Source organism: Effusibacillus sp. SKA8, assembly GCF_058273125.1.
This window is the reverse complement of record NZ_JBZCSF010000014.1, coordinates 1-56,145: the sequence shown is the minus strand read 5'-3', so window position 1 is coordinate 56,145 and position 56,145 is coordinate 1. Positions and strand designations below refer to the sequence as shown.

Here is a 56,145-nt window from a genome sequence, read left to right as displayed (position 1 = left end):
GACGATGTACCGCGGCCGTTACTGGACGATGCGGCAGTATGCCGGATTCGGTTCGGCGGAAGAAACCAACCGGCGTTTCCGCTACCTGCTGGAACAGGGGCAGACGGGTTTGTCGACAGCGTTTGATCTCCCGACCCAGATCGGTTATGACGCCGACGATCCGATGGCCCGCGGCGAAGTCGGAAAAGTGGGGGTCTCCATTTCTTCTCTCGCGGATATGGAAACTTTGTTTCAGGGAATCCCGCTCGATAAGGTCAGCACTTCCATGACGATCAACGCCCCCGCGTCGGTCCTGCTGGCGATGTACATAGCCGTCGGCGAAAAGCAGGGCGTTTCCTCCGACAAATTGACCGGCACGATTCAAAACGATATTTTGAAAGAGTATGTGGCGCGTGGAACTTACATTTACCCGCCGAAGCCTTCGATGCGGCTGATCACCAACATTTTCGAATACTGCGCGGAAAAAGTGCCCAACTGGAACACGATCTCGATTTCCGGTTACCATATCAGGGAAGCGGGTTCCACCGCAGTGCAGGAAGTCGCCTTTACCCTGTCCAACGCCATCGCCTATGTGCAAGCGGCGATTGACGCGGGATTGCCGGTTGACAAGTTTGCGCCCCGGCTGTCGTTTTTCTTTAATGCCCACAACAACTTCCTGGAAGAGATCGCGAAGTTCAGGGCGGCACGGCGGATTTGGGCGAAGATCATGCGGCACCGTTTCAAAGCCGAGGACCCCAAGTCCTGGCAGCTTCGTTTCCACACGCAAACCGGTGGTTCCACGCTCACCGCGCAGCAGCCTGACAACAACATCGTGCGGGTGACGATTCAAGCTCTGGCGGCCGTGCTGGGCGGAACCCAGAGTCTGCACACGAATTCCCGCGACGAAGCGTTGGCGCTGCCGACTGAGGAATCGGCGAGAATCGCCCTGCGCACGCAGCAAATTATCGCGTACGAAAGCGGTGTCGCGGATACGGTCGACCCGCTCGGCGGTTCTTATTATATTGAGGCGCTGACAGACGAAATCGAAGCCCGCGTCTGGGAATACATCGAGAAGATCGACGAGATGGGCGGCGCTGTTGCGGCGATTGAAGCGGGCTACATGCAGCGGGAAATCCAGCACGCGTCCTATCAAACGCAGATGGCGATCGAATCCGGCGAACAAATTGTGGTCGGGATGAACAAATTCAAATTGGACAACGAACCGCAGCCGGAACTGCTTCGCGTCAATCCGGAATTGGGCCGCATTCAGGCGGAGCGATTGGCGAAGCTCCGGTCCGAACGGAACAACGAGGAAGTTCAGAAACGCTTGCAAGCGTTGAAACAGGCGGCGGAAGGACAAGCCAATCTGATGCCGTACATCCTTGATGCTGTCCGCGTGTACGCGACCACCGGCGAAATCTGCAACGTGATGCGTACTGTTTTCGGCGAATATCGGCCCTCATTGTTCTAAAATATCGCTTTGAGGTATCAGCCGACTGAATGCTCGCTCACAATCCAGGGAAGGCAATGATCCCGTTTCGAAAAAGGGGAGAACGGAAATGGAACATAAAATTCGTGTATTGGTTGCGAAACCGGGCCTTGACGGTCATGACCGAGGAGCTTTGGTCGTTGCGCAAGGGTTGCGCGACGCCGGAATGGAAGTGATTTACACCGGTTTGCGGCAGACGCCGGAACAGATCGTGGCGGCCGCAATTCAGGAAGATGTCGATTGCATCGGCTTGTCTTCCCTTTCGGGAGCGCATATGGAACTGTTTCCGGAAGTCGTCCGTTTGTTGAAAGAACAGGGTGTCGACGACATTTTGGTCATCGGCGGCGGCGTGATTCCCGATGAGGACATCGAACCTTTGAAACAGGCCGGGATTGCCGCGATCTTCACACCGGGGACCCCGATTCGGGAAACGGCCGATTTTATCAGGAAACATGTGAAGAGAGGAGCGGCGTCATGACGGGCATATTAAAAATCGACCACCTTGGCATCGCCGTCGAGAGCATCGAGAAGACGCTTCCGCTGTACGAAGGGCCGATCGGCCTGCAAGTCATCCACGAGGAAGTGATTGAAGACCAAAAAGTGCGGGCTGTGTTTTTGGCTGTCGGCGAGAGCACCGTGGAACTCCTGGAACCGACCGCGCCCGACAGTCCAATTGCGGTTTTTCTGCGGAAAAAAGGCCCCGGCATCCATCATGTGGCGTATGCCGTCACTGACATTGAGGCAAAGCTTGCGGAGGCGAAAGCGGCGGGCGTCCGACTGATCGACGAAAAACCGCGCCCCGGCGGGCATGGAAAGCTGATCGCCTTTCTGCATCCGAAAGATACCTTTGGCGTATTGACCGAGTATTGCCAACGAGTTGATTAAAACGAATCGACTCATTTAAATATTTTTTGAAAAGTGTTAGACGGGTTCCCGCCAAAGTACCCGGAATCGGTTGCAGAACCGTTTGTTACTTGGGCGGGCATAGTATTGGGGGGTCTTGAGTGGAGAGCAAAATCAGAGAACTGCACGAACGCCGCCGGAAAGTGGAACTGGGCGGCGGCGACAAGCGAATTGCGCAGCAGCATGAAAAAGGAAAGCTTACGGCGCGGGAACGGCTTGACATTCTCTTGGATGAGGGGACGTTTCGCGAACTGAATCCGTTTATCGAGCACCGCGCGTCGCATTTTGGCATGGCCGAGGTGGAGGCGCCGGGCGAAGGCGTGGTGACCGGTTGGGGAAAGATCAACGGCCGGTTGGTGTATGTGTTTGCCCAGGACTTCACCGTTTTTGGCGGCGCCCTTGGCGAAATGCACGCCAAGAAGATCGCTACAATTATGGACTTGGCTGCGAAAAACGGAGCCCCGATCATCGGGCTGAACGATTCCGGCGGAGCGCGGATTCAGGAAGGCGTGATTTCCCTCGACGGATACGGGCATATTTTCTACCGGAACGCGATTTATTCCGGCGTTGTGCCGCAAATTTCCATCATCATGGGGCCTTGTGCCGGGGGAGCCGTCTATTCGCCGGCAATCACCGATTTTATTTTCATGGTGGAGAAGACTTCGCAAATGTTTATCACCGGACCCAAGGTGATCGAGGCGGTCACGGGGGAAAAAATTTCTGCGGAAGACTTGGGCGGCGCGAAAGTCCAGTCGAGCGTGTCCGGTGTGGCTCATTTTACCGGTCCGTCGGAAGAGGACGTGCTGAACGAGGTGCGGCGCCTGTTGTCGTTCCTGCCTGACAATAACATGGAAGACCCGCCGCAAGTGGCGGCTCCTGACGATGACGGGTGGATCGAGGAATTGCTCGATGTGGTTCCTGTGGACGGCACAAAGGTCTACGATGTCCGGGACGTTATTCACCTGGTTGTCGACCACGGGGACTTTATGGAAGTACAGCCGACGTTTGCGAAAAATGCGGTAGTCGGTTTTGCGCGAATCAACGGGCATGCGGTGGGAATTGTCGCCAATCAGCCGAAATTCATGGCCGGCGGTTTGGACATCGACTCTTCCGATAAAATCGCACGCTTTATCCGATTCTGCGATTCCTTCAATATTCCGTTGATCACCTTTGAGGACGTCACCGGCTTCATCCCGGGGGTCAAGCAGGAACACGGCGGTATCATCCGACACGGGGCGAAGATCCTGTACGCTTACTCCGAGGCGACGGTGCCGAAAATCACTGTGATTTTGCGCAAAGCGTTCGGGGGAGCGTATGTGGCGATGAACTCAAAAGCGATTGGAGCGGATCTGGTTTATGCCTGGCCGACCGGCGAAGTGGCCGTCATGGGGTCGGAAGGGGCGGCCAATATCATCTTTGCCAAAGAAATCGCGGAAAGCCCCGATCCGGCTGCAACGCGGGCGGCAAAGATCGCTGAGTATAAGGAGAAATTTGCCAATCCTTATGTGGCGGCGGCTGCCGGTATGGTGGATGATGTGATCGATCCGCGGGAGACGCGGTTAAAACTGAAAGAAGCTCTGGAGTTGCTCCGCAACAAACGGGATACCAGACCGCCCAAAAAACACGGCAACATCCCGCTGTAATAAGCGATAGACTGGCGAAATTTTTACTGGAGGGAAATACAGTGGCACTGCGTGAAGAAGATGTGTGGCAGTCCGGGGAAAAACAAGAACCGGAGGCCGATTCGATCGATGAGTCTTTTTATGAGGACTGGTTTTGGCGTCCCTTGAAACGCCATCAGACCCGGTTTGTGGAGTCCACCGGACAGAGTTCCGCCTGGCGTGAAGCGGGGCGCAGATTGCAGATTGCAAATCGCGTCGCATCGCATGTCGACAGCAAGCAAGCGCGTTTGGCTTACTTGTATGAACGGGAAGGCGACCGGGGAAGCTGCTGCCAAGACGCAACGAACCGGAAGAAGGGGCGTACGAAATGGTAACAGTCAACCGTGATCGGCTGATCCGGGAATTTGTCGAACTGGTGCAGATCGACAGCCATTCGTGTGAAGAGAGGCAAATGGCCGACGCGTTGATCGCCAAATTGAAGCCGTACGGGGAGATCTACGAAGATGACACAGGCGCGAAAGTCGGAGGAAACGCGGGAAACTTGCTTTGCCGGATCAAGGGAGATAACGGCAAGCCGACGGTTCTGTTCACCTGTCATATGGATACCGTTCAACCGGGAAAAGGAGTCAAGCCGCGGGTTTTGAAGGACCGGATCACTTCGGACGGAACGACAATTCTCGGCGCCGATGACAAGGCTGGCGTTGCCGGGATTTTGGAAATGGTGAGGGTTTTGCACGAACAACACCTCCCCCACGGCAATCTTGTTCTGCTGTTTACGATGGGGGAAGAAGTCGGGTTATTGGGGTCCCGTCATTTAAACCAGGATTTGCTGCAAGATGTGGATTACGGCTTCGCTTTCGACAGTAACGGGCCGATTGGCAGAATTGTGACGCAAGGGCCCTCCCAAGCGAAAGTCGAAGTGGTGGTTCACGGCAAAACGGCTCATGCCGGCGTCAATCCGGAAGCGGGGATTTCCGCCATCAAGATCGCAAGCACGGCGATCTCCCGCATGAAACTCGGGCGGATCGATGCCGAGACGACGGCCAACGTGGGAATGATCAACGGCGGAGTCGCCACGAACATCGTGCCGGAACGGGTGGAAATTGTTGCGGAAGCACGCAGTCTTGACAAGAGCAAGTTGGACGCTCAATTGGAACACATGCGATCGGCATTTGAGCAGGCCGCCCGGGAAGCGGGAGGACGGGCTGATGTCACCGTCACCTGGATGTATCCCGCATTCAAGTTTGACGATGAAGATGAGGTTGTCCGGATTGCGAAACGGGCTGCCAGAGCAATCGGACTCGAGCCTGCCACGATGTCATCCGGCGGCGGCAGCGACGCCAACGTTTTGAACGGGCTTGGCGTACCGACCGTCAATATCGCCATCGGGTATGAAAAGATTCATACCGTCGATGAGTTTATCCGCTTGGATGACTTGGAACAAGCGGCCCGATTTATGGTTGCGGTCACGCAAGAAGTATAGATAAGCCGGTTGGCAAGGCTGGTATTCTCAGCCTGTACCCGCCGGCTTTGTTTTCGTATATAATTGTAGCAGGAAACACGATGTGCCTCCTTTCTCGTCACAATCAGTATGGCCGAACCACATATTCCATGAAAAGTAGGGATGCAGCATGAACATCCTGGCATTGGATCCCGGTCATTTGACCGGTCTGATGTACATTCGCTGGGAAGGGAGGAACAAACCGGCTGCCGTTTTGGAACGCGGGTTTTTCCGGGAAAAGGAATTGCGGTTTTTGCTTGACAAGATTTTTCGCCAGAATCCGCCCGACCGAATTTTGATCGAACGGACCCACGCGCATCCCGTTGAAGGCAGAACCATTCGCTGGATTGAGGAGCGCGGCAATATTCCGTACACCATTCCGCCCCATCTGGTGCATGCAGTCTTGTTTGGTCGGCTGCTTGGCAACCGGGAGGAAGAAGGGCAACGGGCGAGGATGGAGGTTGCCAAGGATTACGGCATACCCGGAGTTTTGTCGATGCATGAACTCGACGCGTTGCTGCTGATCCATTTTTTCCTGTTTGAAGCGGAAAGACGGCGTGCCGACCTCGAGGATCCAATGTGGTTCTACGACGTGATCCGCAAGCAACAAAGCATGTAACAAAAAACAAGCTGGACCGAATGCATCTTCCGGTTCAGCTTTTGGCATTTTGTGCATACTACTCCTGAGTTTGGTTACAAGTCGGGAGGAGTGCACGCATGGTGAAAGTGAACGAAAAACGCCTTGTCGAGCGGTTCCTGGAAATGGTGAGGATCGACTCCCCCTCTTCCCATGAGCGGGAGATGGCCGATTATTTGAAGCGGGAACTGGCAACGTTGGGATTTGAAGTGGAAGAAGACGATGCGGGCCGTGATTTGCTGCAGCGGCTTGGCGACATGCGGGGGGCGGAAACAATCCGCTTTGCCGGAAATCTGATTGCCCGAAAAAAGGGTTCCGTCGAAAACGCCGTCCCCGTGATGTTTGCGGCTCACATGGATACGGTGGTTTCCAACAAGGGCGTCGTTGCCAGCGTGGAAAACGGGGTGATCCGGACGGATGGCAGGACGATTCTCGGTGCGGACGACAAAGCGGGAATTGCCGCCCTGTTGGAAGCGGCACGGTTGATCAACGAGTACCGTTTACCCCACGGCGATTTGGAGTTCGTTTTTACGATCGCCGAGGAAACGGGACTGAACGGCGCCCGGCTGCTCGATAAAAAGAAGCTCCGGGCAAAATACGGTTTTGTGATGGATTCGGGAGGACCGCCGCATGTGATTGTCGGAGCTTCCCCGAGCGAAATCGATTTTTCCGTGAAAGTTTACGGCAAATCCGCCCATGCCGGAGTCAATCCGGAAGACGGCATCAATGCGATCGCGGCGGCAGGATTGGGGCTGTCTAAAATCGAAATGGGGCGGATCGATGAGGAGACGACCGTCAATGTCGGTGTGATCAAAGGCGGACAGCGCACAAACATCGTTTGCGATTATGTGGAGCTGTGGGGAGAAGTGCGCAGCCGCAACCATGACAAACTGACTTGGCAGCTCGCCAAGATTCATACCGCTTTTGCCATGGCGTGCGAAAAATTCGGTGCCCACTTTGAAATGGAAGAACAGCCGATTTACTCCGGATTCAATCTGACTGAGGAGGACGATGTGGTGCGGATCGCCTTTGACGGAGCGCGAAAGGTGGGACTCACCCCCGAACTGGCTGCCAGGGGCGGGGGAAGCGACACCAATATTTTTAACGCGGAAGGGATTCCGGCGGTCAATCTGGGAGTCGGCGCCGCCAATGACCACACGTCCGAGGAAACGGTTGCGGTCAAAGATTTGGTGCAGGCAACCCGGCTGGTGCTGGGGATTGTCGAAGCAGTCGTGGAACGTGCCGGTACAGCTGCGGGTGTCGGCGGATGATGCGGATTGAGAAAGGCCGGGTTCTCCGCATTACCGGAGAACGACCCGGGATTCTGGAACTGGCTGTGCAGGTAGGGGACAAGGAGGAGCGGGCGATCCAGTATACGGGGCTGTCCGCTCCCGTCGTTCCGGGACAAACGGTTTTTCTCAACACGTCGGCCGTACGGCTGGGGCTTGGCACGGGCGGATGCCATTTCGTGCTGCCCGACGAAACCGTTGGGGGACAGGGGTTTACCTGTGAAGACCCGCAGGGCAAAGGGCATATCATGAAACTCCGTTACACGCCGGGACAAATTCGCGTGTTCAGTTGTGAAGAACCGGACCATCCGGCACATCCCCTGCTCCGAGAGCAGGATTCAATTGACGGAATGCCGGTAGTCGCTGCCGAACTGCATTCGATGCTGCCCGCCGTAGCGGCAACGGTTTCCTTCGCGTTTTTGCAAAGAGGCGGCGGTGAAAGCGGCGGATTGCATGCCGGCTCCGGCGTTGAAGCGGAAACGGGAGCAGGAGCAAGCCGGCGAGGCGCGGATTCTGCCTTGCCGCGTATCGCCTATGTCATGACGGATGGCGGCGCGCTGCCGCTAGCGTTTTCGAAAACGGTTGCCGAATTGAAAGCCAAAGGGCTGATAAGCGGGACTGTAACCGTCGGGCACGCGTTTGGCGGGGATGTCGAGGCGGTGAATTTGTACTCGGGACTGCTTGCGGCCAGACATGTCTTGCGTGCGGATCTCGCCATCGTCACAATGGGACCGGGAATCGTGGGGACAAACACACTGTTTGGGCATACGGGAATTGAGCAGGGGCAGATTGTCAATGCGGTTGCCAGTCTGAAGGGAATCCCGATCGCATGTGCCCGTATCTCGTTTGCCGACGCCCGGCCGGGACACCGGGGAATCAGTCATCATACGCTGACGGCGCTCGGAAAGGTGGCCCTAGCGGAAGCGTTCGTCCCGCTGCCGATTTTGGAGCCGGCTTATATGGACGTTATCATGAAACAATTGCGGGAATCGGGCATCGCCCGCAAGCACCGTCTCCGCTTCCGGGACGGGGCGTCGGTCAGCCAGGCGGCGGGTTATTACAAGCTAAACTTGTCCACCATGGGAAGAACGTTTTCCGAAGAACAGCCCTTTTTTCTGGCGACGGGAGCTGCGGGACAATTGGCTGCGGAGCTATTGCGGAAGCGGATTCCGCATTTCCAGATGCGCTTGCCACGTAGGTTGGCTGCAGGCGAATTTTCGCAAAACGGCGCGAATTTGCCAGGCTTTGCCGACGATGCGCAAACTTGACGGGGTGACGTAGGTTTTCACGGCGGAGCACTCCCTGTTCATTTTAAATATTGTGTGGTACTACTGTATTCAGGGATGGGACAAGGGAAAGAGGAGCGGTAGACATGAAAGACAAGCATCTGCACGAGCCGACGATTTCAAGCAGGACGATTTTTCAGGGGAAAATGATTTCGCTTCAGGTGGATACGATTGCGCTTCCCAACGGCAAAGAAGCGACGCGCGAAATTGTGCGGCACCCGGGAGCGGTGGCGATTCTGGCGATCACACAAGAGGACCGGGTGCTTCTTGTGCGTCAATTCCGCAAGGCGTGCGAACGCACGCTAGTCGAAATCCCGGCGGGAAAGCTGGAACCGGGGGAAGATCCGGCGGAATGCGCAAAGCGGGAACTGCTGGAAGAAACCGGCTACCGGGCGGACGAATGGAGGCATTTGCATTCGATGTATACCTCACCCGGATTTGCCGACGAAATCGTTCATTTGTACCTGGCGACAGGGTTGACAAAAGGCGAGCAGGAGCTGGACGAAGACGAGTTTCTCGACCTGCTGGAAGCGGACAGCGCGGAAGTGGAGAAACTCCTTGCGGATAACGAAGTGGCGGATGCAAAGACCATCACCGCGCTTTATTGGTGGATGAAAGAACGTGCGAGGGCAGGCCGCGCATGAACGAGTATTTTCTCGATTTGCATATCCATATCGGGCGAACACTCGGGAATCAGGCAGTCAAGATTGCGGCTTCCCGCGATCTGCGTTTTTTTGAGATCGTGAATGAAGCGGCGGAACGCAAAGGGATCGATATCGTAGGGATCATCGACGCCATATCTCCGCCGGTTCTGCGGGAGATCCGGGATTTGGTTGCAAGCGGGGAACTGGTGCCGTTGCCAGGCGGAGGTCTCGCCTATCAAGGGAAAACAACCGTATTGCTGGGAGCGGAAGTGGAGACCGGCGGGCCGCGCGGGGGAGCCGCCCATTTCGGCGTTTGGCTGCCCGATCTGGAAACCATGCAGGAATTTTCCAATTGGTTGGCAGCAAGGGTCGCCAATCCGGTGCTGTCTTCGCAACGGGCCCGCTGCACGGCTTGGGAATTACAGGACATCGCGCGGGAACTGGGAGGCATGTTCATTGTCAATCACGCTTTCACGCCGCACAAGAGCGTTTATGGGAACTGTGTGGAGAAAGCAAGCGAAATGCTGGATCTGTCGAAAGTGACCGCGCTGGAATTGGGGCTGTCCGCCGACACCGACCTAGCGGACCTTTTTTCGGAACATGAGCATCTTACCTACGTTTCAAATTCGGATGCCCATTCGCTGGCAAAAATCGGCCGGGAATACAACCGAATCGCCGCTTGGGGAACCGGTTTTTCTGATGTCAAAAAAGCCCTCCTCCGGCAAGAAGGTCACCGCGTGCTTGCCAATTACGGCCTGGCGCCGCAATTGGGAAAATATCACCGCACGTATTGCTTGGCTTGCAACGGAGTGGTGCAGGCGGAACCGCCCGTTTTTTCCTGCCCGATGTGCGGAGGAAGCCGCGTCGTCCGCGGCGTGATCGACCGCATCTATGCGATCGCGGATCGTTCCGAACCGGTTCATCCGCCACACCGTCCCGTCTATCAATACCAGATTCCTTTGGAGTTTATTCCCGGCGTGGGGAAAAAAATCATGGACCGGCTGCTGGCCGCTTTCGGAACGGAGATGAACGTATTGCATTCCGCAACGGAAGAACAGTTGGCGGAAGTGGTGGGGAAACGCATCGCGGGCGACATCGTGCGGGCCCGCAACGGGACCCTGAAAATCGCGGTCGGGGGTGGCGGCAGGTACGGAAAAGCGCTGGCGGAATAAAAATTTCGAAATGATTTTTCTGGCTGTCCGTAATTCTCTTATGTTATCATAGGTTTATAATTTTTTCGGCATTTTAGGGAAGAAAATTTTAGGGAAGAAAAAGGAGAGGACAACATGCTCAAGCAAGTGCATCGCGCCTACAATTTCAACGCGGGACCGTCGGCGCTGCCGCTGCCCGTTTTGCAGAAAGCGCAGGAGGAATTGGTCGATTTTCGCGGTTCCGGCATGTCCGTGATGGAATTGAGCCACCGCAGCGCGCTGTATGAGGAAGTTCACAACGAAGCGATCGCTTTGTTAAAGGAATTGTTCGGGATTCCCGCAGACTATCACGTTTTGTTTTTACAGGGCGGAGCCAGCCTGCAGTTCAGCATGGTGCCGATGAACTTTCTGCCGGCCGGAAAATCGGCGGGCTATGTGATGACCGGTTCCTGGTCGGAAAAAGCTTACGCCGAAGCCAAGCTGATCGGCGGCGTATTTGAAGCGGCCAGCACAAAAGAAGAGTCTTACCGGCGAATTCCGGGGGTTGACGAATTAAAATACGAGAAAGACATCGCGTATCTGCACATCACGTCCAACAACACGATCTTTGGCACGCAATGGACGGAGTTTCCCGACACCGGGGACGTGCCTTTGGTGGCTGACATGTCCAGCGACATTTTAAGCAAACAGATCGATGTTTCGAAGTTTGCCCTGATCTATGCGGGAGCCCAGAAGAACCTGGGACCTTCCGGCGTGACGGTCGTCATTCTCCGGCCGGACATGCTGGAGAGGGCGGCAAAAAATCTGCCAACGATGCTGCGCTACGACATTCATGTGAAAAACAACTCCCTCTACAATACGCCGCCCACTTTTGGCATTTACATGCTGGGCCTTGTTTTGAAATGGGTGAAAGAAACGGGCGGAGTCAAGGAACTGGAACGGCGCAACCGGGAGAAAGCGCAGTTGATTTATGACGCAATCGACGCCAGCAACGGTTTCTACCGCGGCCACGCGGAAAAAGACAGCCGTTCGCTGATGAATATCACATTCCGGTTGCAGACCGAAGAATTGGAGAAAAAATTCCTGTCGGAAGCGAAAAACGCCGGTTTTGTCGGTTTGAACGGCCATCGTTCGGTCGGCGGCTGCCGCGCTTCCGCCTACAATGCGGTTCCGCTTGAAGCATGTCAGGCTCTCCGCGAGTTTATGATCGAATTCCAAAAACAAAACGGCTGACAGGAAGGGGTGCGGTTGATCGCCCCCATTTTATTTTATAGCTTCTCGGCATTCGCCGAGGCGATAGGGCAATTTCCACTTTACTTCGGTGGGATTTTTCATGCTTGTCCGGCATATAGTCGTAGAGATAGCAGGACAAGGAGGTTGCCCTTTTATGGTTCGGAGTCTGAAAGTTGCCGCCGCTCGGTATCTGCAGGAACACGCCAAATTGTTCATCTATACCATCGTGCTTTTCATCGTCGGGGTCGTATTCGGGGCGATCGTGGTCAACGCTTTGGCGGACAGTCAAAAAACGGACCTGTTCAACTATTTGAAAGGTTTCTTCGGATTGGTCAACGACAACCATTTGCCCGATTCCTCCTATGTGACTTGGCATTCCGTGGCGACGAACTTAAAGATGCTCGGTTTGATCTGGATTTTGGGGCTGTCGATTATCGGATTGCCGCTGATCGTGGTGCTGATGTTCTTAAAAGGGTTTACCATCGGTTTTACCGTCGGGTTTTTGGTGGACAACTTCGCCGGCAAAGGGCTGATGTTTGCAATTTTGGCCGTTCTCCCGCAAAATTTGATCATCGTGCCGTCGTTAATCGTCGCGGGGGTGGCGGGAATCGCCTTTTCCCTGATGCTGGTGCGTTCCCGTTTCACGCAAAATATGCCGCTGTATCCGAAGTTTTTGTCTTATACAGTGTTGATTCTCGTCTTGGCTGTCTGTTTAATCGTTGCTTCTTTCGTGGAAGGGTATGTGAGCCCGTTTTTGATGAAAATGATTACGCCGCATCTATAAGACATTCCGGCTGGAGGATGCGGAAGGGGGTATGGGGGGTGGCATTTCCTCACGTTTCGCGGTATACTCGTCCATAATGCGGAAATGGGGATTTTTTTGATGGGAATGATGGTATGAGCGAAACGCCCAGATTTACTGTTCGAAACGAACCGTTCACGTGCGTTCGGTGCGGGGCGGATGTAAAACCGCTTGCGGCGGGCGGATGCCGGAATCATTGCCCGGAATGTTTTTATTCGCTGCACCTGGATGTCAACCCGGGGGACCGGGCGTCCGGCTGCAAAGGAATTTTGGAGCCGGTCGCCATCGAATTCCACAGCAAAAAAGGCTATATGATCGTTCACCGTTGCGGAAAGTGCGGTCATGTGACAAAAAACAAAGCGGCGCTGGATGACCCCGTTCAGCCGGACAATTTTGACCGGTTGCTGGAACTGATGCGAAACCCGCGCGGTGTTTGACACGCATTGGAGCTTTTTCATATAATAAATTTAGAATGTTAGCCTAAGGCAACTTATCGACGCGGTAACGGTTTTGGGAGGGGTTCTTCGGATGCAGGACAGACTCAAACAGATCAAGGAGCAATTGCATTCGAAGTCGTTTAAACTGACCCCGCAGCGAGAAGCCACGCTGAAAGTGCTTCTGGAAAACGAAGAGGCCCATCTCAGCGCGGAAGAAATTTTTATGTTGGTGAAGCAGAAGGCGCCGGACATCGGACTTGCCACCGTTTACCGGACGTTGGATTTGTTGAGCGAACTGAAGATTATCGAAAAATTGAACTTTGGAGACGGGATGGCCCGTTACGAGTTCCGGTCCGAAGATCACCCGCACCATCACCATCATTTGATCTGTCTGAAATGCAACCGTTTTTTTGAAATCGAGGATCTGCTGGATTCGCTTGAAGAAAAGGTGGAACGGGAACACAATTTTAAAATCGTGGATCACCGCGTCAGTTTTCTTGGGTATTGTGTGGATTGTCGCGATGATGGGAAAGCAAAGCCTTCGAGTTGATCGAGGGTTTTTGTTTTTCTTTGGCAAGTTGGACAGAATATGAATGCAATTCGTGGACGAGCTGACGAAAGGAGATGGCATCTTTGATCATCGGTATTCCGAAGGAAATCAAAAATAACGAAAACCGCGTTGCGATCACGCCGGCGGGAGTGGAAGCCCTGAAACACAGCGGACACGACGTGTACATCGAGACGTCGGCCGGATTCGGCAGCGGTTTTACCGATGAGGAGTACAGGCAAAAAGGGGCCGTGATCGTTGACTCGGCAGCCGAAGTTTGGAGCAAGGCGGACATGATCATGAAGGTGAAAGAGCCTTTGCCTCCGGAATACGATTATTTTCGGGAAGGCTTGATTTTGTTTACATATCTGCACCTGGCGCCCGAACCGGAGCTGACCAAAGCCTTGATCGACAAAGGGGTGATCGCGATTGCCTACGAGACGATTCAATTGGACGATCGCTCGCTGCCGCTGTTGACGCCGATGAGCGAAGTGGCGGGACGGATGGCGGTTCAAATCGGGGCGCAGTTCCTGGAGAAGCAAAATGGCGGAAAAGGGGTGCTGCTTGGCGGAGTGCCGGGAGTGCCGCCAGCGGAAGTCGTCATTATCGGCGGCGGCGTCGTCGGGACGAATGCGGCAAAAATGGCGCTCGGAACGGGCGCGCACGTTACGATTCTCGATGTGAATCCCGACCGTCTGCGTTACTTGGACGATATATTCGGCGGACGGGTAACAACCGTCATGTCAAACTCCTACAACATCGAACAGGCGGTCCGCAAAGCGGATTTGCTGATCGGCGCCGTCTTGATTCCGGGTGCCCGCGCACCGAAGCTTGTGAAAGAATATATGGTGCAGGCAATGGGGAAGGGATCGGTGATCGTCGATGTGGCGATCGACCAGGGGGGATCGATCGAAACGATCGACCGGGTCACGACCCACTCCGATCCCACATACGAAAAATTCGGGGTTGTGCATTATTCGGTGGCAAACATGCCGGGGGCGGTCCCCCGTACCTCGACCCTCGCCTTGACCAACGTGACGATCAGTTACGCGTTGCAGATCGCAAATCAGGGCTATAAAACGGCCATTTCCGAAAACCGGGCTCTCGCGCGGGGCGTCAACGTCATCAACGGCAAGGTCACTTACGAGGCAGTCGCGACGGCTCTTGGGCATGCTTATGTTCCCCTTGAGCGGGCGCTTGAATAAAGCCGGGGCGGGCTTTCCCTTCGCCTGCTCTTCGTCAGGCGGACAGGGGGAATATATTTTGTGCGGCCAGGTATTTCCGGCTCTGTTGTGTTCCCCGCCTCCCAAGCATATCATTTTTCCGTGTGCTGGTTCATATGTATCTGTAGGGGGTGTGTCATGGTTATTTCAGCCCGACGTTTGCTGAGATGGATTCAGATGGCGGTCCTTGTCTGTCTCTTCTCGTTCGTTTTGTATAAAATGCTGGAAGTTGTCCATGTCTGGATGCAGCCGGTTGACAAATACAGGGAACCGAAGGGCGACTCGTTGAAGGTCAACGCCGGCTTCGATCCGCAGCGGCCAAATCGCGATTGGATGTCTGACATCCTGGAACGGTTAAAGCTTTTTTACCTGACAGGGGAATAGCGGAAACGCGCACTTGTCGGCTTGAGAAGGAAAACGCCCCGCAACGTAGAATACATAATATCGCAAAATTGAAGGGGAGTTTGACGGATGGACAAGCTGATCGAGCGTTTTATTCACTACCTGGCAGTCGAACGGGGCCTTTCGCAAAATACGCTGGAATCGTATCAGAGGGACCTGCTCGCATATACGGAATTTACAAGGCAAAACGGCATCACGGACATCAACCAGACCCGCCGCGGGAATATAATCGCGTATTTGGCCGGCCTGCAAAAAATGGGAAGGGCGACTTCCACCATCTCCCGCAATCTGGCGAGTATCCGGGCTTTTTACGGTTTTCTTTTGCGCGACGGATTAGTCGACGGGGACCCGACCGCCAATTTGGAGTCGCCGAAGATCGAGAAACGCCTGCCGCAAGTTTTGTCGGTGCAGGACGTGGAAACCCTGCTCGATTCGCCGGATTTGACCACACATACCGGAATCCGGGATAAGGCGATGCTGGAATTGCTGTACGCCTCCGGCATTCGCGTGTCGGAATTGGTGTCGCTCAATCTGGAAGACATCAATCTGAACATGGGTTTTTTGAAATGTTACGGAAAAGGGGCCAAAGAAAGGATCATTCCGCTTGGCGCGATGGCGCTTAAGACGCTTGGCGAGTATCTTGACCGCTCCCGCCACAAGTTGGTTCGCGACGAAACGGAAACCTCGCTGTTTGTCAATCATCACGGACAACGGCTGACGCGGCAGGGCTTCTGGAAAATCATAAAAAAATACGCAAAAATGGCCAACATCACAAAAGAGATTACGCCGCACACATTGCGCCATTCGTTTGCCACGCATCTGCTGGAAAACGGTGCCGATCTGCGCTCCGTGCAGGAAATGTTGGGGCATGCGGACATCTCGACCACGCAGATCTACACGCATGTCACAAAGTCCCGTTTGAAGGAAGTGTACTCCAGAACGCATCCGCGAGCCTAAGCCCGCCGTCATTTTTCCTCCCGTTCGTTCATATAGTGCAATGGACAGGGAAGGGGAGGGGGACGGACGGATGGGAGTTCTGGCCTTTATCGCCGGGCTCGTTTTTGTGGCCACGCTTTTGGTTCTCTTGGCCACATGTAAGAACCTGGAGACTGAACAAAGCATCTCAAAAGCGCAAGAGGACGCCCGGAACGACACGCTTTCCGGGCCGATGCTGTAACAGACAACAGGCATCTCGCGGTGGATATCCGTTGCCGGGATGCCTTTTTGTTTTGTTGTGTGGTATGTTTAAGAAAAAGATAAAACCTTGCGGCGGAAAGGGAGATTCCGGGTGCGTACATACAAGCGTGTGGTTCTTATCGTGTTGGACAGCTGCGGTATCGGCGAAATGACAGATGCGGCCGAATATGGGGATGCGGGCGCGAATACGCTTGCCAACATCGCCAAAACGGTGGGCGGATTAGAAGTCCCCAACATGGCGAAGCTGGGACTTGGCCGAATTCATCCGATTCAAGGCGTGCCGACAGATCCGGTCAGGGGTGCGTACGGCAAAATGGCGGAGCAGTCCGCCGGAAAGGACACGACGAACGGCCATTGGGAGATGGTGGGGGTCAAACTGGAACGCCTTTTGCCGACTTATCCGGAAGGGTTTCCGCGGGAAATCATCGATGAGTTTGAAAAGCGGATCGGCCGGAAAACGCTTGGCAACAAGCCGGCTTCCGGCACCGAGATTTTGAAGGAACTGGGCGATGAGCACATGCGAACCGGCTACCCGATCGTGTATACGTCGGCCGACAGCGTGTTTCAGATCGCGGCCCACGAAGAAATCATTCCGCTGGAAGAACTCTACAGATACTGTAAAATCGCCCGCGAGATCCTCGTCGAGCCGCACGGGGTCGGGCGGGTGATCGCAAGACCCTTTGTCGGATCGAACGGTCAGTTTACCCGTACGGCGAACCGCCGTGACTATTCGCTTCTGTTTGGCCGCACCGTTTTAAACGAACTGCAGGATGCCGGTTATCCGGTGATCGGAATCGGCAAGATCGAAGATATTTACGGCGGTTCCGGCATCACCGGCGGCGAGCATACGACAGACAACATGGACGGCGTCGACAAGACGCTTGCTTACATGAAACAAGTCGAAACAGGGTTGATCTTTACCAATCTGGTTGATTTTGACGCCAAATACGGTCACCGCAACGACCCGCAAGGGTTCGCCAGGGCAATCGAACAGTTTGACGCTCGTCTCCCGGAGATTATGGACGCGATGCAGGACGACGATCTGTTGATCATTACGGCCGATCACGGCTGCGACCCGACAACCCCGGGCACCGACCACACCCGGGAATTTGTGCCGGTTCTCGTGTCTGCCGCCGGCATTCAAACGGCGGTAGATCTTGGGATGCGCGATACGTTTGCCGATCTGGGCGCGACGATTGCGGAAAATTTCGGGGTTCCGAATCCCGGTATCGGAACCAGCTTTTTGGCGATGATTCAGAAGCAGGAGGCTGCACCATGGCGGAATTGTTGAAGAAGATGGAAGAAGCGGCGGCAACCATCCGGCAGCGGGCCCGGATCTCGCCCAAAATCGGTCTGGTGCTCGGTTCCGGGCTCGGGGTGCTGGCTGAAGAAGTGCAAGATGCAGTAAAAGTCCCGTACGGCGAAATTCCCCATTTTCCCGTGTCGACGGTGGAAGGACACGCTGGGCAGTTTGTGTTCGGTCGGTTTGCGGGCAAAGAAGTCGCGATGATGCAGGGACGCTTTCATTATTACGAAGGGTATTCGTTGGAGCAGGTGACCTTCCCGGTTCGGGTGATGAAAAAGCTCGGGATCGATACCATCGTCGTTACCAACGCCGCGGGCGGGATCAATCCAGACTGGGAACCGGGCGACTTGATGCTGATCAAAGACCACATCAACTTGACCGGCCAAAATCCGTTGATCGGATGCAATGAAACCGAACTGGGCCCTCGTTTTCCGGATATGTCGGACGCCTACAACCGGGAACTGCAGGAAACGGCGAAACGCGTGGCGGAACGTGTTGGCATTCGTTTGCGGGAAGGCGTCTATGTGGGGCTTACAGGCCCGAGTTACGAGACGCCCGCCGAGATTCGGATGTTGCGGCAGATCGGCGGCGACGCAGTCGGCATGTCGACCGTTCCGGAAGTGATTGTGGCAAACCATATGGGAATGAAGGTGCTGGGGATTTCCTGCATCTCCAATCTGGCTGCGGGGATTCTCGACCGACCGCTCAGCCATGACGAAGTGATGGAGACCGCCGAGCGGGTAAAAACCGCTTTCAGCGGTTTGATACGTGCGATCATAAGAGAGTTGTAAAGATTCGGAGATAAGATTCGCTAGCGAGGTGCGTGGCTGATGCGTATGTACGATCTGATCCGTAAAAAACGGGACGGGGAAGAACTGACAAAACAAGAAATCGAATTTGTCATCCGCGGTTTTACCGAAGGCGCGATTCCGGATTACCAGATGTCCGCGCTGGCGATGGCGATTTATTTTCGCGGCATGACTGCCCGCGAGACGGCAGATCTTACGTCAGCGATGGCCGCTTCCGGCAAAAGGGTCGATCTGTCCTCCATCGCAGGGGTGAAGGTTGACAAACACTCGACCGGCGGCGTCGGGGACACGACGACACTCGTGTTGGCGCCGCTTGTGGCGGCTGCGGGAGTTCCGGTCGCGAAGATGTCGGGTCGCGGATTGGGGCATACCGGCGGCACGATCGACAAGTTGGAGTCGATCCCCGGGTTCTCCGTTGAACTGACGGAAGAACAATTTGTCCGTAACGTCAACGCCATCAAAATCGCGTTGATGGGGCAAACCGGAGAGATCGCTCCCGCCGACAAAAAATTGTACGCGCTGCGTGACGTGACGGCGACAGTCGATACGATTCCCTTAATCGCAAGTTCGATCATGAGCAAAAAATTGGCGGCGGGGGCCGATGCGATCGTGCTGGACGTGAAAACGGGGGAAGGCGCCTTCATGAAGACCCTTGAAGGTTCTTTTCAACTGGCGAAAGCGATGGTCGACATCGGAACGCGGTTGGGACGCAAGACGGTTGCGATCGTTTCGGATATGAACCAACCTCTCGGGTATGCGGTGGGCAACGCGCTGGAAGTGAAAGAGGCGATGGACACCCTGAAAGGCGAGGGACCTTCCGATTTGACCGAACTCTGTATTGCGCTGGGATCGCACATGCTGGTTTTGGCGGGGCGGGCGTCGAACGCCGAAGAAGCCGGAGAAATTTTGTCCCGTCTGATTGCTTCCGGCACCGGCCTTGACATGTTTCGGCGATTTGTCGAAGCCCAGGGCGGAGACCCGTCGGTGATCGACCAGCCGGACAGATTGCCGCAGGCAAAGCGGCAAGAACCGTTTTTGGCGGAGCATGACGGATATGTAACGCGAATCCATGCGGAGACGGTGGGGGCTTGCGCGATGATGCTTGGTGCGGGGCGGGAACGGAAGGATTCGCCAATTGACTTGGCGGTCGGGATCGTGTTGAACAAAAAAGTGGGCGACCCCGTCAAGCGAGGGGAACCGCTGGCCGTTCTCCACATTAACGGCGAAAGCAGGCTGGCGGAGGTCAAAGATCGGCTGAAAAACGCTTTTGAAATTCGTTCGACCCCCGTGCCGCAACCTCCCTTGCTGTACGGTGTCGTTACCGGTGACAAAACTGACCGTTTTTTGTAAGATTTCTACGACGCGACCTTCTTGGCGAAGGTCGTCTTTTTTTCTCTTCACAAGGAGCAAATAACCCCTTTTTCATCTGTGCATACTACTGGAAGCAGGTGCAATTCACGAAGGAGGGACACATTGTATGTGGGGCAGGACCCTGAAAAAAACAGTCCTCACGGGTTTGGCGGCGGGAATCGTTGCCGGATCGATCCTTTATCCCGTCAACACCGCTCTGGCAGCGGAGACGAAACCGGATGACCGCAAGGGACAAGTGCAAATCGCAAAGCAGGCGGTGTCGGCTGTCGTGATGGATGCGGCAACCGGCCAGGTATTGTTTGAGAAAAACCCCCACGAGAAACTGCCGCCGGCAAGCATCACCAAAATCATGACGATGCTTCTGGTGATGGAGGCTATCGACTCGGGCAAGGTCAAATTGACAGACAAAGTCCGGACCAGCGAACGGGCGGCTTCGATGGGCGGAACGCAGATTTTCCTCGAACCCGGGGAAGAGATGACGTTGGAAGATATGATGAAAGGGATTGCGCTCGGGTCCGCAAACGATGCCTCCGTTGCCGTCGCTGAGCATTTGGCCGGTTCGGAGGAGGAATTTGTCCGTCTCATGAACGAACGGGCCGAACAATTGGGACTGAAAAACACCCATTTTTCCAACTGCAATGGATTGCCGACGGAAAACCATTACACTTCCGCTTACGATGTTGCCGTCATGTCGCGGGAGCTTTTGAAACACGAGGCGATCTTGAAGTGGACTTCGCTGTATCAGGATTATTTGCGCAAAGATACCGAGAATCCCTTCTGGCTGGTGAACACCAACAAGCTGGTGCGGTTCTATCAAGGGGTAGACGGATTGAAAACCGGCTTCACCCAAGAGTCGAAATATTGTTTGTCGGCGACGGCGAAACGGGGCGATTTTCGCGTCATTGCGGTCGTTATGGGCGAACCTACTTCCCCTACGCGAAACGCCGAAATCGCCGGGATGCTCGACTGGGCGTTTGCAAATTTCTACAGCGAAGCGCTGTTCAAAAAAGGACAAGTGGTGCAACGGGCGCGGATCGACAAGGGAAGCCCGGCAGAAATCCCGATGATTGCCGGGGATACGGTGAGAATTCTGATGAAAAAAGGCGAACAGAAAGAAGCTTTTACGCAGAAGATCGAGCTTTTGCCCATACAGGCGCCTGTTGCGAAGGGAACCGTCGTCGGGCACATCGTGATTTTGAGGAACGGTCAGGAAGTGGCCCGGACGGAAATCCTCGCGGGACAAGATGCGGACAAGGCCGCTTTTGGCACGATGTTTAAACGGACGATGAACGTCTGGCTCCGGTCTGGATCGTAAACGGCAAAAAACCATCGAATCCGGTTCGATGGTTTTTTACATGATCGTCGCCATTCCGCGGAGATTGTGTTCGACTTCCTTTTGCATGCGCAAAAACGTCTCGGTTGCCGACATGTAGTTTCCTTGGAGTTTGTGGATCTCCGACAGAAGGTTGAAAGAGCGGGTCAAGTCGGCGATGCGGTGGTTTTTTTGGCAAAGTTTGATCAACCGTTCGCAATGGGCCACCGCTTCGGAGTATTTCTGCTGTTTGAGGGACACGTTGGCCAAAATCCGATAAGCCTCAATCGACGCCTTAGCATCGTTTTCCGCAAGAGCCAGCGCTTTTTCGCAATGGGACCTGGCGAGATCGTAACGTTCCAGGCAGAAAAAAATGCCGGCGAGCACGGCGTGAATATACGCGATATCGTCCATCCCATCAGCGTCTGATTGTGCGAGACACTCTTCGAGCATGCGGATGGCAGTATCCGGTCTGCCGCTTTCGTCCATAATTTGGGACAGCGCAACTTTCATGCGAACCGTTTGCATGGGCAGACCGAGGGTTTCGTAAATTGCGATGGCGTCTTCCGCGTGTTTTGCCGCCTCCTGGAAGAGGCCCAAATTTTTGCAGACTTTGCCGGAGAGTTCGGCCAACTCTGCCAATTTGTGCAGGTCGGCGGAATTGGCCAGCAGGTTTTGCGCTTTTTTGAGGGATTCCAGCGCGTCCGCATAGTTTCCCAATTCATGTTGCGCGTTGGCGAGCAGAAGCAACACGCCCGACAGCAGATCGGGATCGTTACGGACATCCTTGAGTCCGATCTCCACCGCTTTGTTCCAGTGAAAATGGGCAAGGACCGGATTCCCCTTTGCAAATTCTGCCATTCCCATCGCCCGCAATGCCTTGACCGCATACAGGGGTTCGCCTTGGCTCAGCGAATTGCGGACGATTTCTTCGTACAGATGGAGCGCTTCCCGTATTTTTTCCTGTTTTTGCAGGCATTCGGCCAAATTCAATTGAACCTCGGCGACTTCCAGATGGGGAATCGGCTTCTCCAGCAACTCTTTCAAGAGTTTGGCCGCCCCTTTGTAATTTTCGGCCTCCATCAGCATGCGTGCATACCGGAATGCGCCGTTTTTTTCCATCTTGGCTTGGATGTCCGCAAGAAAATACTCCAGCGTTACGCCGAGCCGTTCGGCAAGCCGTGCCAGCAATCTGTGCGAAGGGTTCGCTTTGTCGGCTTCGATTTGGCTGATCATGCTCGGTGTGGCGAGGCCGCGGCCGAGTTCCCCCTGCGTCATGTTTTTGCTGAGACGAAGTTCTTTGATCTTTTGGCCCAAGGTTTTTTGCATGCGGTACGTTCCCCCAGTTCCATTACCCCATTCATTGTACTATTCCTGTACGGTCAGGGGAATAGAAAAATTCTTTCCTTACAGTATTCCACCGAAATGGGAAACATAGTGGATCATTTATGACTTCATTTTGATTAATTTGCTGCAAACACGGTTAGAATGCATGAAGGGTGAAACGAAGATGTGGTGGCAAATTTCATCGAATTATTTCTAGTTTTGTCGAGTTGCAGGAAAAATTTCACTGCCACTCGAATACCCATGTAGATTTGGAGTTTACAGGGGGAGTAGAAAAATGAGCTTGCAAATCGAAACGGAGAAAATCGGAACCACCCTAGCAGTCCGTTTGGCCGGCGAACTCGATCACCACACGGCTGAGCTGGTTCGCGACCGCGTTGACAGGGAACTGGACAACGGCACGTCCAAAAATATGATTTTTTCGTTTGAACGTCTGGAGTTTATGGACAGTTCCGGGTTGGGCGTCATTTTGGGCCGCTATAAGCGGATTTCCCAGCTTGGCGGCAAAATGTCGCTCTGTGCGGTCAATGATTCGTTGCGTAAGCTGTTGGAGCTTTCGGGCATTCTCAAGATTTTGCCGGTCTATGATACCGAAACCCGCGCACTGGCCGAAATGGGGGAGAGATAAACATGGCTCGCAACCGCATGAAGCTCGAGTTTGTCAGCTTGTCGCAAAACGAGTCCTTCGCCAGAGTGGCCGTGGCGGCTTTTGTCTCCCAGTTGAATCCGGATATGGAAGAATTGACGGAGATCAAAACGGTGGTATCGGAAGCGGTAACGAACGCGATCATCCACGGCTACGAAGGAACGGAAGGAATCGTCACCATCGCCTGCACGCTGGAGGATCAAAAGGTCGAGATCGTGATTGAAGATCAAGGATATGGCATCCCCGATATCGAACAGGCCCGCCAACCGCTGTACACGTCAAAACCGGAACTGGAACGGTCAGGCATGGGATTTACCATCATGGAGAATTTCATGGATGAAGTCGAGATCACGTCCGAACCCGGCAAGGGAACGCGCGTCCGTCTCGCCAAACGCATCAAGAGCGCTCAAGTGTCGGGGCATTAAGGGGTTTTTCCATGGAAAAAAATCACACTTCTTCATACGGCAAGTTATCGGATGAACAGGTCAAGGAACTGATTACAAAGAGTCAGGCGGGCGATGAGGAAGCGCGGGAACGGCTGGTGGTGTCCAACCAGAGGCTGGTCTGGTCGGTTGTGCAGCGGTTCTTGAATCGGGGATACGAACCGGACGATCTGTTTCAAATCGGCTGCATCGGCTTAATGAAAGCGATTGACAAGTTTGACCTGAGTTATGACGTGCGGTTTTCCACATACGCGGTTCCGATGATTATTGGCGAGATCCAAAGGTTTTTGCGGGATGACTCCACCGTCAAAATATCGCGCTCTTTAAAGGAAACCGCCCGCCAAATCCGGAAAGTGCGCGACGAACTCTCCAAAAAGCTGGGGCGGCAGCCGCACATTAACGAAGTGGCAGAAGTGATGGGGATGGAACCGGCGGAAGTGGTGTTTGCCCAGGAAGCTTTGCGGCAACCCACCTCAATACACGAGACCATTTTTGAAAACGATGGGGACCCGATTTATCTCATGGACCAGATTGCGGACGATTCGCAGGAACGCTGGTTTGACAAGCTGAGTCTGCATGACGTGCTGGTCAAACTGCCGGAACGCGAGAGGCTGATCGTGTTCCTGCGTTTTTTCAGGGACAAGACGCAGGCGGAAGTGGCGGACGTTCTGGGAATCTCCCAGGTACAGGTGTCGCGTTTGGAGAAACGGATCTTGCAGACGATTAAAGACCAATTGGGAGGATAATGCATTTTCTCGGAACTTCCATTGTGGCACCCGCTTTCCCGGAAATTTCGAAAAGGGTTCCCGGATACAAGAAAAACGTGTTATAATGTCAGTCATAATTGACTGACTTTTTGCGTTTGGAGAGGAGTCCGGTTCATGTACCTTCACGGAACGAGCCGAATCAACGAAAAAGGCCACCTGGAAATAGGCGGTTGCGATACAGTGGAACTGGCAAAGGATTTCGGAACCCCGTTGTACGTCTACGACGAAGCATTGATACGGGAAAACTGCCGGGCTTTCAAGCGTGCATTTGAAGAAAGCGGCTTGCGCTATCAGGTCGGGTATGCTTCCAAAGCTTTTTGCACATTGGCGATGTGCAAACTGATTGAGGAAGAGGGGCTGTCGCTTGACGTCGTGTCCGGCGGCGAACTGTATACGGCGGTACAAGCGGGGTTTCCGGTGGAACGGATTCACTTCCACGGCAACAACAAGTCGCCGGAAGAAATCGCATACGCGTTGGAAGTCGGGATTGGCGAATTCGTCGTTGACAATTTTTACGAATTGGAATTGCTGGGGGAGATGGCTGCGGCGGCGGGCAAAGTGGCGACGATTCTGCTGCGTGTGACGCCGGGTGTGGAAGCGCATACCCACGAATATATCTCCACCGGGCAGCAGGACTCCAAGTTTGGCTTTGACGTGGAAAGCGGACAAGCAAAAAAAGCGGTTCTTGCTGCGGCAGAAACCAGAGGGGTGCGCCTTGCGGGACTCCACTCCCACATTGGTTCCCAGATCTTTGAAACGGAAGGCTTTGCCGTTGCCATTTCCCGTTTGGCAGATCTGTATGAATGGGCTGCCCAGGAAACAAACGTATCCTTTACGAAACTGAACGTTGGCGGCGGATTCGGGATTCGCTACAGGGAAGGAGACACTCCGTTGGCTCTCGAGGAGTATGTCCGGGCGATCGCCGACGCGGTGAAAGCCGAGTTCACCCTGCGCGGGTTGCAATATCCGGAAGTCATCATCGAACCGGGACGTTCGATCGTGGGGCCTGCCGGCACGACGCTGTACACGATCGGTTCCACCAAGACCGTTCCGGGAGTCCGGAAATATGTTGCCATCAACGGCGGGATGACGGATAATCCCCGGCCGGCTCTTTACCAGGCCGAATATGAAGCGATGTTGGCCAACCGGGCAACCGAACCGGCCGTCGAGACGGTTTCCATTGCAGGAAAGAGTTGTGAGAGCGGCGATATGCTGATTTGGGACATTCAATTGCCGGAAGCGCAGGCGGGGGATATTCTTGCAGTCTCCTGTACCGGCGCTTACAACTATGCGATGGCCAGCAATTATAACCGGATTGCCCGGCCGGCGGTCGTGTTCGTAAAAGACGGCAAAGCCGATCTTGTGGTGAAACGCGAAACGCTGGAGAATCTGATCCAAAACGACCTCATTCCGGAACGGATGCGAATCGTTTCACCGACCCGCTGACCGAGGTTGGCGGGATTTGTTTTTTTGTCGGCAGTAGGCGGATGCCACTGGCTTTTGTTTTGCTGTTTGCATACCCTGAAAGTAGTTGATGCCATACCGGCGGTTCGCAATTATGAAACGGGGTGAAAAAATGGGTGTTTTAATCGGCGTAATCTCGACTCTGTTCCGGTGGGCGGGAGCAATTCGGGGATTATGGGCGCTTGTTGTGCCTTTTTGGGGGTTTATCAGGGGAAGGTTCGGCGGTGCCATTCCCGCTCCCGCTCAGTGACAAGTCCCTGTGGGGACTTTTTTATGTCTCTTGGCAAAAAACAGGTTTGAAATGATCAGGAATAGTTTCGCTTGCTGTAATCCCGGAAACTCTGCACACGCATTGCCTGGGCGGAACGAATCCGCGCCCTGCGGTAGACGAAACCGATCAGGAGAAGCGGTGCCGGGATCAGAGAGTACCACCAGCTGAACGAATCGGCCAATTTTTCGAAGATGGAGACCGGCGGAGGAACCTCTTGTTCCGTAACCAACGGTACCGCTCCGAGAGTTTTCCCGTTTGCGGCGAATTCCATGACTCCCACTGTCGTCCCGGCGGCAACCGGGCGTTTTGCGGGGGGATTCAACTTGACTTGCGTTTGGATGTTCGGATTCTCCCCTTTGGCGAATGTGTAGTACCAATCGGATGCGACCTTGACGTTGGTTTTGGCGGCACCAAAGGTGAGGGACGTGACAACCTGGTCTTTTGTTGCGAATTTTTTTGTTTCGTAATGGTTGAATCCGTAGTCGAGCAAAGCGGTGGCATCAAGCCGAATCATCCGTTTGGTGTCGGCAAACATCAAGCTGCCGATCAATTCGCGGTCGCCGCGAGCGGCCGAGACGACCATCGTTTGCCGGGCCTGGTCCGTAAAACCGGTTTTCACCCCGTTCGCGCCGTCATAATTGTAAAGCATCGGATTGATGTTATACAGGACGGACTCCCATTCTTTCCCGTGCCAGGGACGCGTTTCCGTTTTGACGATTTCGCGGAATTTCGGGTTTTGCATTGCATAGCGGCCGATCAGAGCCATGTCGTACGGCGTTGTATAATGCTCCGGGTCGTGAAGTCCGTTGGGGTTCACAAAATGAGTGTCTTTCGCGCCGATTTCCTTCGCTTTTTGATTCATCAGTTCGGCAAACGCTTCGACCGATCCGGAAATGTGTTCGGCGATGGCGACCGCTGCGTCGTTGCCCGAATTCAGCATCAGCCCGTACAGGAGATTTTCCATCGTCTGATATTCGCCTTCCGCCAAATATACGCGGTTTCCCTCTTGTTCACGCGCCAGTTTTGAAGTTTTCACCTGCTCGTCCAACTTTGAGCGCTCAAGCGCGATTATGCAGGTCATAATTTTGGTGATGGAAGCGGGATAGAAACGCTGGTGCTCGTTTTTGGCATAAAGGATTTCGCCTGACTGCATGTCCATGAGAACGGCACCTGGCGATTGGATTACAGGCTCAGCCTCCGCAAAAGCGAACAAGGGCAGCATCGTAATGACCAAGATGACAGCGAGAATCCAAACAATCAATTTGCGAAGCATGAGGCACACACTCCAGAGGACGATAGAATGATAAGTTGTCTGACAGGACATGCTTATTTTATCGTGGCTGAGAAGATATTGCAATTCCGCTTCCCGATGGCACACTTCCCGATTAGACTTTACAGATCTTGTACCTGTTCGTTATACTGAAGACATATTCGTAAAAAATCCGAATAATCCTTCAGGGCAGGGTGAGGCGCCAGCCAATTCCCGACCGGTGGTGATGCAGATTTTTTCTGCTAAGTCCACGAGCCGCCCCGGCAAAGCTGAGGGGAGGCAGGAGTTTGGTGCGAATCCAACACCGACGGTACAGTCCGGATGGGAGAAGGAACGATTTTGGCATGGACGACTCCGCGCCTTACGTCACTTTAAGCTTGTTTCACTTTATGCTTGTTTGCGCGGATTTGTACGGAGTTATGCATATTTTTTGGTGTGACGTCATGCCGTATTTGCCGCCGTACATCTGGTGGTTTGCTTATGCCCTGAAGAGCAGACTCTTCGGGGCTTTGATTTTTTACCCGTTAAAGGGACGTTAAGCGAGACGTCAAGCGTTGTCGCGCGAAGACGGGACCCGATATTTGGTAGAAATGTTGTTTGGAGGGGAACTGCCATAACGGATCAGGAATACATGCATCTGGCGTTGCAACTGGCAGCGGCTGCGAACGGTCGGACATGGCCCAATCCGATGGTTGGCGCCGTCGTAGTCAACGAGGGGCGTATCGTCGGAATCGGAGCTCATCTGAAGGCGGGCGGGCCCCATGCGGAAGTGCACGCTTTGAAGATGGCCGGTGGTTTGGCGAGAGGCGGAACGCTTTATGTGACGTTGGAACCCTGCAACCACCACGGGCGCACCCCGCCTTGCACAGACAGCGTCATTGCCTCCGGCGTGTCGCGGGTTGTCATCGCCATGCTCGACCCCAATCCGCTAGTGGCCGGCAGGGGGGCGGAACGCATCCGGCAGGCGGGCATTGAAGTGGAAATCGGGTTATTGGCAGAAGAATCACGGCGCATGAACGAGGTCTGGTTGACGGCGCTCTTTCATCAACGGCCGTTTGTGTGGATGAAAGCGGCGATGACCTTGGACGGGAAAATCGCTGCGGCGACAGGCGACAGCCGTTGGATCACGGGTGAAACGGCGAGAGCCCAAGTGCACCGGTTTCGCGATCAAGCGGATGCGATTCTGGTTGGAATCGGGACCGTATTGGCCGACGATCCGAAATTGACAACCCGTTTGCCCGAGGGAGGGCGCAACCCGGTCCGGGTAGTGCTTGACAGCCGGTTGCGGGTTCCGGAGTCGGCCGAGGTATTGAATGGGGAAGCTCCGACGATCATTGCCTGCGGTCCCGGAGCCGATCCGGCAAAGAGGGACCGGCTGCGGGAAAGGGGAGTCGAGATTTTGCAAGTCGGTCTGGCAGGCGGCAAAGTGGATTTGCGCCAATTGTTGTCTGAGCTTTATAAACGGCAAATTACGCTGTTGCTGGTCGAAGGCGGCGCCGAGATCCACGGATCGTTTCTGGAAGCGGGCTTGATCGACAAACTGACGATGTTTGTGGCGCCAAAGCTCATTGGCGGAACGGGGCCGACACCGGTGGCGGGACGAGGATTTTCCAGAATGTCGGATGCGATTGAACTGCAGAATATCAATGTGGAAACCTTCGGAAAGGATTTGGCGATTACCGGTTATCCGGTTTGGACGGAGAGGGGATGAGTCGATGTTTACCGGTATCATCGAAGAAGTCGGGCGTGTGGCAGCGATCCGTCCCGCTGGGAATGCCGTCCGGTTGCACATTCTTGCGTCAAAAGTGGTAAGCGATGTGAAACTGGGTGACTCGATTGCGGTAAACGGCGTGTGCTTGACAGTTACTAAGTTTAGCGAAAGCGGATTTGAAGCGGATGTCGTGCCCGAGACCATGCGAAAAACGGCGCTTCGCACCCTGCAGCCGGGAAGTCCCGTCAATTTGGAGAGGGCGATGCGGATGGGTGGACGGTTCGGGGGACACATCGTTTCCGGACATATCGACGGTGTCGGGCAGATCGTCTCGATCAGTCGCGAGGATAACGCCCGGTTGATCCGCGTCGCGGCGGCCCCGGACATCATCAAGTATATCGTCCCGAAGGGGTCGATTACGATGGACGGCATATCGCTGACTGTCATGGATCGCGAACAAGACAGTTTTCGCGTGTCGGTCATTCCGCACACGGCGGAAGTCACCAATCTTGGCGGAAAACGGATCGGGGACCTCGTGAATTTGGAATGCGACTTGATCGGAAAATATGTTGAGCATTTATTGGAACTGAGATTCGGTTCGCAGAAACAGCCGGGCACGGAAAGGGAAAAGCCGGCGCTGACTGTCGATTTTCTTAAAGAACACGGATTTGCCGACTAGACTTTCAGGAGGAGGGAAACGGGATGTTTCATTCGATTGAAGAAGCCTTGGCGGACTTGAAAGCCGGCAAAGTCATCATTGTCGTAGACGACGAGGACAGGGAAAACGAAGGGGATTTTGTCGCCCTCGCCGAAAAAGCGACGCCGGAAGTCATCAATTTTATGATCACCCACGGCCGCGGGCTCGTCTGCGTACCGATCACGGAGAAGCGGGCAAAAGAACTCGATCTGCAGCCGATGGTCAATAAAAATACGGATCTGCACGGAACGGCCTTCACAGTCTCCGTTGACGCAAAGGAAGGCACCACAACGGGCATCTCCGCTTTTGAGCGGGCGGTTACTGTTGCCGCGCTGATTGACAAGAACAGGAAAGCGGACGACTTCAAGCGCCCCGGTCACATTTTTCCGTTGATTGCCCGGGAAGGGGGAGTTTTGCGACGGGCGGGGCATACGGAAGCGGCGGTGGATCTGGCGAAACTTTGCGGCTCTTATCCTGCCGGCGTAATCTGCGAGGTGCTGAAGCCGGACGGAACGATGGCTCGCGTGCCGGATTTGGCGGAGATCGCCAAACGGCACGGCCTGAAAATGATCACGATTGAGGAGTTGATCCGCTACCGCAAATCGCGGGAGGTATTGGTGCAAAGGGCGGCATTGGCTCACCTGCCGACGGAATACGGCGATTTTCAAGCGGTGGTGTATACCAATTCCGTTGACGACAAAGAGCATATCGCTTTGGTGAAGGGAGAGATTGACTCCTCCCAACCGGTGATGGTCCGGGTGCATTCGGAGTGCATGACGGGGGACGTATTCGGGTCCTACCGCTGCGATTGCGGTCCGCAGCTGCACGCGGCGCTGCGGCAGATCGAAGAAAACGGCTCCGGCGTACTGCTTTACATGCGTCAGGAAGGCCGCGGCATAGGTCTGGTCAATAAAATTCGGGCATATGAATTGCAGGAACACGGTTACGATACGGTGGAAGCCAACGAAAAGCTGGGATTCCCTGCCGATCTGCGGGATTACGGGATTGGCGCCCAGATTTTACTCGATCTCGGAGTGAAAAAAATCCGGCTGCTCACCAACAACCCCAGAAAAATCAAAGGGCTGGAAGGATACGGCTTGACCATTGTCGAGCGGATTCCGCTGCAAATGGAGCCGAACGAGTCCAACATCAAGTATCTCAACGCAAAACAAAAAAAGCTGGGGCATATGCTGAACATTTGACGCGAATTTGAGGAGGAATCGAAATGGCTCGCATCTTCGAAGGAAATCTGATTGGCACCGGATTAAAAATCGGAATTGTGGTCGGACGTTTCAATGAATTCATCTCGTCGAAGCTGCTCTCGGGTGCCCTTGATGCCTTGAAGCGGCACGGCGTCGACGAGGAATCCGTTTCCGTCGCCTGGGTTCCCGGCGCCTTTGAAATCCCGCTGGTCGCGCAAAAAATGGCGGCAAGCGGAAACTACGACGCGGTCATCACTTTGGGAGCGGTGATCCGGGGATCCACTCCCCATTTTGATTATGTAGCGGCGGAAACTGCTAAAGGCGTGGCGGCAATCTCTTTAAACACCGGCGTCCCCACGATTTTCGGGGTGCTGACCACCGACACGATCGAGCAAGCGATTGAGCGGGCCGGCACCAAAGCGGGCAACAAAGGTTGGGAAGCGGCCGTCACCGCCATCGAGATGGCAAACTTGACGAAAGCGATTGAGGGCTAAGTGCGCACGAACCGGAAAGCGGTAGTAGTCGCCGTCATGCTGACCAATTTTCTCGCGGCGATCGACGTGACGATCGTCGGCACGGCGATGCCGACAATCGTCGGCAAACTGGGCGGTTTGTCGTTAATCAGTTGGGTGTTTTCCGCCTACCTGTTAACATCGGCCGTTTCCACTCCGATCTACGGAAAACTGGCGGACCTTTTCGGGCGAAAGATCATGTTTACGATCGGAGCCGCCATCTTTTTGGCAGGTTCCGTGTTTTGCGGCATGGCCGGCTCCATGCCGATGCTTGTGGCCGGGCGAACGATTCAGGGGCTTGGTGCGGGGGCGATCATGGCGATTGCCACCACCATTATCGGCGACATTTTTACGGTTGAGGAGCGCGGGCGCGTACAGGGATTTTTTTCGGCCGTTTGGGGTGTCGCGGCGATTGTCGGCCCCGCGTTGGGCGGCATGATCATCGACTTTCTGTCATGGCCCTGGGTGTTCTGGCTCAACTTGCCGATCGGACTCTTGGGAATCCTCATCCTCTGGTTCTCCCTGCATGAACGCATTGCGAAAAAACGACATGCGATCGATTATGGGGGCGCCGGCGTGCTGACCCTTTCGATGACTTGTTTGTTGTTGGCGCTTTTGCAAGGCGGAAAATGGTCTTGGACACATCCGGCCACTTTGTCTTTGTTTGCGGTTGCCCTGGCCGGTGTGATTGCGTTTTTGTTTTTGGAACGCAAGGCGAAGGAGCCGATTGTTCCGCTCGACCTGTTCAAAAACCGGGTGATTGCCGTATCAAACGGCACCTCTTTTTTGATCGGGGCAGTGCTTATGGGCGTGACCAGTTACATACCGCTCTTTGTGCAAGGGGTGCTGGGCAGATCGGCGACGGAAGCCGGCTTTACGTTGACGCCGATGTCCGTCGCCTGGATGATCGGCAGCATTTACGGCGGCCGCAATCTTGTCGCCTGGGGCTTTTGGCGACTTGCGTTTTTGGGCGTGGCGTTCATTGCGGCAGGCTCCGTGTTGCTCGGCGTTTTGTCCCCCGCTGCCGGGCGCGTTTTTGCCATGGCGGTCATGGCGATCATGGGCATTGGCCTTGGAATGTCCACGCTGGCTTTCACGGTTGCGGTCCAGAGCGAAGTGGATTGGAACCGGCGGGGAATCGCAACGGCCACAAACCAGTTCATCCGTTCGTTGGGATCGACGATCGGGGTTGCAATCATGGGAGCGGTTTTAAACCTCCGCATGCTTGACGAGATCCAAGGGGGACCGGCCGGTGGGCTGGCGGATCCGCTGCAGACCGCCAACAATCTGCTGAAAGAAGGGGGTTCCGGATTGGATCCGGCCGTTTATGCGGCATTGATCAATGCGCTCTATGCGGGGCTGCATTCGGTTTATGTCTGGATTGGCGGCATCGCGATTGCGACGGTTGCCATTATGGCGCTGTTTCCGAAGCCAGAGCGCCTGCACGAAAACGAAGCGAGGTCTTGACCATGCGGTTCCCTTTAACCCTGTTTCAAAGAACCAAACTCGTATGGAAAAAACGAACGCCTTACCAGACGGTCTACGTGTGCGAAAAGGGGCCCGTCCGGTATATGCGCTTCGCCAGCGAAAGCTGGCAAGGGGCGCTGGATATGCGGAACAAGGAACGGCTGCTGTTCCCGTACCAGCGTTTTTTTCTTATATACCGCGCATGGCTGCCGGAAGTCCGCTCTTTTCTGGCGTTGGGGGTCGGCACCGGAACCGCCATCCAGACCATCCGCCGCCGCCACCCCCATGCTGAAATTGCGGGAGTCGATATCGATACGGACGTCCTGCAGGCGGCTGTTGAATTCTTCGATTGTCCGTGCGATGAACGGACCCGGCTGTATTCGATGCACGGGCGAGCGTTTCTGGAGTCGACGGATCAACGCTTTGATCTCGTCTTTCTGGACGCTTTCGACTCTTATTCCATTCCGAGGTCGATGCGGTCGGTGGAATGTTTTGCCTCCCTTTCGAACGTGCTGGAGGAAAACGGGGTGTTGATCGTGAATGTAATCGGTGCGGTGAGCGGCTCCAACAATACATCGTTCCGAACCCTATACAAAACGGTGAACCGGGTGTTCCCGGATGTGCGGGTGCTCCCGGTGTCGCGCTGGACATTCATGGAACAAAATATTTTGCTGATCGCCCGCAAATCGCCGTCTCGCGAAATCCCTTCACATGCCCGAACCGACCCGGAATTGCGGAGATTGCTGAAGCGGATCTATACGCGGCCGATTCCGGTTGCGGACGTGTCCGTGTACCAAGACTAGGAGCAACGGAATTTGGACCCATGGTTCGCGTGTCGTTGTTGGCGTTTGCCTGTCTGTGCTATAATTGTGCCAGCCTTTTGTGGCGTGAGAGGAGAAACCGTATGTTTCATCTGGGGTTTGAACGTATTTTATATTTTGCGATCGCTTTTCTGATCGCCGCTCCCGTGCATGAGTTCGCCCACGCGTGGGTCGCCCACCGGTTGGGGGACCCGACGCCGGAACGGGACGGCCGTCTCACCTTGAACCCGCTTGTCCACATCGACTGGTTGGGATTTCTCCTGATCGTGCTGGCCGGATTCGGATGGGCGAAACCTGTCGTGACAAACCCTTCGATGTTTCGCGGCAATCGCCGGATGGGGATGCTGAAAGTCGCGATTGCCGGCCCGATCGCAAATCTCTTGCTTGCCATTTTGTTTTCCCTGATTGCAAAATCCGGCCTGGTGCCCTATGTGACGATGGACTCGCCGGTGGTGTGGGCGGTTATCTACATCAACGTCCTGCTGTTTGTGTTCAACTTGCTTCCGATCTTTCCCCTGGATGGTGAGAAGGTCGTTCGTTCGCTCGTTCCGATGCGGCAGTTGGGTTTCTTTTACAAGATGGAAACGTACGGCCCTTTTATCCTGCTGTTGCTCGTGTTTCTGCCTTTTAACGGTCGTCCAATTTTGTGGAGCATCATTGGCGGGCCGATCGTGACAATCCTGAACTTGTTGGCATAGGTGACCTCGCATGGGCACGGAATATTTGATCCGTTTGAATTCGTTTGAAGGGCCTCTGGATTTGCTTTTGCACCTGGTGGAAAAAAACGAGATGGATATTCACAACATCCCTGTGGCGGAGATTACCGACCAGTATCTGTCCCATATTCACGCCATGCAGGAGTTGCAGCTCGATGTCGCTTCGGAATTTCTCGTTATGGCCGCCACCTTGCTGGCGATCAAAAGCAACATGTTGTTGCCCAAACCCGAGCCGCTCTCGCTTGACGATGTGTTCGACCCGGTGGACGAGGGCGAGGATCCGCGTCAACTGCTGATGGAACGGCTGCTTGAATACAAGAAATTCAAACAGCTTGCGTATGAATTGCAGTTGCGGGAAACTCGCCGCAACAGCGTCTATACCCGCCCTCCCGGGGATCTAAGCGCTTTCATGCCGGATGCGGAGGCGAATCCGGTACGTGGGGTCTCGCTTTACGACTTGCTGGACGCCTTCCGGTCCGCCTTGGCGAAGGCGGACGGGCAAGATGAAGTCGCCCACGTACACCGGGATGAAGTTTCCGTCAAAGACCGAATTCAGGAGATCCTCGAATTCCTTCATGCCAATCAAGGACAAGCCTCCTTCGCTTCCCTTCTGTCCCGGTGTCGGCGCCGGGCCGAAATTGTGGTCACGTTTCTCGCAATTCTGGAATTGATCAAAAACCGCAAAATTCGTTGCGCCCAGGATCGATTGTTTTCCGACATTGAGCTTCAACTTGCGTTGTAAGTGGCGGTGACGGTGGAATGGTGAATCTGTTTATGGACTACAAAGAAGTGAAATCGATCATTGAAGGCCTGCTGTTCATGGCGGGCAGCGAGGGGCTTGCGGCCAAGCAGATTGCGGAAATCATCGGAACCGACCCGGAGGAGGCGGCCGATTTGTGCCACGACCTTGCGGCGGATTATCGCAGAGAAGGCCGCGGTCTGCAAATTGTTGAGGTGGCCGGGATGTTCCAAATGACGACGCTGCCGGAACATGCCCCGTATTTTGAAAAAATGGCCTGTCAGCCCCAACATTCCTCGCTGTCGCAGGCGGCGCTCGAGACGTTGGCGATTATCGCCTACAAACAGCCGATCACCCGCGCTGATGTGGAAGAAATTCGCGGGGTTAAAAGCGAAAAAGCAATCAACACCTTGCTTGCGAAAAAACTGATTGCGGAAGTGGGGCGGGCGGAAGGGCCCGGCAGACCGATTTTGTATGGGACCACCAAGGAGTTTCTGGAATGTTTCGGGCTGCGGGACTTGTCCGAGCTGCCGCCAGCCCCGGCCTTCCTCCCGCAGGAGGCGCTTGACGAAGAAGAACGCATGCTGTTTGAGCAACGCTCGATTTTTGACGGTGGTGGGGGCAGGGACGACCGCCAGCCGGAATGAACATTTGAATGTCTGTCGACCGGTATGTTCCAGGTGCCGTTAGGGAAACTTAACAGGTGAATCTTGGAAGAGGAGGGACCTGCATGGGCTGGGGATGGGCGGTTCTTTTAGGTTTGACCGGACTTGTTCTGCCCATGTGCCTCCTGCCGGTTGAAGTGCAGATCCGGTACATAAGAGACGGCGAAGCGGATCACCTGTGGCTGCAGGTGCGGACCTTATTCGGCCTCGTCAAATATACGTTGGAAATCCCTGCTGTCGACCTGATGCTCTCCAAAACCAATAAAACAGCCAAAGTGGTGGCGCAAGCGGAGAGCGGGACCGGGGGCAAAGCGAAAAACCGCCGGCCGCCGATCACCATTGCTGTTCAAAAAATCCGGTGGGCAATGCGAATCGAAAGGAAGTTAACCGAAAAACTTCACCGGTTTCATCAACATGTCGGAAAAGCGACAAAAGCTTTCCGGATTACCAAAATGAACTGGCATACGGAACTTGGCGCGGGGGATGCCGCGTTAACCGGAACCGCCTCTGGACTGGTCTGGTCAGTCAAGGGAATTGCGGTCGGATGGCTCTCCCGTTTTTTCTCGGTTCGCGTCAAACCCGATCTGGCTGTGCAACCGCACTATGCAGAGATGCTGCTGCGAAGCCGCTTCGACTGCATAATCCGTTTTTGGGTCGGGCAGGCTATTCTGGCAGGCATTCAAATGGGCATCTATATGCTGAGGGAGGGAAAACAATCATGGCGGATCATCCGATCCAAGGTTTGATGCAGACGGCGATGGAGAATATCAAGGAAATGGTTGATGTCAATACAATCATTGGGGATGCGGTGGAAACGCCGGATGGCAGTGTCATTCTCCCGATTTCCAAAGTCGGGTTCGGATTTGCGGCCGGCGGCAGCGAATTCGAGATGGACGGAGGCGGCGAAAATTCTTTGCCGTTTGGCGGCGGTGCGGGCGGTGGAGTGTCCATCACGCCCGTCGGCTTTTTGGTCGTCAGCAACGGTCAAGTCAAACTGCTTTCGTCCGAGGCGCCCAACCAACTGTATGAACGGCTGATCGACATGGCTCCCTCCGTACTCGAAAAGATTCAATCCATAACGGGCAAAAAAGGGAATCAGCAACAGCGGACATCCAAAATCATAACGACGGCAACCACGCAGACCCCGGAATCTTCGCCGGACATACGGTGAAATCGGACGGAACCAGAAGCCACCCGCAGCTCGGGTGGTTTTTGTTTGTCCTATTTGCAGACGGACTTGCATATATCTTTGATGAAATTCCCCTGTAGGAGGTCGTCATGAAACAGCGTCGGTGGTTGGTTTTCGGTCTGGCTGTGATCCTGTTCCTGTCGATTCCGCTGCAGGCTTTCGGCCGGGAGGCGTGGAACCCGGAGCGGTTCCGCGATGAAGTGGCAATTTCCGCCGAGTCCGCGACTCTGATCGATGTGCAATCCGGCCGTATCTTGTACGGAAAAGACATGAACAAACGAATGCGAATCGCAAGTCTTACCAAAATCGTCACCGCGATTGTGGCGATCGAATCGGGAAAACTGGAGGAAACCGTTACAACTTCAAAAAACGCCTACGGGGTGGAAGGTTCATCGATTTATTTAAGCCTTGGCGAAAAACAAAAGTTGATCGATTTGGTGTATGCGATCATGCTTCGTTCGGGAAATGACGCGGCAACCGCGATCGCGGAACATGTCGGCGGCGGTTCGGCGCAGAAATTCGTCGATATGATGAACGCAAAAGTCAGGGAGCTCGGGCTGACCGGCACACATTTTGCAAATCCCCACGGGCTAGATGCGGAAGGCCACTATTCGACCGCCCACGATCTGGCGGTCCTGACGGCGTATGCGCTTCGCAATCCGATTTTTGCCGAAGTGGTCAGGACGAAAATCAAGCGGATTCCTTGGGAAGGTAAAGAGTGGGACCGGGTGATGCGCAACAAAAACAAAATGTTGTACCGGTACGAGGGAGCCGACGGTGTGAAGACGGGCTATACGGAAGCCGCCGGGCGCTGTCTTGCGTCGAGCGCGACCCGGGACGGACGGCAGTTGGCGGTGATTGTGTTAAATGACGGAAGGGATTGGGACGATTCCGCCAGACTGCTCGATTACGGATTCACCAAATACCAATATGCGGCAGGGGTGAAAGAAAAGGAAACGGTGGGGACTCTTCCCGTCAAGAAAGGAACCGCGGAAACGGCGGAAATCATCGCGAAAACATCCTTCGGATATCCGGTTCGTGCGGAAGAGCAGGAACTTTTGCGGAAAGAAATCGAATTGCCCGAACAGTTGAAAGCCCCGGTCCGGGAAGGGGAAAAAGTCGGGGAGATGACCGTGTATTTTAACGGCCAAAAGGTTGGGACCGTGGATCTCGTTGCAAGGACAACGATTGACGCGACCGGTTTACTGGCCGATTTGAAACGGTTTTTGAAAGGGCTGTTCACCAAATAAAAAAGGGGTGCGTCGCACATGATCAACGGGATCTGGATGGGCCTCCTCATAACGGGCATTGCCGTCGGCTTTGCAACAGGCAATGTCGACGGCGTCACAAGGGGAGTTTTAAAAGGCGCGGAAAACGGAGTTTCGCTTTGTCTCGGATTGATCAGCATTCTGGTGTTTTGGTTGGGTCTCATGAAAATTGCGGAAGAGGCCGGATTGGTGCAGTTGCTGGCGAAGGCCCTGCGCCCGCTGGCCCGTCTGTTGTTTCCGTCGGTTCCGCAACACCATCCCGCAATGGGCTCCATATTGGCCAATATGAGCGCCAACATTTTGGGGTTGGGGAACGCGGCGACTCCTTTGGGACTGAAAGCGATGCGGGAACTGCAACAATTGAATCCCGACCCCAACCGGGCCAGCGATGCGATGTGTACGCTGCTTGCCATAAACACTGCCAGTCTGACCATCATTCCGGCGACGGTTATCGGCTACCGGATGCAGTACGGGTCCGCCAATCCGACGGAAATTGTCGGAGCCACGATCCTCGCCACTTTTCTGGGCACCACAGTCGCCGTCATACTCGATCGGCTGTTTCGCGCTTATGACCGGTGCAAGAGGAGGACTCCCTGATGGAATGGGTGAATGCCTTGTCGCAATGGATACTGCCGGTTGTCATCGCTGCCATCGTTGTCATCGGCCATTTCCGCAAGGTTCCGGTCTACGAAACGTTTGTCGAAGGGGCGAAGGAAGGCTTCCCCACAGCCGTCAGACTGATTCCGCATCTGGTCGCCATGATGGTGGCTGTATCGGTGTTTCGTGAGTCGGGAGCGCTCGATCTGATGCTGAACTGGATGCGTCCACTCTTCGAGCGGCTCGGCATTCCGCCCGAAATCGTGCCGATGGCCCTGCTGCGGCCGGTATCGGGAACGGGGTCGCTGGCGGTAATGAACGATATCTTTCAGACCTATGGGCCTGATTCTATGCTCGGCCGGATCGCATCGGTTCTGCAAGGGTCGAGCGACACGACTCTGTACGTGCTGACCGTTTACTTTGGTTCCGTCGGCATCCGGAACGCCAGATATGCGGTAAAAGTCGGCCTTTTGTCCGATCTGGCGGCCGCGTTTTTTTCGGTATTGGCAGTGTATTGGCTTTTTGCCGTATAATGAGAAGTGAATCATGGGGCAAAGACGGTGAAAGCGTGGAACGTTTGCAAAAGGTGCTCGCACAAGCGGGAATCGCATCGCGCCGCAAGTGTGAAGAATTGATCGTGGCGGGGAAAGTCACAGTTAACGGGACGGTGGTGCGGGAACTCGGCACCAAAGTCGATCCCGGCCGGGACCTCGTTTTGGTGGAAGGAAATCCGGTCCGAAAACAATCGCCGGTTTACATCCTGCTGCACAAGCCGGTCGGAGTGGTAACCACCGCTTCCGATCCGCAAGGACGCAAAGCGGTGATCGATCTGGTGAAAGCCGAGGAGCGCGTTTTTCCTGTCGGCAGATTGGACATGAACACGAGCGGCCTGCTGCTGCTGACAAACGACGGGGTTTTGGCTAACGGCCTTATGCATCCCCGGCATGAAGTGGACAAGAGGTATCGCGTGGAGGTTAAAGGCGAAATCTCCGACGAAGCGTTGAAACGCTTGGAAAAAGGGGTCCTGTTGGAAGACGGCGTGACAGCTCCCGCCAAAGTGAAGCTTTTGAAGCGCACGCCGCAGATTTCCCTGTTTGACATCACCATTCATGAGGGGCGGAACCGACAGGTCCGCCGCATGTGCGAAACGGTCGGACATCCCGTTCTCCGGTTGAAAAGGGTGCAACTCGCGTTTCTGACGTTGGGGGCTCTGCGGCCGGGCGCTTGGCGGACATTGTCCGAACAGGAAGTTCAAAAACTCTATCAGATTGCGGGGATACAGAAAGAGTAGCGGTTTGTGATGAACCTTTTTTCACAAAAAATTCACCGAGTCGGTTCAACCTTGACCCGACAGGTACGCTATAATGAATTTAAAGTACGGATCATTCAACAAGTACACAATTTGGCTGAGGTGTTCCATACGTGGCGGTCCAAAGCAGAATCGGCAGGTCGATTACTGTGGGAGTGTTGCTTCTCGCGGTCGTCGGCATTGTTTTCGCGCTCATCAATTTTACGAAATCCGACAAAACGGGAGTTTCGGCCGGACAAGCCGCACCGGATTTCACCCTTGCGGATCTGAACGGGAATCGGCTGTCTTTGCACGACTTACAAGGAAAAGCCGTGCTGTTGAACTTCTGGGGGACGTGGTGCGAACCCTGCCGCAAGGAAATGCCGGCCTTGCAGGCGGCCTACGACAAATTCAAAGACAAAGGGTTTGTCGTTCTGGGGGTCAATATCGGGGAAAACAAAGTGACGGCAAAAGGCTTTACGGATCGGTACGGGATTACGTTTCCGATGGTTTTGGATACCGCGCGGGATGTCACGCTGAACCTGTACAAAGTCGGTCCGATTCCAACCTCTTTTTTCATCGACAAAAACGGTGTCATTCAACAGGTGTTTGAAGGTCAGATGACGGAAGAGTTCATATCCAAAAAAATTCAGACGTTGCTCGCACAACCATAAGGGAATGATGCATAATGAATCCAGTGGCGGCCAACAAAAGGCGCCGTTCTGTTTTTGAGTGGCTATGGGATTTCTTCGCCTCCGTAAAAGTGGCGATTGTCATCATTGTTTTGATTGCTTTATCAGCCGTTATCGGAACTGTGCTTCCGCAGGAGGATTTTATTTCTTCACCGAACCCGGCGGTCTTTTACCCGCAGACCTACGGCAGGTTTGGGGAAATCTACTACAAACTGGGTTTTTCCCATATGTACACGTCCTGGTGGTTTGTCACGCTATTGTTGGCGCTTGGCGTGTCATTGGTGATCTGTTCCCTGGAACGGGTGGTTCCGCTGTACAAGTCTTTGCAGCGGCAGGAAGTGAAACCGGCGCTTTCCGTTGTCCAGCGGAAAAGAATATATCTCGCCGTAGACGGGGCGGATAAAGCCGCCGCGGACCGCTTGGCGGAAGAACTGGCCAGGAGAAGATACAAAGTCCGGCGGGAAGGATCGGCTTTTTTCGCGGAAAAAATGAGAATCTCGCGGTTCGGGGCCTACATTCTGCATATTGGTCTGATCATAATTATTCTTGGCGCGTTGTCCCGGCTGATTCCGGGATGGTACGTATCGAAAAACATCTGGATCGAGGAAGGGCAGACGGTTAAAGTGCCCGGTTCCGACTTTTCGGTCCGCAACGATCATTTTAAAGTGGAGTTTTACGAAGACGGGCGGCCGAAACATTTTGAAACGGAGGCGGTCATCATTGACAATGGCCAGGAAGTAATGCGTGGGAAGATCATTGTCAACCACCCGTTGAAATACAAAGGAACGATGTTGTTCCAAGCGAATTATTTGCCGCCTTCGATCAAACTCATCGATGTCCAACTGACGGAAAAAAGCACGGGCAATCCATTGGGCACGTTTCAAATAGACGTTTCCAACGTACAAACCGAATATAAAGTCGGGCCATACACCGTTCGCGTTTTAGATTATTTTCCCGATTTTGACATGATAAACGGGCAGCCGGCCACCCGATCGACCGGTCCGAACAATCCCGTTTTTTTGGTTCAGGTGGAAGGGCCGGATGTCAAGAAGCCGGGTCCGCAGTTTTTCTTTGTTTTGCAGCAATTGAACATCGAGCAAAACACAAATTTTGACCTGTCGCTTGTCGGCGGCAAAATGATTCAAACAACCGGACTCCGCGTACAGAAAGACAACGGGATTCCGATCGTTTACGGCGGCTGCGTCGTGGTTCTGGTGGGGCTTGTTCTGGTGTTTTACTTCCGGCACCGGCGCGTCTGGTGCCAAATCCGTGACGGCGTATTGCACATCGGAGTCCATACCAGCAAGAATTGGTACGGGATGCGGAAAGAAATGGAACGCGTTCTCCGCTCCCTCGGCTGGCAGCAGGAAATCCGTATTCGGCAAGGAGGGAATGATTGATGTATCTTGAAATATCCGCGTGGTTCTATTGGGCCGCATTCTTTGGCTACCTGATCGCCTCGGTTTTGTACATTACCGGGGTGACGGGCAAGAAAATCAAGATCAAGAACGGGGAAGCGTCATCGAATGTCTGGACCCGTTGGGGATATATCGCGTCGGTTTTTTCCGTAATCGTGCAATTGGCGGGCTTTGTCACCCGATGGATCGGCCAGGGCCATTCTCCCACATCCAACATGTATGAGTACATGAGTTTCTGGGCCTGGTGCATTATGCTCGCATTTGTCGTGATCAGCGCATTTTACAAATTTCCGATACTCGGTGCGTTCGCCGCGCCGACCGCGCTTGCAGTTTTGGGATACGCGAATGTGTTTCCGGACGTATCCATGGCACTGATTCCGGCCTTAAAAAGTTATTGGCTGTATATCCATGTGACAACGGCGGCGATTGGCGAAGGGGTGCTGACGATCGCTTTTGCGGCGGCGCTGATGCACTTGTTGGTGGTCACCGACTTGAGTAGATGGGACCGAAGGAGCAAGGCGCTGGAATTTGTCCTGTTTTTGTTTCTTGCGATGGTCGGTTTCGTAACCGTCTCATTAGCTTTTAAACTTCAGAACTACCGCATTGTGGAACCGGTCACCGGCCTCGTCTACAAACTGCCGCCGCTGATTGGACCCACTGGCACGGAGGTCGGCTCGCTCGGAAGCTTCTTTGGCATTCCGGAACCGCTGTTTAACGTTCCAAGCTGGATGACGGGAGCCAAAGCTGCCGTCAAGTCTAACACCTTGCTGTGGACGCTGCTTGCGTCTTTGATTTTGTATTGGCTGCTGCGTCTGTTGAACCGCCGCAAACCTTTGGTTGCAACCGTTTCCCAATGGGTGCAGGGATTGGACGCGGCTGCTCTGGATGAACTGTCTTACCGGGCGGTGGCGATCGGGTATCCGATTTTCACCCTGGGGGCTTTGGTGTTTGCCATGATCTGGGCGCAGGAAGCCTGGGGCTCCTACTGGTCCTGGGACCCCAAGGAGACCTGGGCTTTGGTGACATGGCTTTATTATACAGCTTATCTGCATCTGCGCCTGTCGCGCGGATGGGAAGGAGAGCGGGCTTCCTGGATGGCGGTGGCAGGATTTGTCGTTATTTTGTTCCTGTTGGTCGGAGTCAATTTCCTGATTGTCGGCCTTCATGCGTACGCTTAACTGGTTTGCCCGGTTACGGACGCATGAAGCGGGACGCTTTCATTTTAACCGGCTGATTCGGAGGGAGAAGTATGGAAAACGTTGTTCGTATCTTGGTTGTGGATGATGAGGAACGGATTCGCAAGCTGGTCCGGATGTATCTTGAACGCAACGCGTTTGAAGTCGATGAGGCGGAAGACGGAAAGGAAGCGCTGGATAAAGCGCTCAGCAATGCGTACGATCTGATCATTTTGGATTTGATGCTCCCGGGAATGGACGGCCGTAAAGTTTGTGAAGAAATACGGAAAAAAAGCGAAATTCCCGTGATCATGCTGACCGCCGCCGGGGACGAATCCAGCCGTATTCACGGGTTTGAGCTGGGAGCTGACGATTATGTCGTAAAACCTTTCTCACCGCGTGAACTTGTGATGCGCGTTAAAGCTTTGCTCAAGCGCACCCAAACGAAGAGCGATCCGGTCCACCAGGACGTTGGCCAGATTCTTTCGATCAATGGGTTGACCGTCAACATGGACTCGCGCAAGGTGCAAGTCGGGGAGGAAGAGGTTGCCCTGACCCCGAAAGAATACGAATTGCTCTGTTATCTGATGCAACGGCCGGACAAAGTGTTTTCCCGTGAAGAATTGTTGCGCGACGTCTGGAACTACCAATTCTTCGGCGACCAGCGCACTGTCGATACCCACGTGAAACGGTTGCGGGAAAAGCTGGGACGTCATTCGGAAAAGGTTGCGGATATGATCGTTACGGTCTGGGGCGTCGGCTACAAATTCGAGGTGCGCGAGTGATTCGCAACAGCGTCGTCGTCAAACTCTGGCTGACGATCATCGTTCTGGTCGTTTTTGTCCTGTCGGTGCTGGCCGTTTTTTTGGAGCAGTTGTTTGACACTTATTTTTATTCTGCGCAGGAAACCGAGCTTCGCAACAGAGCGGCCTACATCAGCAGCATTTTGGTGCGGCAGCCTGACTCCACATTGGCCATGACGATCGCGGAAGAACTGTTGAATGAATCCAACAGCCGCATGGAAATCATCGGCCCCCTTTTTTCAAACCAGGACTCAAATTTTCTGGACACGTTGCCGCTGGACATCAAGCAAAAAATGATGGCGGGCGAACAGGTTTTGCGGCGCGGGACGACTCCCGGGTTTGGCGATTTTCGTTCCGACACCAACAGCGCCTGGGTGCTGCATCCGATTCAGGATCAAGGCCGGATTCGCGCCTTGCTGCTGATCCACCAGCCCGTTACTGTCATTGAGACGGCGATCGAGCAGATCCGGAACTTGATTTTCTTTGCGGCCGGGATCGCGATTATCCTAACTACCGGTCTGTCCTTTGTGGTGTCGAAGAATCTTTCGCGGCCGGTGATCCAAATGACAAAGGTCGCCGAACAGATGGCGAAGGGCGACTTTCACGGGAAAGTCAACGTCGTGACCGGGGACGAAGTCGGCCGTTTGGGCCATACTCTGAACTTCTTGGCCGAAAGTTTGACGGATACGATCGATAATTTGTCGAAGGAAAAAGAACAGTTGTCTGGCATTTTGCTCTCGATGACATCGGGCGTGGTGTCTGCCGATTTGGAAGGCAGGGTGACGCTTGCCAACCAGCCGGCAAGAAAGTGGCTGCGCTCCTTGTTGTTGGAAGAGACCGGACAACCGCTGGAGGACCGCCTGCCAAAGGAATTGAACGATTTGAAAAATCTCGTGCTGGAAAAACCGGAAACGAAAGTTGCGGAACTTAACTGGCAGGGGCGTTACATTGCGTTGACGATGACCCCGTTGTACGAACCGGACGGCGGTGCGGTCAGGGGCGTCGTCGCGGTGTTCCGGGATGTGACGGAGGAACGCACCCTTGACCGGATGCGCAAGGATTTTGTTGCCAGCGTGTCCCACGAATTGCGGACGCCGCTTGCGATGATGCAAGGTTACGGCGAAGCGCTGCTGGATGAGTTTGGCGACGATCCGGAGCAGCGGCGGGAACTTACGCAAATCATTCTCGATGAAACGAACCGGATGAAGCGTCTCGTCAACGACCTGCTCGATTTGGCCCAGTTGGAAGCGGGGCAATTCGAACTGCACGCTTCGGAGATTGATTTGACAAATGTCGTCAAATGGATCGGGCGCAAGTTCCAGACTCTCGCTCATGAACGGCAGATTCACCTTGGTGTCGATTTGAAGGAAGAAGAACCCTGCCTGATTGTGGGAGACTCCGACCGGTTGGAACAGGTGTTCACGAACCTGATCGACAATGCGATGCGCCATACCCCAGCCGGCGGAACCGTGACGCTTTCGATGCGGAAACTCGGCTCTTATGTTCAGGTATCGGTCTCTGATACAGGGGAGGGAATCCCGGAAGAGGATTTGCCTTTCATCTTTGAACGTTTCTACAAAGTGGACAAAGCGCGGACCCGATCGAAAGGCGGCACCGGATTGGGATTGTCGATCGCAAAAAATATCGTGGCCAAACATCATGGTGATATAGTGGTTTCCAGCACCGTCGGAAAAGGAACGACGTTTACCGTAATGCTTCCCCTCTTGCAGCAAACCGCCCCCCTGCACTAAAAGAAGCAGGGGGTTTTACTTCGCAGGTGTTTTTTGCGGGATAACCGGGATAGCGATTACGTTTCCGGAAACAGGCGGCTTAAGATATCAGCGATTTCGTCAGAAAAGGAGGAGACGGGCCGTCCGGCGCGAACACCTTCCGCCAGTTTGCGGATTCTCGTCACGGTGTCCAAATCCGCCGTGACGATAGCCTTGTAACCCGGTCCCGTTCGCTCGGCCGCTTCTTTTACAGAATATTTGACCGAATCGATTTTGGAACCGCTGATGTCCGATTTCAAGTCGACACCAACCAGGGAAAGGCGGCCGATCAACAACACGTAAGCCCGCTCGACACCGGGAATCCCCGTAAGAATTTGTGCGATATGGTCCGCTTGTTGGGACGGATTGCCATACGTTTGCGGCCGTTCGGCCTGCTGGTTCGCTCGTATGTTTTTTTGTTGATCCGGGTTGCCCGGTTTTTCGGGTGCTTCTTTGGCGGACGGGTGTTCCTCCCCCGGAGGGGTGCGCTCCTGGCTGGGCCGGTTCATACCGTCGGCGGTCGGTCCGTATTTTGGCGCCTGGGCTACCGGACGACACCCCGCAACGGTTAGAAAAGCACAGAAAGCGAGAATGGCTGCCGCCCATTTTTTATCATTCATACCAATCACCTCAGGCGTAGTATTGCCTGCACCTCAAAATATTCGTAAGGGATCTCACGGAAATTTTGGTTGAATATGGGGTAGTATAGATGGCAGAGGTGACGGGAATGTCTTGGGTGTATTACGGGAAACTGTTTGACAGCAAATTTCAGGCGGGTTGTCTGGCGGCGAGAATTCGGGACGACTGGTGGACCAATCCGGCCAGGTCTCCCCGATTTGTCGGCATTTATCAAACGAAATCCGGGCGCTACGGCGTGAAATACCTGTGGTGACTGGCTTTTTCACGTGGAACAATTGGCAAAATTCCGAAAAATGATGGAAATTGTCGGTTGCCCCGGTCGAAAATTCAACAAAAAATTCCATGCTCCAGATTGAAGCACTGGAGTAGAGATGTTAGGAGGAATTGACTATGCACAAAAATCCGGATGATCAAAAAATTGCGAAATTGCTGCGTGAATCCAAGACGATTGCCGTGTTTGGCCTGTCGGACGATCCGGCCAAAGCGAGCAATCAAGTGGCCCAGTATTTGCAGTCACAGGGATATGAAATCGTTCCGATCAATCCCAAACTGACGACCGTATTGGGACGGAAGGCCTACCCGACGCTGTTGGATGTCGAAGGCCCCGTCGATATTGTTGACGTATTCCGTCGAAGCGAGCAAATTCCGGAAGTCGTCGATCAGGTGATGCAAATGAAGCACAAGCCGAAAGCGGTCTGGATCCAGCTGGGCATCGTCAACGACGAGCAGTGCCAGCGGGTTGAGGAAGCGGGGATGATGGCCATCCAGGACGCTTGTATGAAAATCGAACATCGCCGCTTGCTCGACCAAGAGGCGCTTTAAAAATAGCTTTCCTCTCCTGATTTGGAATTGGATTGCCGATATGGGGCAAATTATCATTAAGGATGGGAGAACGACCATCCGCTGTTTCAGAAAAATAGGATACAGGGGAGGAACTGATTTCATGAATCCGGATCGGGCAGCCACGCTACCAGCCGAAAAGGAGCAAACCCATGCAGACCGCTCCTGATCGCCGGACTGATTGTAGCCATGCTTTTTGCATCTCTGGACAATACAATCGTCGGCACTGCAATGCCTAAGATTGTCGGAGAACTTGGCGGATTAGACATGATGACCTGGTTAACGACGGCGTATATGTTAAGTTCTACAGCAGTTGTCCCGGTTGCCGGCAAACTTGCCGACCTGATCGGTCGGAAAGTGGTGTATGTTGCGGAGCTTACAATTTTTAGGTTTTCTACATAAATCTTCCGGTTGGCATTTTGGCAACTGTCCTGATCAGCATGGGGCTTAAGGGGCATCATGCTGATCGACCGGTTGCAATTGACATTGGCGGGATTATTACGATGATTGGCGGCGTGGTCAGCTTGCTGCTTGCGTTAACGTTTTGGGGCAAAGATTACCCCTGGACATCGTGGCAAATCCTCAGTCTGTTTCTTGGGTCAGCGGTGTTTCTCGCTCTGTTTGCGGTCATCGAGTCGAAAACACGTGAACCCATTTTACCGATGTACTTGTTTGAACATAAACCCTTCTCCGTTTTGAACGGGATCGGCTTCCTGATGTCTGTCGGGATGTTCGGAGCCATTATGTTTGTCCCCCTGTTTATGCAAGGAATTATTAGAATTAGTCCTTCCGCCTCCGGAACCGTCATGATGCCCATGATGCTCACCATGATAGCGGCAAGTATTCTTGGCGGTCGATCGGTAAGAAAAATTGGCATCCGTACCCAAATTATGATCGGGATGATCACAATGGCTGTGGGATTTTGGCTCTTGTCGACAATGGGAATCCTGACTTCAAAATGGGTCGCCATGAGTTATATGATGGTGCTTGGGGTGGGAATTTTGGTCTGATGATGCCGATCCTAACCCTCGCTCTGCAAGAAGCGTTTCCCAGGTCAGAACTGGGGGTGGTCACTTCCTCCAGCCAATTTTTTCGGCAAATCGGAGGAACATTCGGGATGACGATTTTGGGGGCTGTTATGAATTATCGTTCAACCAGTTTGTTGACCGAACAGCTGGTGCCGATGCTGGAAAAACTGCCTCCCCAGTCGCACGGGATGGCGGAACAGTTTGCATCGATGATCAGAAGCAATCTCCAAGGCTTGTATTCGATCTTATTAAGCCCGGAAACATTGCAAAAAATACCATCCGCTGTCCAACAACTGCTGCTTCCGGTTTTGAAGACGGCTTTGGTGGATACATTGCACAACGTGTTTCTGTACGGCTTGCTGTTTGTCCTGCTTGGTGCTCTGTTGACACCCTTTGTTGGACCTTGGACAGAAAAAAGGGAAAAACTGTCCAGTAGAAACACGATCAATCTTTCGTACACTTGTGCCGGGCAGATGGGAGGACATCTTTGCCTTTTCTTTATCCCCCTTTCTTTTCTTGCTGAAATATGTTACTTTTGAATCGATATATCTCCACTAGGGGTGCTGCTTGTCGGCTGAGAGAGGATTTCCTCAACCCTTGGAACCTGGCACTAGATAATGCTAGCGTAGGGAAGTGGGTGACGACACTGCATAAATTGCGTCATTCTTGCGTCATTTGCCGCCTTCCCGTAGTAAGGAAGCGGTTTTTTTGCTATCTGACGCGGAAAGAGAAGTGTGAATTTGTATGGACAGCAGATTGTATGTGATAACCGGTTCCGCTTTTTTAAAAGGGCGGCGCCTGGAAGACGTGATCAACGAAGCCATTCGCGGCGGAGCGGACTGCGTTCAATTGCGGGAAAAAGACTTGTCGGGCAGGGCTTTGTTGGAAATGGCAACCGTTTTGCGGAGGCTGACGAGAGAGAAAGGGATCCCGTTTATTGTCAATGACAGGTTGGATATTGCGCTTGCTTCCAATGCGGATGGCGTGCATCTCGGCCAGGACGATCTGCCGATCGGAACCGCAAGAGAGTTGCTCGGACCCGACAAGATCGTCGGCATCTCGACGCACAATCCGCGGGAAGCGGTGGCAGCAGAACGGGCGGGCGCCGATTACATCGGATTGGGACCTGTCAATCCGACCGAAACCAAACCCGATGCAAAAGCGGCTATCGGTGTGGAAGGGGTGCGGGAGGTCCGCCGCCACGTATCGATTCCGATTGTAGCGATCGGCGGAATCAAACGGGAAGATGTGGGCGAAATTATCCGCGCCGGCGCAAACGGAGTCGCTGTGATCAGCGCGATCATAGGAGCTGATGACGTGTACGGAGCGGCGTTTGCCATGCGGTCAGCAATCGATCGCGTTCGGGGGGAGGACGGGAAACGGCATGGAACTTACGATTAACGGTCAGGTCAAAAATATTCCCGGTGCCAAAACGCTTGCCGATGTGGTTAACCATTACGGTCTCAGCGACAAGATTATCGTGATCGAGCACAATCTGGAGATTGTGCCGCGGGAAAAGTACGGGGCAACCAAAGTGGCACCCGGAGACAAAATCGAGATCGTCCACTTTGTTGGTGGCGGTTGATTAAGGAGGATACCAAATGGCAATACAAACCATGCAAACGGATGAATTGCGGATTGGCAACCACGTTTTTAGCTCCCGGCTGTTTCTTGGCACGGGCAAGTTCCCCGATTTGGACATACAGCAACGGGCGGTCGACGCGTCCGGTGCCGAGGTGCTGACATTTGCCGTCCGGCGGCTGAATCTTGAGAATCCGGATGCGCCGAATTTCCTGGAACGTCTGGATCTAAAAAAATTCACCCTGCTGCCGAACACCGCCGGTGCCACCACGGCGGAAGAAGCGGTTCGCATTGCGCGTCTCGCCCAAGCGTCGGGACTGTGTGACATGATCAAAGTCGAAGTGATCGGCGATCCGAAAACCCTTTTGCCCGATCCGATCGAAACGCTAAAAGCGACCCGGATTCTTGTCGAGGAGGGGTTTACGGTTCTGACCTACACTTCAGATGACCCGATTCTTGCCCGCCGCTTGCAGGATGCGGGTGCGCACGCCGTGATGCCGGGCGCTTCCCCGATCGGTTCCGGACTGGGAATCGTGAACCCGCATTATCTCAAATTCATCATTGAAGAAGCAAAAGTTCCGGTCATCATTGATGCGGGAGTCGGCTCTCCGGCGGATGCGGCCCTGGCGATGGAACTGGGTGCGGACGGTGTGCTGCTCAACACCGCTGTGGCCGGCGCGAAAGATCCGGTGTTGATGGCGGAGGCGATGAAACTGGCGGTGGAAGCGGGACGCAAGGGTTATCTTGCCGGCAGAATTCCGAAAAAACGGTACGCAAGCGCGTCCTCTCCGCTTGAAGGCATGATCGAATAGGGAGGAGACCGGCATGCACATTCAGGGGTTCGCGCTTGGTGCGTTTCAAACGAACTGTTACGTTCTTACGGATGAGGGTACACGCACTGCCATTGTCATTGATCCGGGGTATAACCCGGACATTGTGCTGGATGCGATCGACGGTTATCAGGTGACGCATATTTTGTTGACCCACGCTCATTTGGACCATATCGGAGGGCTTGGAAAACTCAAAGAATTGACTGGAGCCCCGATTCTCATCCACGAAAACGAAAAAAACTGGCTGACCGATCCCATGTTGAACGGATCGGGCAGATGGCCGCAACTAGGAGGGTTGATTACCGGTCCCGCAGCGGACCGGTTTGTCGCGGAGGGCGATAAAATCCCGTTTGCGGATCGCGAGTTGTCGGTGGTTTTCGTGCCGGGACATTCCCCCGGATCGGTCGCCTACATTTTGGAGAATCAAGTGTTTGCAGGCGATACGCTGTTTTACGGAAGCGTCGGGAGAACGGATTTGCCCGGTGGGGATTTTGACACGCTGGCGACAAGCATCAAAACCAAACTCTACACGCTTCCACCAAATACGATCGTGTATCCCGGCCACGGGCCGGAGACGACCATCGGACGGGAACGAAACTACAACCCGTTTGTCCGGGATGATTATGTCCATAACGGGAAATAGGAGGATGTAAATGGGTTGCACCACCATCCTGTTTTCCGATAATGGAATATGTGTGGAGGATTGATTTGTTGCCAAAGGGGGAGATATAATTAGATTATTAACTTAAAATTATTAAAATTTACAGAGGGGGGTCTTTGTGAAAAAAGGAGTGCTTTCCATTCTGCTCTGGACCGCGATTTCGGTCCTTGGCGCCGCGGCGTTCGGACTGCTGGCACTGTCGAGAGGGGAAACAATTTCAGCCGCCTGGCTGGTTGTTGCCGCTGTCAGCTCGTATGCGGTTGCATATCGATTTTATAGTAAATTTATCGCCAGAAAAATTTACGAAGTGAATGACAACCGCGCGACCCCGGCTGAAATCAACAACGACGGGAAGGACTACGTTCCGACGCAAAAATGGGTGTTATTCGGGCATCACTTTGCCGCAATTGCAGGAGCGGGTCCGTTGGTCGGCCCAATTCTGGCGGCCCAGATGGGATATCTGCCGGGGGCGCTTTGGATTATTGTCGGCGTCGTTCTTGCGGGAGCCGTGCAAGACTCCGTGATTTTGATGGCGTCGATGCGCCGAAACGGCAAATCGCTCGGGCAAATGGCAAAAGAAGAAGTCGGCCCGTTTGGCGGAATGATCGCGTCGTTTGGGATTCTTGCGATTATGATCATCTTGATTGCCGTGCTGGGTTTGGTGGTTGTGAAAGCGCTTGCGGAATCTCCGTGGGGCGTGTTTACGATTGCAATGACGATTCCGATTGCCATCTTTATGGGGATTTACATGCGGTTTATCCGTCCGGGACGCGTTTTCGAAGGTTCCGTTATCGGATTTGTGCTGCTGATTTTGTCTCTGTGGGCCGGCCAGTATGTCGCTGCAGACCCGGCGTTGTCGAAAATGTTTACCTTCCGGGCCGACCAGCTGGCGATCATGATCGCCATTTACGGCTTTATCGCATCGATCTTGCCGGTTTGGTTGTTGCTGGCGCCACGCGATTACCTGAGTTCGTTCCTTAAGATTGGAACCATTTTCCTGTTGGCTATCGGCATTCTGCTTGTGCTGCCCGATTTGAAAATGCCTGCCATCAGCAGATTCGTGGATGGAAGCGGTCCGGTATTTGCGGGTCCCTTGTTCCCGTTCCTGTTTATTACGATCGCGTGCGGTGCGGTGTCGGGGTTCCATTCGCTGGTTTCCTCCGGCACAACACCGAAGATGCTGGAAAAGGAATCCCATTCCCGGATGATCGGTTACGGCGGCATGCTGATGGAATCGGGCGTGGCGGTAATGGCCTTGATTGCCGCTTGTGCGCTGGAGCCGGGACTTTACTTCGCGATGAACTCACCGGCGGCTGTGATCGGGGCGGATGCGGCGGCAGCCGCTGCGAAAATCTCCGCCTGGGGATTCCAGGTGACTCCCGAACAAATTACCAACGCCGCGAAAGAAATTGGCGAGAAAACGATCCTGTCCCGCACGGGTGGAGCTCCGACTTTGGCCGTTGGGATGGCGGAGATTTTCTCCCAGTTCCTTGCCGGAGCAAAGGCGTTCTGGTATCATTTCGCGATTTTGTTTGAAGCGGTCTTTATTCTCACAACGATTGACGCGGGAACCCGGATCGGACGTTTCATGATCCAGGACATCATCGGCAACTTCTACAAACCGTTTGCCCGTACCGATGTATTTGCGTATAACGTCATTGCATCGGCGTTGATTACGCTCGGTTGGGGATATTTCCTCTATCAGGGCGCCGTTGACCCGTTTGGCGGCATCAACTCCCTGTGGGCGCTGTTCGGGATTTCTAACCAGATGCTGGCGGGGATCGCCCTTGCGGTGGCAACCACCATTATCATCAAAATGGGCAAAGCCCGTTACGCTTGGGTGACAATCGTTCCGTTCGTCTGGTTGTGTGTGACAACCTTGGGAGCAGCCTTCATGAAACTGTTCTCTTCCGACCCGGCGATCGGATTCTTCGCGCATGCCAACAAATATCAAGCTGGCATCGATAAAGGTCAGGTGATGGCCCCGGCGAAGAATATGGATGTCATGCATCAGATCGTTTTCAATGACCGTTTGGATGCAGCTGTTACCGCGATCTTTATCGGGGTTGTGGTCCTCCTGATTCTGAACGCGCTGTGGACATGGTTCAACATTCTGGTCCGCAAGCAAAAATATGAATTGAAGGAAACGCCGTTCGTTCAATCGAAATATCCGAGTACAACGGGAGCGTGATCGGTCGTGAAACAAATGTTGGGGTGGATCAGCCAGGCCCGGTCAAACGTAAAGACGATTTTCGGCATCCCGGATTACGAAAAATATCTGAAGCATCACGAGTCCACCCATCCGGACCAGCCTCCCATGTCGGAAAAAGAGTTCTACATGTATGCATTGAAAAATCGGTATGAAAGCGGATCGGTAACCCGCTGCTGTTAACCGTGTGGGCTACCTCAAGCTTCCCGCGTTCCGCGGGCGGCTTGAGGTGGTTTTTTTACGTGCATCAGGAACCTGTCCCGGGAACACAACTAAAACAGGGGGTGGGGAAAATGTGCATACCGAAAGCCGCGAAACAGATCGACGAGCAACTGGTCGGGAAGTGGAAACGGTGGGCGGCAAAGGCGATCCATCCGGTGGCGATTACGGGAGCCGGCATTTCGGTGGCAAGCGGACTGCCCACAGTTTCGGCCGAATGGAAGGGGATCGAATTGCGGGATTTTTTTACCCGCGAGATGTTCGTTAGCGAGACCGCAAGATTTTACCAATATTACCGCCATATTCTCCGGCATTGGCAAACCGCCAAACCGAATCCGGCGCATATCGCCCTTGCGGAAAACGGTATGCCAATCATAACGCAAAACATCGATGGTCTGCATACCCGTGCCGGGAGCCCGCATGTGCTCGAGCTGCACGGAAACTTGCTGGAACTCACTTGCCGTCGGTGTGAGGCGATTTTCCCGTCCGATATGGCGTTTCAGGCAGAAATCCCAGCTTGTCCGTCCTGCAATCATCTTTTAAAACCCAATATTGTATTGGTAGGCGAAGAAGTATATCATTATGGAACAGCGGTGGATTGGGTCGGCAAGGCCGATTTGCTGCTGATTGTGGGAACCCGTCTGGAGATGGCGCCCTGTCGGCAACTTCCTAAGATCGCTTTCAGAAATGGCGTCCCGGTAATCCGCATCAACCGGGCGGCGGAGAAGATTTTGCCGGCGATTTTGCCGCAACAGGCTGGCGCTTGGAAAACGCGCAACAAAACGTAAAAAAGCCTTCAACCATTCCACGATGGTCAAAGGCGTTGCCGTCCGGCCGTGGCATATGTAATTTCTCACCAACGGGATTCCGGACCGGCAGTGATAAATGCGATGGAAAGAAACGCGCCCGCAATTCCGACAAACACAGCGGCAAGCCCAGCGGGGTTGTGTGAAAGAAGCAAAGCGAACACAGCAAAAATTGCACACATGATTGCAATACCCAAATAATAGCGAAACACGGAATCTCCTCCTAGTCGAGCCAAGTTCTATCTTACATAGTACCACGAATTTTTGTGACTATGCAACATTTGTCACAAAATCGCCATGAAAGATGGGGAAAAATGATGGATTGGATAGCCGGAATGATCGGCAGTGTAATGATTGCGGGAATCGCATACCGGAAGCGGTCGTTGTCATTGTCGGGCATGCTTGCCGCCGTCTTGTTGGGAACCGTGCTGTACGCTTTGGGGAGCGCCGCGTGGTTCGGCACTTTGATCGCCTTTTTCGTTTCTTCGTCTTTTTTGTCGAAATGGAAGCAAAAAGTGAAAGAAAAACTGGAAACGGTGTACGAAAAAACGGGAAGGCGGGATGCGAGCCAGGTGTTTGCCAACGGCGGATTGGGAGTTTTGTTGTGCGTTGCGAATTATTTTTGGCCGAATCCGGTTTGGTGGAACGCTTTCATCGGGGTGATGGCCACGGTAAATGCCGACACGTGGGCGACAGAAATCGGCAGCTTGAGCGGGTCGTCTCCCCGTTCCATCCTGACCGGCAGAATTGTTCCTGCCGGAACGTCGGGAGGCGTATCCGCTCCGGGGTTAATCGCATCGGTTGCCGGCGGACTGTTCATCGGAATTGCCGCTTGGCTGTTGCTAGCACTTTTTCCTGATCAAATCGGGAACCGGGTACCGGTTGGCTCGACAGTGAATCTGATGCCGTTGCTGTTGACGGCGACGGCAGCCGGGACGGCAGGCTCGTTGGCGGATTCGGTTCTCGGCGCAAGTGTGCAAGCGATGTATCGTTGCTCCTGCTGCGGCAGAGAGGTGGAACGGAGGATTCATTGCAACCGGCCTGCGGGTTTTGTCCGGGGATTGCGGTTTTTTAACAATGACAGGGTCAATTTGTTTAGTTCCGTCATCGGCGGAGCGGTTGCCGCATGGTGGGGATAGTTGACAGAATATGTCTTATGTGAAATTGGTATTTTCGGGCAAATGCGCCACCTTTTCACTAATGGATTCCTGCGCCAGTTCAATTATAATAAAATCAGTCGTAAGATTGACTGGCTCCC

At 54.1% G+C, this 56,145-nt stretch carries 62 protein-coding genes, 2 pseudogenes and 2 riboswitches (1 of these 66 only partly in view); of the genes and pseudogenes, 59 read left to right on the top strand and 5 right to left on the bottom strand.

Annotation, left to right across the window (positions count from 1 at the left end):
- The 9 genes from AC4ED1_RS12020 to AC4ED1_RS11980 form a co-directional block, all read left to right on the top strand.
- A protein-coding gene (locus AC4ED1_RS12020; RefSeq protein WP_490938893.1) for an acyl-CoA mutase large subunit family protein crosses the window boundary here: on the top strand, positions 1-1,450 show its 3' portion. 209 nt of this gene lie to the left of the window's left edge; 1,450 of the gene's 1,659 nt are visible here — the last part of the coding sequence; its start codon lies off the left edge, out of view; it ends in the stop codon at positions 1,448-1,450.
- A gap of 88 nt (positions 1,451-1,538) precedes the next feature.
- Positions 1,539-1,946, top strand: coding sequence for a cobalamin B12-binding domain-containing protein (locus AC4ED1_RS12015; RefSeq protein WP_490938891.1), 408 nt, complete (start codon positions 1,539-1,541; stop codon positions 1,944-1,946).
- Positions 1,943-2,353, top strand: a complete 411-nt coding sequence (gene mce / locus AC4ED1_RS12010) for a methylmalonyl-CoA epimerase (RefSeq protein ID WP_490938889.1) — start codon at positions 1,943-1,945, stop codon at positions 2,351-2,353. The genes AC4ED1_RS12015 and mce overlap by 4 nt, the downstream gene beginning before the upstream one ends.
- 119 nt (positions 2,354-2,472) lie before the next feature.
- The gene (locus AC4ED1_RS12005) at positions 2,473-4,014 is read left to right on the top strand and encodes an acyl-CoA carboxylase subunit beta (RefSeq protein ID WP_490938887.1); all 1,542 of its coding nucleotides are present in this window, start codon (positions 2,473-2,475) and stop codon (positions 4,012-4,014) included.
- A gap of 41 nt (positions 4,015-4,055) precedes the next feature.
- A complete protein-coding gene (locus AC4ED1_RS12000; protein ID WP_490938885.1) occupies positions 4,056-4,367 on the top strand; it encodes a hypothetical protein in 312 nt (103 codons plus the stop codon).
- On the top strand, positions 4,361-5,476 hold the full coding sequence (locus AC4ED1_RS11995) for a M20/M25/M40 family metallo-hydrolase (RefSeq protein ID WP_490938883.1): 1,116 nt from the start codon (positions 4,361-4,363) through the stop codon (positions 5,474-5,476). The genes AC4ED1_RS12000 and AC4ED1_RS11995 overlap by 7 nt, the downstream gene beginning before the upstream one ends.
- A gap of 148 nt (positions 5,477-5,624) precedes the next feature.
- A complete protein-coding gene (locus tag AC4ED1_RS11990; protein WP_490938881.1) occupies positions 5,625-6,113 on the top strand; it encodes a hypothetical protein in 489 nt (162 codons plus the stop codon).
- Between the two features lie 98 nt (positions 6,114-6,211).
- Complete coding sequence (locus tag AC4ED1_RS11985; RefSeq protein WP_490938879.1) at positions 6,212-7,402, top strand: M20/M25/M40 family metallo-hydrolase; 1,191 nt, start codon at positions 6,212-6,214, stop codon at positions 7,400-7,402.
- Entirely contained in the window at positions 7,402-8,688 is a 1,287-nt protein-coding gene (locus AC4ED1_RS11980; protein WP_490938877.1) for a DUF3866 family protein, read from the top strand. The genes AC4ED1_RS11985 and AC4ED1_RS11980 overlap by 1 nt, the downstream gene beginning before the upstream one ends.
- Here AC4ED1_RS11980 and AC4ED1_RS11975 read toward each other — a convergent pair.
- Positions 8,665-8,730 (bottom strand): annotated as a pseudogene (locus AC4ED1_RS11975) (hypothetical protein); the annotation flags it as partial. The gene AC4ED1_RS11980 and the pseudogene AC4ED1_RS11975 sit on opposite strands and share 24 nt — an antisense overlap.
- A gap of 62 nt (positions 8,731-8,792) precedes the next feature.
- Between AC4ED1_RS11975 and AC4ED1_RS11970 the strand changes: the two are divergent.
- The 14 genes from AC4ED1_RS11970 (at position 8,793) to AC4ED1_RS11905 (ending at position 21,143) form a co-directional block, all read left to right on the top strand.
- Positions 8,793-9,350 carry an NUDIX domain-containing protein gene (locus AC4ED1_RS11970; protein ID WP_490938875.1) on the top strand — a complete coding sequence of 186 codons (558 nt, stop codon included), beginning with the start codon at positions 8,793-8,795 and terminating at the stop codon, positions 9,348-9,350.
- A complete protein-coding gene (locus AC4ED1_RS11965; RefSeq protein ID WP_490938873.1) occupies positions 9,347-10,522 on the top strand; it encodes an endonuclease Q family protein in 1,176 nt (391 codons plus the stop codon). The genes AC4ED1_RS11970 and AC4ED1_RS11965 overlap by 4 nt, the downstream gene beginning before the upstream one ends.
- A gap of 114 nt (positions 10,523-10,636) precedes the next feature.
- The gene (serC, locus tag AC4ED1_RS11960; RefSeq protein WP_490938871.1) at positions 10,637-11,734 is read left to right on the top strand and encodes a 3-phosphoserine/phosphohydroxythreonine transaminase; all 1,098 of its coding nucleotides are present in this window, start codon (positions 10,637-10,639) and stop codon (positions 11,732-11,734) included.
- 154 nt (positions 11,735-11,888) lie between these two features.
- Positions 11,889-12,518 carry a stage II sporulation protein M gene (spoIIM, locus tag AC4ED1_RS11955; protein WP_490938869.1) on the top strand — a complete coding sequence of 210 codons (630 nt, stop codon included), beginning with the start codon at positions 11,889-11,891 and terminating at the stop codon, positions 12,516-12,518.
- Between the two features lie 113 nt (positions 12,519-12,631).
- Positions 12,632-12,973 (top strand): RNHCP domain-containing protein, encoded by a 342-nt coding sequence (locus tag AC4ED1_RS11950; protein ID WP_490938867.1) that lies wholly within the window; start codon positions 12,632-12,634, stop codon positions 12,971-12,973.
- 91 nt (positions 12,974-13,064) lie between these two features.
- Complete coding sequence (fur, locus tag AC4ED1_RS11945) at positions 13,065-13,523, top strand: ferric iron uptake transcriptional regulator (RefSeq protein ID WP_490938865.1); 459 nt, start codon at positions 13,065-13,067, stop codon at positions 13,521-13,523.
- An 83-nt stretch (positions 13,524-13,606) separates the two neighbouring features.
- A complete protein-coding gene (gene ald / locus AC4ED1_RS11940) occupies positions 13,607-14,725 on the top strand; it encodes an alanine dehydrogenase (RefSeq protein WP_490938863.1) in 1,119 nt (372 codons plus the stop codon).
- Positions 14,726-14,881: 156 nt separating this feature from the next.
- Positions 14,882-15,127 (top strand): DUF4227 family protein, encoded by a 246-nt coding sequence (locus AC4ED1_RS11935; protein ID WP_490938861.1) that lies wholly within the window; start codon positions 14,882-14,884, stop codon positions 15,125-15,127.
- An 87-nt stretch (positions 15,128-15,214) separates the two neighbouring features.
- The gene (gene xerD / locus AC4ED1_RS11930; protein WP_490938859.1) at positions 15,215-16,102 is read left to right on the top strand and encodes a site-specific tyrosine recombinase XerD; all 888 of its coding nucleotides are present in this window, start codon (positions 15,215-15,217) and stop codon (positions 16,100-16,102) included.
- 70 nt (positions 16,103-16,172) lie between these two features.
- Positions 16,173-16,322, top strand: coding sequence for a hypothetical protein (locus tag AC4ED1_RS11925; RefSeq protein WP_490938857.1), 150 nt, complete (start codon positions 16,173-16,175; stop codon positions 16,320-16,322).
- 111 nt (positions 16,323-16,433) lie between these two features.
- Positions 16,434-17,633, top strand: a complete 1,200-nt coding sequence (locus tag AC4ED1_RS11920; RefSeq protein WP_490938855.1) for a phosphopentomutase — start codon at positions 16,434-16,436, stop codon at positions 17,631-17,633.
- Positions 17,618-18,439 carry a purine-nucleoside phosphorylase gene (locus tag AC4ED1_RS11915; protein WP_490938853.1) on the top strand — a complete coding sequence of 274 codons (822 nt, stop codon included), beginning with the start codon at positions 17,618-17,620 and terminating at the stop codon, positions 18,437-18,439. The genes AC4ED1_RS11920 and AC4ED1_RS11915 overlap by 16 nt, the downstream gene beginning before the upstream one ends.
- A 39-nt stretch (positions 18,440-18,478) precedes the next feature.
- The gene (locus AC4ED1_RS11910) at positions 18,479-19,807 is read left to right on the top strand and encodes a pyrimidine-nucleoside phosphorylase (protein ID WP_490938851.1); all 1,329 of its coding nucleotides are present in this window, start codon (positions 18,479-18,481) and stop codon (positions 19,805-19,807) included.
- A 127-nt stretch (positions 19,808-19,934) separates the two neighbouring features.
- Positions 19,935-21,143 (top strand): D-alanyl-D-alanine carboxypeptidase family protein, encoded by a 1,209-nt coding sequence (locus AC4ED1_RS11905; RefSeq protein ID WP_490938849.1) that lies wholly within the window; start codon positions 19,935-19,937, stop codon positions 21,141-21,143.
- Between the two features lie 36 nt (positions 21,144-21,179).
- Here AC4ED1_RS11905 and AC4ED1_RS11900 read toward each other — a convergent pair whose 3' ends face one another.
- On the bottom strand, positions 21,180-22,469 hold the full coding sequence (locus AC4ED1_RS11900; RefSeq protein ID WP_490938847.1) for a tetratricopeptide repeat protein: 1,290 nt from the start codon (positions 22,467-22,469) through the stop codon (positions 21,180-21,182).
- A gap of 292 nt (positions 22,470-22,761) precedes the next feature.
- Between AC4ED1_RS11900 and spoIIAA the strand changes: the two genes are divergently transcribed.
- The 5 genes from spoIIAA (at position 22,762) to AC4ED1_RS11875 (ending at position 26,054) form a co-directional block, all read left to right on the top strand.
- Positions 22,762-23,112 carry an anti-sigma F factor antagonist gene (spoIIAA, locus tag AC4ED1_RS11895; protein WP_490938845.1) on the top strand — a complete coding sequence of 117 codons (351 nt, stop codon included), beginning with the start codon at positions 22,762-22,764 and terminating at the stop codon, positions 23,110-23,112.
- Between the two features lie 2 nt (positions 23,113-23,114).
- Entirely contained in the window at positions 23,115-23,555 is a 441-nt protein-coding gene (spoIIAB, locus tag AC4ED1_RS11890; RefSeq protein WP_490938843.1) for an anti-sigma F factor, read from the top strand.
- Between the two features lie 11 nt (positions 23,556-23,566).
- Entirely contained in the window at positions 23,567-24,319 is a 753-nt protein-coding gene (sigF, locus tag AC4ED1_RS11885; protein ID WP_490938841.1) for an RNA polymerase sporulation sigma factor SigF, read from the top strand.
- A 135-nt stretch (positions 24,320-24,454) separates the two neighbouring features.
- Complete coding sequence (gene lysA, locus AC4ED1_RS11880) at positions 24,455-25,786, top strand: diaminopimelate decarboxylase (protein WP_490938839.1); 1,332 nt, start codon at positions 24,455-24,457, stop codon at positions 25,784-25,786.
- Between the two features lie 112 nt (positions 25,787-25,898).
- A complete protein-coding gene (locus AC4ED1_RS11875; RefSeq protein ID WP_490938837.1) occupies positions 25,899-26,054 on the top strand; it encodes a hypothetical protein in 156 nt (51 codons plus the stop codon).
- A gap of 55 nt (positions 26,055-26,109) precedes the next feature.
- On the opposite strand, the gene AC4ED1_RS11870 is transcribed toward AC4ED1_RS11875, so the two are convergent.
- A complete protein-coding gene (locus AC4ED1_RS11870) occupies positions 26,110-27,348 on the bottom strand; it encodes a D-alanyl-D-alanine carboxypeptidase family protein (protein ID WP_490938835.1) in 1,239 nt (412 codons plus the stop codon).
- A gap of 173 nt (positions 27,349-27,521) precedes the next feature.
- A riboswitch (FMN riboswitch) is annotated at positions 27,522-27,682 on the top strand.
- A gap of 240 nt (positions 27,683-27,922) precedes the next feature.
- Here AC4ED1_RS11870 and ribD point away from each other — a divergent pair.
- The 20 genes from ribD to AC4ED1_RS11770 all read left to right on the top strand — a co-directional run bounded on the left by ribD (position 27,923) and on the right by AC4ED1_RS11770 (position 46,056).
- A complete protein-coding gene (ribD, locus tag AC4ED1_RS11865) occupies positions 27,923-29,056 on the top strand; it encodes a bifunctional diaminohydroxyphosphoribosylaminopyrimidine deaminase/5-amino-6-(5-phosphoribosylamino)uracil reductase RibD (protein ID WP_490938949.1) in 1,134 nt (377 codons plus the stop codon).
- A 4-nt stretch (positions 29,057-29,060) separates the two neighbouring features.
- A complete protein-coding gene (locus AC4ED1_RS11860) occupies positions 29,061-29,735 on the top strand; it encodes a riboflavin synthase (protein ID WP_490938833.1) in 675 nt (224 codons plus the stop codon).
- A gap of 23 nt (positions 29,736-29,758) precedes the next feature.
- Positions 29,759-30,955 carry a bifunctional 3,4-dihydroxy-2-butanone-4-phosphate synthase/GTP cyclohydrolase II gene (locus AC4ED1_RS11855; protein ID WP_490938831.1) on the top strand — a complete coding sequence of 399 codons (1,197 nt, stop codon included), beginning with the start codon at positions 29,759-29,761 and terminating at the stop codon, positions 30,953-30,955.
- Between the two features lie 23 nt (positions 30,956-30,978).
- On the top strand, positions 30,979-31,449 hold the full coding sequence (gene ribH, locus AC4ED1_RS11850) for a 6,7-dimethyl-8-ribityllumazine synthase (protein ID WP_490938829.1): 471 nt from the start codon (positions 30,979-30,981) through the stop codon (positions 31,447-31,449).
- Positions 31,450-32,934, top strand: a complete 1,485-nt coding sequence (locus AC4ED1_RS11845) for an MDR family MFS transporter (RefSeq protein WP_490938827.1) — start codon at positions 31,450-31,452, stop codon at positions 32,932-32,934.
- Positions 32,935-32,936: 2 nt separating this feature from the next.
- Complete coding sequence (locus AC4ED1_RS11840; RefSeq protein ID WP_490938825.1) at positions 32,937-33,737, top strand: spermidine synthase; 801 nt, start codon at positions 32,937-32,939, stop codon at positions 33,735-33,737.
- Positions 33,738-33,838: 101 nt separating this feature from the next.
- Positions 33,839-34,453 (top strand): site-2 protease family protein, encoded by a 615-nt coding sequence (locus tag AC4ED1_RS11835; protein ID WP_490938823.1) that lies wholly within the window; start codon positions 33,839-33,841, stop codon positions 34,451-34,453.
- Between the two features lie 10 nt (positions 34,454-34,463).
- Positions 34,464-35,213, top strand: a complete 750-nt coding sequence (locus AC4ED1_RS11830) for a segregation and condensation protein A (RefSeq protein WP_490938821.1) — start codon at positions 34,464-34,466, stop codon at positions 35,211-35,213.
- A gap of 32 nt (positions 35,214-35,245) precedes the next feature.
- Positions 35,246-35,857, top strand: a complete 612-nt coding sequence (gene scpB / locus AC4ED1_RS11825; RefSeq protein ID WP_490938947.1) for an SMC-Scp complex subunit ScpB — start codon at positions 35,246-35,248, stop codon at positions 35,855-35,857.
- Positions 35,858-35,940: 83 nt separating this feature from the next.
- A complete protein-coding gene (locus tag AC4ED1_RS11820; protein WP_490938816.1) occupies positions 35,941-36,621 on the top strand; it encodes a DUF2953 domain-containing protein in 681 nt (226 codons plus the stop codon).
- A complete protein-coding gene (gene ytfJ / locus AC4ED1_RS11815) occupies positions 36,594-37,046 on the top strand; it encodes a GerW family sporulation protein (protein WP_490938814.1) in 453 nt (150 codons plus the stop codon). The genes AC4ED1_RS11820 and ytfJ overlap by 28 nt, the downstream gene beginning before the upstream one ends.
- 107 nt (positions 37,047-37,153) lie before the next feature.
- On the top strand, positions 37,154-38,314 hold the full coding sequence (locus AC4ED1_RS11810; RefSeq protein WP_490938812.1) for a D-alanyl-D-alanine carboxypeptidase family protein: 1,161 nt from the start codon (positions 37,154-37,156) through the stop codon (positions 38,312-38,314).
- An 18-nt stretch (positions 38,315-38,332) separates the two neighbouring features.
- A complete protein-coding gene (locus AC4ED1_RS11805; protein WP_490938810.1) occupies positions 38,333-38,929 on the top strand; it encodes a nucleoside recognition domain-containing protein in 597 nt (198 codons plus the stop codon).
- Complete coding sequence (locus AC4ED1_RS11800) at positions 38,926-39,462, top strand: spore maturation protein (RefSeq protein WP_490938945.1); 537 nt, start codon at positions 38,926-38,928, stop codon at positions 39,460-39,462. Before AC4ED1_RS11805 ends, AC4ED1_RS11800 begins: the two co-directional genes overlap by 4 nt.
- A 35-nt stretch (positions 39,463-39,497) precedes the next feature.
- Positions 39,498-40,220 (top strand): pseudouridine synthase, encoded by a 723-nt coding sequence (locus AC4ED1_RS11795; RefSeq protein WP_490938809.1) that lies wholly within the window; start codon positions 39,498-39,500, stop codon positions 40,218-40,220.
- Between the two features lie 131 nt (positions 40,221-40,351).
- A complete protein-coding gene (gene resA, locus AC4ED1_RS11790; protein ID WP_490938807.1) occupies positions 40,352-40,891 on the top strand; it encodes a thiol-disulfide oxidoreductase ResA in 540 nt (179 codons plus the stop codon).
- A 14-nt stretch (positions 40,892-40,905) separates the two neighbouring features.
- A complete protein-coding gene (gene resB, locus AC4ED1_RS11785; RefSeq protein WP_490938805.1) occupies positions 40,906-42,309 on the top strand; it encodes a cytochrome c biogenesis protein ResB in 1,404 nt (467 codons plus the stop codon).
- On the top strand, positions 42,309-43,505 hold the full coding sequence (gene ccsB, locus AC4ED1_RS11780) for a c-type cytochrome biogenesis protein CcsB (RefSeq protein WP_490938803.1): 1,197 nt from the start codon (positions 42,309-42,311) through the stop codon (positions 43,503-43,505). Before resB ends, ccsB begins: the two co-directional genes overlap by 1 nt.
- Before the next feature lie 71 nt (positions 43,506-43,576).
- Complete coding sequence (locus AC4ED1_RS11775) at positions 43,577-44,287, top strand: response regulator transcription factor (RefSeq protein WP_490938801.1); 711 nt, start codon at positions 43,577-43,579, stop codon at positions 44,285-44,287.
- On the top strand, positions 44,284-46,056 hold the full coding sequence (locus AC4ED1_RS11770) for an ATP-binding protein (protein ID WP_490938799.1): 1,773 nt from the start codon (positions 44,284-44,286) through the stop codon (positions 46,054-46,056). Before AC4ED1_RS11775 ends, AC4ED1_RS11770 begins: the two co-directional genes overlap by 4 nt.
- 56 nt (positions 46,057-46,112) lie before the next feature.
- On the opposite strand, the gene AC4ED1_RS11765 is transcribed toward AC4ED1_RS11770, so the two are convergent.
- A complete protein-coding gene (locus AC4ED1_RS11765; RefSeq protein WP_490938797.1) occupies positions 46,113-46,694 on the bottom strand; it encodes a YhcN/YlaJ family sporulation lipoprotein in 582 nt (193 codons plus the stop codon).
- A gap of 89 nt (positions 46,695-46,783) precedes the next feature.
- Between AC4ED1_RS11765 and AC4ED1_RS11760 the strand changes: the two genes are divergently transcribed.
- The 10 genes and pseudogenes from AC4ED1_RS11760 to AC4ED1_RS11715 all read left to right on the top strand — a co-directional run bounded on the left by AC4ED1_RS11760 (position 46,784) and on the right by AC4ED1_RS11715 (position 54,869).
- The gene (locus tag AC4ED1_RS11760) at positions 46,784-46,966 is read left to right on the top strand and encodes a hypothetical protein (protein ID WP_490938951.1); all 183 of its coding nucleotides are present in this window, start codon (positions 46,784-46,786) and stop codon (positions 46,964-46,966) included.
- Between the two features lie 137 nt (positions 46,967-47,103).
- Positions 47,104-47,535 carry a CoA-binding protein gene (locus tag AC4ED1_RS11755; RefSeq protein ID WP_490938795.1) on the top strand — a complete coding sequence of 144 codons (432 nt, stop codon included), beginning with the start codon at positions 47,104-47,106 and terminating at the stop codon, positions 47,533-47,535.
- A gap of 207 nt (positions 47,536-47,742) precedes the next feature.
- Positions 47,743-49,120 (top strand): annotated as a pseudogene (locus AC4ED1_RS11750) (MFS transporter).
- 7 nt (positions 49,121-49,127) lie between these two features.
- Positions 49,128-49,230: riboswitch (TPP riboswitch) on the top strand.
- A gap of 95 nt (positions 49,231-49,325) precedes the next feature.
- Positions 49,326-49,982, top strand: coding sequence for a thiamine phosphate synthase (gene thiE, locus AC4ED1_RS11745; protein WP_490938793.1), 657 nt, complete (start codon positions 49,326-49,328; stop codon positions 49,980-49,982).
- Positions 49,966-50,166 carry a sulfur carrier protein ThiS gene (gene thiS, locus AC4ED1_RS11740; RefSeq protein ID WP_490938791.1) on the top strand — a complete coding sequence of 67 codons (201 nt, stop codon included), beginning with the start codon at positions 49,966-49,968 and terminating at the stop codon, positions 50,164-50,166. The genes thiE and thiS overlap by 17 nt, the downstream gene beginning before the upstream one ends.
- A 16-nt stretch (positions 50,167-50,182) precedes the next feature.
- Complete coding sequence (locus tag AC4ED1_RS11735; protein WP_490938789.1) at positions 50,183-50,974, top strand: thiazole synthase; 792 nt, start codon at positions 50,183-50,185, stop codon at positions 50,972-50,974.
- 13 nt (positions 50,975-50,987) lie between these two features.
- A complete protein-coding gene (locus tag AC4ED1_RS11730) occupies positions 50,988-51,635 on the top strand; it encodes an MBL fold metallo-hydrolase (RefSeq protein ID WP_490938787.1) in 648 nt (215 codons plus the stop codon).
- A gap of 136 nt (positions 51,636-51,771) precedes the next feature.
- Positions 51,772-53,844 carry a carbon starvation CstA family protein gene (locus AC4ED1_RS11725; RefSeq protein ID WP_490938785.1) on the top strand — a complete coding sequence of 691 codons (2,073 nt, stop codon included), beginning with the start codon at positions 51,772-51,774 and terminating at the stop codon, positions 53,842-53,844.
- Positions 53,845-53,859: 15 nt separating this feature from the next.
- On the top strand, positions 53,860-54,045 hold the full coding sequence (locus tag AC4ED1_RS11720) for a YbdD/YjiX family protein (RefSeq protein ID WP_490938944.1): 186 nt from the start codon (positions 53,860-53,862) through the stop codon (positions 54,043-54,045).
- Positions 54,046-54,155: 110 nt separating this feature from the next.
- On the top strand, positions 54,156-54,869 hold the full coding sequence (locus AC4ED1_RS11715; protein ID WP_490938783.1) for an SIR2 family NAD-dependent protein deacylase: 714 nt from the start codon (positions 54,156-54,158) through the stop codon (positions 54,867-54,869).
- A gap of 65 nt (positions 54,870-54,934) precedes the next feature.
- On the opposite strand, the gene AC4ED1_RS11710 is transcribed toward AC4ED1_RS11715, so the two are convergent.
- The gene (locus tag AC4ED1_RS11710; protein ID WP_490938781.1) at positions 54,935-55,099 is read right to left on the bottom strand and encodes a hypothetical protein; all 165 of its coding nucleotides are present in this window, start codon (positions 55,097-55,099) and stop codon (positions 54,935-54,937) included.
- A 102-nt stretch (positions 55,100-55,201) separates the two neighbouring features.
- On the opposite strand from AC4ED1_RS11710, the gene AC4ED1_RS11705 reads away from it, so the two are divergent.
- Positions 55,202-56,026 (top strand): DUF92 domain-containing protein, encoded by an 825-nt coding sequence (locus AC4ED1_RS11705; protein ID WP_490938779.1) that lies wholly within the window; start codon positions 55,202-55,204, stop codon positions 56,024-56,026.
- The last annotated feature ends 119 nt before the right edge of the window (positions 56,027-56,145 follow it).

Coding starts and splice junctions, on each gene's coding strand:
- AC4ED1_RS12015 (WP_490938891.1), top strand. CDS start 1,539: ATGGAACATAAAATTCGTGTATTGGTTGCGAAACCGGGCCTTGACGGT.
- mce (WP_490938889.1), top strand. CDS start 1,943: ATGACGGGCATATTAAAAATCGACCACCTTGGCATCGCCGTCGAGAGC.
- AC4ED1_RS11995 (WP_490938883.1), top strand. CDS start 4,361: ATGGTAACAGTCAACCGTGATCGGCTGATCCGGGAATTTGTCGAACTG.
- AC4ED1_RS11990 (WP_490938881.1), top strand. CDS start 5,625: ATGAACATCCTGGCATTGGATCCCGGTCATTTGACCGGTCTGATGTAC.
- AC4ED1_RS11985 (WP_490938879.1), top strand. CDS start 6,212: ATGGTGAAAGTGAACGAAAAACGCCTTGTCGAGCGGTTCCTGGAAATG.
- AC4ED1_RS11980 (WP_490938877.1), top strand. CDS start 7,402: ATGCGGATTGAGAAAGGCCGGGTTCTCCGCATTACCGGAGAACGACCC.
- AC4ED1_RS11970 (WP_490938875.1), top strand. CDS start 8,793: ATGAAAGACAAGCATCTGCACGAGCCGACGATTTCAAGCAGGACGATT.
- AC4ED1_RS11965 (WP_490938873.1), top strand. CDS start 9,347: ATGAACGAGTATTTTCTCGATTTGCATATCCATATCGGGCGAACACTC.
- serC (WP_490938871.1), top strand. CDS start 10,637: ATGCTCAAGCAAGTGCATCGCGCCTACAATTTCAACGCGGGACCGTCG.
- spoIIM (WP_490938869.1), top strand. CDS start 11,889: ATGGTTCGGAGTCTGAAAGTTGCCGCCGCTCGGTATCTGCAGGAACAC.
- AC4ED1_RS11950 (WP_490938867.1), top strand. CDS start 12,632: ATGAGCGAAACGCCCAGATTTACTGTTCGAAACGAACCGTTCACGTGC.
- fur (WP_490938865.1), top strand. CDS start 13,065: ATGCAGGACAGACTCAAACAGATCAAGGAGCAATTGCATTCGAAGTCG.
- AC4ED1_RS11935 (WP_490938861.1), top strand. CDS start 14,882: ATGGTTATTTCAGCCCGACGTTTGCTGAGATGGATTCAGATGGCGGTC.
- xerD (WP_490938859.1), top strand. CDS start 15,215: ATGGACAAGCTGATCGAGCGTTTTATTCACTACCTGGCAGTCGAACGG.
- AC4ED1_RS11925 (WP_490938857.1), top strand. CDS start 16,173: ATGGGAGTTCTGGCCTTTATCGCCGGGCTCGTTTTTGTGGCCACGCTT.
- AC4ED1_RS11915 (WP_490938853.1), top strand. CDS start 17,618: ATGGCGGAATTGTTGAAGAAGATGGAAGAAGCGGCGGCAACCATCCGG.
- AC4ED1_RS11910 (WP_490938851.1), top strand. CDS start 18,479: ATGCGTATGTACGATCTGATCCGTAAAAAACGGGACGGGGAAGAACTG.
- AC4ED1_RS11905 (WP_490938849.1), top strand. CDS start 19,935: ATGTGGGGCAGGACCCTGAAAAAAACAGTCCTCACGGGTTTGGCGGCG.
- AC4ED1_RS11900 (WP_490938847.1), bottom strand. CDS start 22,469: ATGCAAAAAACCTTGGGCCAAAAGATCAAAGAACTTCGTCTCAGCAAA.
- spoIIAA (WP_490938845.1), top strand. CDS start 22,762: ATGAGCTTGCAAATCGAAACGGAGAAAATCGGAACCACCCTAGCAGTC.
- spoIIAB (WP_490938843.1), top strand. CDS start 23,115: ATGGCTCGCAACCGCATGAAGCTCGAGTTTGTCAGCTTGTCGCAAAAC.
- sigF (WP_490938841.1), top strand. CDS start 23,567: ATGGAAAAAAATCACACTTCTTCATACGGCAAGTTATCGGATGAACAG.
- lysA (WP_490938839.1), top strand. CDS start 24,455: ATGTACCTTCACGGAACGAGCCGAATCAACGAAAAAGGCCACCTGGAA.
- AC4ED1_RS11875 (WP_490938837.1), top strand. CDS start 25,899: ATGAAACGGGGTGAAAAAATGGGTGTTTTAATCGGCGTAATCTCGACT.
- AC4ED1_RS11870 (WP_490938835.1), bottom strand. CDS start 27,348: ATGCTTCGCAAATTGATTGTTTGGATTCTCGCTGTCATCTTGGTCATT.
- AC4ED1_RS11860 (WP_490938833.1), top strand. CDS start 29,061: ATGTTTACCGGTATCATCGAAGAAGTCGGGCGTGTGGCAGCGATCCGT.
- AC4ED1_RS11855 (WP_490938831.1), top strand. CDS start 29,759: ATGTTTCATTCGATTGAAGAAGCCTTGGCGGACTTGAAAGCCGGCAAA.
- ribH (WP_490938829.1), top strand. CDS start 30,979: ATGGCTCGCATCTTCGAAGGAAATCTGATTGGCACCGGATTAAAAATC.
- AC4ED1_RS11840 (WP_490938825.1), top strand. CDS start 32,937: ATGCGGTTCCCTTTAACCCTGTTTCAAAGAACCAAACTCGTATGGAAA.
- AC4ED1_RS11835 (WP_490938823.1), top strand. CDS start 33,839: ATGTTTCATCTGGGGTTTGAACGTATTTTATATTTTGCGATCGCTTTT.
- AC4ED1_RS11830 (WP_490938821.1), top strand. CDS start 34,464: ATGGGCACGGAATATTTGATCCGTTTGAATTCGTTTGAAGGGCCTCTG.
- scpB (WP_490938947.1), top strand. CDS start 35,246: ATGGACTACAAAGAAGTGAAATCGATCATTGAAGGCCTGCTGTTCATG.
- AC4ED1_RS11820 (WP_490938816.1), top strand. CDS start 35,941: ATGGGCTGGGGATGGGCGGTTCTTTTAGGTTTGACCGGACTTGTTCTG.
- ytfJ (WP_490938814.1), top strand. CDS start 36,594: ATGGCGGATCATCCGATCCAAGGTTTGATGCAGACGGCGATGGAGAAT.
- AC4ED1_RS11810 (WP_490938812.1), top strand. CDS start 37,154: ATGAAACAGCGTCGGTGGTTGGTTTTCGGTCTGGCTGTGATCCTGTTC.
- AC4ED1_RS11805 (WP_490938810.1), top strand. CDS start 38,333: ATGATCAACGGGATCTGGATGGGCCTCCTCATAACGGGCATTGCCGTC.
- resB (WP_490938805.1), top strand. CDS start 40,906: ATGAATCCAGTGGCGGCCAACAAAAGGCGCCGTTCTGTTTTTGAGTGG.
- ccsB (WP_490938803.1), top strand. CDS start 42,309: ATGTATCTTGAAATATCCGCGTGGTTCTATTGGGCCGCATTCTTTGGC.
- AC4ED1_RS11775 (WP_490938801.1), top strand. CDS start 43,577: ATGGAAAACGTTGTTCGTATCTTGGTTGTGGATGATGAGGAACGGATT.
- AC4ED1_RS11765 (WP_490938797.1), bottom strand. CDS start 46,694: ATGAATGATAAAAAATGGGCGGCAGCCATTCTCGCTTTCTGTGCTTTT.
- AC4ED1_RS11760 (WP_490938951.1), top strand. CDS start 46,784: ATGGCAGAGGTGACGGGAATGTCTTGGGTGTATTACGGGAAACTGTTT.
- AC4ED1_RS11755 (WP_490938795.1), top strand. CDS start 47,104: ATGCACAAAAATCCGGATGATCAAAAAATTGCGAAATTGCTGCGTGAA.
- thiE (WP_490938793.1), top strand. CDS start 49,326: ATGGACAGCAGATTGTATGTGATAACCGGTTCCGCTTTTTTAAAAGGG.
- thiS (WP_490938791.1), top strand. CDS start 49,966: ATGGAACTTACGATTAACGGTCAGGTCAAAAATATTCCCGGTGCCAAA.
- AC4ED1_RS11735 (WP_490938789.1), top strand. CDS start 50,183: ATGGCAATACAAACCATGCAAACGGATGAATTGCGGATTGGCAACCAC.
- AC4ED1_RS11730 (WP_490938787.1), top strand. CDS start 50,988: ATGCACATTCAGGGGTTCGCGCTTGGTGCGTTTCAAACGAACTGTTAC.
- AC4ED1_RS11720 (WP_490938944.1), top strand. CDS start 53,860: ATGTTGGGGTGGATCAGCCAGGCCCGGTCAAACGTAAAGACGATTTTC.
- AC4ED1_RS11715 (WP_490938783.1), top strand. CDS start 54,156: ATGTGCATACCGAAAGCCGCGAAACAGATCGACGAGCAACTGGTCGGG.
- AC4ED1_RS11705 (WP_490938779.1), top strand. CDS start 55,202: ATGATGGATTGGATAGCCGGAATGATCGGCAGTGTAATGATTGCGGGA.